The sequence below is a fragment of the Qaidamihabitans albus genome (assembly GCF_016464705.1).
Taxonomy (GTDB): domain Bacteria; phylum Actinomycetota; class Actinomycetes; order Mycobacteriales; family Pseudonocardiaceae; genus Qaidamihabitans; species Qaidamihabitans albus.
The window spans coordinates 1-55,898 of record NZ_JAEHOB010000019.1 but is presented as its reverse complement, the minus strand read 5'-3'; the positions used below and the strand labels follow the sequence as shown (position 1 = coordinate 55,898).

Annotated in this window: 57 protein-coding genes and 1 pseudogene (1 of these 58 running past the window's edge); 31 read left to right on the top strand and 27 right to left on the bottom strand. The window is 66.6% G+C overall.

The window, feature by feature from the left end; all coding sequences use genetic code 11:
• The 8 genes in view from JAP66_RS27595 to JAP66_RS27560 are tightly spaced (at most 17 nt apart) and all read right to left on the bottom strand, a layout consistent with a single transcriptional unit that may run on beyond the window.
• Positions 1–303, bottom strand: partial view of an isocitrate lyase/PEP mutase family protein gene (locus tag JAP66_RS27595; RefSeq protein ID WP_199434776.1) — the 5' portion only. 555 nt of this gene lie to the left of the window's left edge; only the first 303 of its 858 coding nucleotides appear in the window; it begins with the start codon at positions 301–303; its stop codon lies off the left edge, out of view.
• Entirely contained in the window at positions 300–902 is a 603-nt protein-coding gene (gene leuD / locus JAP66_RS27590) for a 3-isopropylmalate dehydratase small subunit (RefSeq protein WP_199434775.1), read from the bottom strand. Before leuD ends, JAP66_RS27595 begins: the two co-directional genes overlap by 4 nt.
• A gap of 3 nt (positions 903–905) precedes the next feature.
• Positions 906–2,291 carry a 3-isopropylmalate dehydratase large subunit gene (gene leuC / locus JAP66_RS27585; RefSeq protein WP_199434774.1) on the bottom strand — a complete coding sequence of 462 codons (1,386 nt, stop codon included), beginning with the start codon at positions 2,289–2,291 and terminating at the stop codon, positions 906–908.
• A gap of 14 nt (positions 2,292–2,305) precedes the next feature.
• Positions 2,306–3,403 (bottom strand): 3-isopropylmalate dehydrogenase, encoded by a 1,098-nt coding sequence (gene leuB / locus JAP66_RS27580; protein WP_199434773.1) that lies wholly within the window; start codon positions 3,401–3,403, stop codon positions 2,306–2,308.
• Complete coding sequence (locus tag JAP66_RS27575; RefSeq protein ID WP_210770701.1) at positions 3,400–4,242, bottom strand: ABC transporter permease; 843 nt, start codon at positions 4,240–4,242, stop codon at positions 3,400–3,402. The genes leuB and JAP66_RS27575 overlap by 4 nt, the downstream gene beginning before the upstream one ends.
• Positions 4,242–5,009, bottom strand: a complete 768-nt coding sequence (locus tag JAP66_RS27570; protein WP_199434771.1) for an ABC transporter permease — start codon at positions 5,007–5,009, stop codon at positions 4,242–4,244. The genes JAP66_RS27575 and JAP66_RS27570 overlap by 1 nt, the downstream gene beginning before the upstream one ends.
• A complete protein-coding gene (locus JAP66_RS27565; RefSeq protein WP_199434770.1) occupies positions 5,006–5,782 on the bottom strand; it encodes an ABC transporter ATP-binding protein in 777 nt (258 codons plus the stop codon). The genes JAP66_RS27570 and JAP66_RS27565 overlap by 4 nt, the downstream gene beginning before the upstream one ends.
• Before the next feature lie 17 nt (positions 5,783–5,799).
• A complete protein-coding gene (locus tag JAP66_RS27560; protein ID WP_199434769.1) occupies positions 5,800–6,741 on the bottom strand; it encodes an ABC transporter substrate-binding protein in 942 nt (313 codons plus the stop codon).
• Positions 6,742–7,014: 273 nt separating this feature from the next.
• On the opposite strand from JAP66_RS27560, the gene JAP66_RS27555 reads away from it, so the two are divergent.
• Positions 7,015–7,752 carry a GntR family transcriptional regulator gene (locus JAP66_RS27555; protein WP_199434768.1) on the top strand — a complete coding sequence of 246 codons (738 nt, stop codon included), beginning with the start codon at positions 7,015–7,017 and terminating at the stop codon, positions 7,750–7,752.
• A 1,021-nt stretch (positions 7,753–8,773) separates the two neighbouring features.
• On the opposite strand, the gene JAP66_RS27550 is transcribed toward JAP66_RS27555, so the two are convergent.
• Genes JAP66_RS27550 through JAP66_RS27525 form a run of 6 tightly spaced genes read right to left on the bottom strand, consistent with a single transcriptional unit; the run spans position 8,774 to position 15,767 of the window.
• Complete coding sequence (locus JAP66_RS27550) at positions 8,774–9,310, bottom strand: VOC family protein (protein WP_199434767.1); 537 nt, start codon at positions 9,308–9,310, stop codon at positions 8,774–8,776.
• A complete protein-coding gene (locus JAP66_RS27545) occupies positions 9,307–11,034 on the bottom strand; it encodes a thiamine pyrophosphate-binding protein (RefSeq protein WP_307849742.1) in 1,728 nt (575 codons plus the stop codon). Before JAP66_RS27545 ends, JAP66_RS27550 begins: the two co-directional genes overlap by 4 nt.
• A 32-nt stretch (positions 11,035–11,066) precedes the next feature.
• Positions 11,067–12,578: a CoA-acylating methylmalonate-semialdehyde dehydrogenase gene (locus tag JAP66_RS27540; RefSeq protein ID WP_199434765.1), complete on the bottom strand. Its 1,512-nt coding sequence runs from the start codon at positions 12,576–12,578 to the stop codon at positions 11,067–11,069.
• A gap of 50 nt (positions 12,579–12,628) precedes the next feature.
• The gene (locus tag JAP66_RS27535) at positions 12,629–13,465 is read right to left on the bottom strand and encodes an SDR family NAD(P)-dependent oxidoreductase (protein ID WP_199434764.1); all 837 of its coding nucleotides are present in this window, start codon (positions 13,463–13,465) and stop codon (positions 12,629–12,631) included.
• 14 nt (positions 13,466–13,479) lie between these two features.
• A complete protein-coding gene (locus JAP66_RS27530) occupies positions 13,480–14,364 on the bottom strand; it encodes an SDR family NAD(P)-dependent oxidoreductase (protein WP_199434763.1) in 885 nt (294 codons plus the stop codon).
• A 29-nt stretch (positions 14,365–14,393) separates the two neighbouring features.
• Positions 14,394–15,767: an MFS transporter gene (locus JAP66_RS27525; RefSeq protein ID WP_235999610.1), complete on the bottom strand. Its 1,374-nt coding sequence runs from the start codon at positions 15,765–15,767 to the stop codon at positions 14,394–14,396.
• Between the two features lie 329 nt (positions 15,768–16,096).
• On the opposite strand from JAP66_RS27525, the gene JAP66_RS27520 reads away from it, so the two are divergent.
• The gene (locus JAP66_RS27520; protein ID WP_199434762.1) at positions 16,097–16,852 is read left to right on the top strand and encodes an IclR family transcriptional regulator; all 756 of its coding nucleotides are present in this window, start codon (positions 16,097–16,099) and stop codon (positions 16,850–16,852) included.
• A 24-nt stretch (positions 16,853–16,876) separates the two neighbouring features.
• Here the strand turns inward: JAP66_RS27520 and JAP66_RS27515 are convergent, their stop codons facing one another.
• Positions 16,877–17,494, bottom strand: a complete 618-nt coding sequence (locus JAP66_RS27515) for a MarR family winged helix-turn-helix transcriptional regulator (RefSeq protein WP_199434761.1) — start codon at positions 17,492–17,494, stop codon at positions 16,877–16,879.
• A 91-nt stretch (positions 17,495–17,585) separates the two neighbouring features.
• Here JAP66_RS27515 and JAP66_RS27510 point away from each other — a divergent pair, with 91 nt between their 5' ends.
• The 9 genes from JAP66_RS27510 (at position 17,586) to JAP66_RS27470 (ending at position 29,769) form a co-directional block, all read left to right on the top strand.
• A complete protein-coding gene (locus tag JAP66_RS27510) occupies positions 17,586–19,211 on the top strand; it encodes a class I adenylate-forming enzyme family protein (RefSeq protein ID WP_199434760.1) in 1,626 nt (541 codons plus the stop codon).
• Positions 19,212–19,353: 142 nt separating this feature from the next.
• Positions 19,354–19,860, top strand: a complete 507-nt coding sequence (locus JAP66_RS27505; protein WP_199434759.1) for a MarR family winged helix-turn-helix transcriptional regulator — start codon at positions 19,354–19,356, stop codon at positions 19,858–19,860.
• Between the two features lie 508 nt (positions 19,861–20,368).
• The gene (locus JAP66_RS27500; protein WP_199434758.1) at positions 20,369–21,385 is read left to right on the top strand and encodes a TRAP transporter substrate-binding protein; all 1,017 of its coding nucleotides are present in this window, start codon (positions 20,369–20,371) and stop codon (positions 21,383–21,385) included.
• Between the two features lie 21 nt (positions 21,386–21,406).
• Positions 21,407–21,910, top strand: coding sequence for a TRAP transporter small permease (locus JAP66_RS27495; protein WP_199434757.1), 504 nt, complete (start codon positions 21,407–21,409; stop codon positions 21,908–21,910).
• Positions 21,907–23,184 (top strand): TRAP transporter large permease, encoded by a 1,278-nt coding sequence (locus JAP66_RS27490; RefSeq protein WP_199434756.1) that lies wholly within the window; start codon positions 21,907–21,909, stop codon positions 23,182–23,184. The genes JAP66_RS27495 and JAP66_RS27490 overlap by 4 nt, the downstream gene beginning before the upstream one ends.
• Before the next feature lie 46 nt (positions 23,185–23,230).
• Positions 23,231–24,808 carry an FAD-binding oxidoreductase gene (locus JAP66_RS27485; RefSeq protein ID WP_199434755.1) on the top strand — a complete coding sequence of 526 codons (1,578 nt, stop codon included), beginning with the start codon at positions 23,231–23,233 and terminating at the stop codon, positions 24,806–24,808.
• On the top strand, positions 24,808–26,397 hold the full coding sequence (locus JAP66_RS27480; RefSeq protein WP_199434754.1) for an FAD-binding oxidoreductase: 1,590 nt from the start codon (positions 24,808–24,810) through the stop codon (positions 26,395–26,397). Before JAP66_RS27485 ends, JAP66_RS27480 begins: the two co-directional genes overlap by 1 nt.
• A 184-nt stretch (positions 26,398–26,581) precedes the next feature.
• Complete coding sequence (locus JAP66_RS27475; protein WP_199434753.1) at positions 26,582–28,039, top strand: benzaldehyde dehydrogenase; 1,458 nt, start codon at positions 26,582–26,584, stop codon at positions 28,037–28,039.
• A 23-nt stretch (positions 28,040–28,062) separates the two neighbouring features.
• Positions 28,063–29,769 carry a thiamine pyrophosphate-binding protein gene (locus JAP66_RS27470; RefSeq protein WP_199434752.1) on the top strand — a complete coding sequence of 569 codons (1,707 nt, stop codon included), beginning with the start codon at positions 28,063–28,065 and terminating at the stop codon, positions 29,767–29,769.
• A 1,718-nt stretch (positions 29,770–31,487) separates the two neighbouring features.
• On the opposite strand, the gene JAP66_RS27465 is transcribed toward JAP66_RS27470, so the two are convergent.
• Together JAP66_RS27465 and JAP66_RS27460 are read right to left on the bottom strand one after the other, a co-directional pair.
• Complete coding sequence (locus JAP66_RS27465) at positions 31,488–32,225, bottom strand: IclR family transcriptional regulator (RefSeq protein WP_199434751.1); 738 nt, start codon at positions 32,223–32,225, stop codon at positions 31,488–31,490.
• A 5-nt stretch (positions 32,226–32,230) separates the two neighbouring features.
• Positions 32,231–33,523 carry an FAD-dependent monooxygenase gene (locus JAP66_RS27460; RefSeq protein WP_199434750.1) on the bottom strand — a complete coding sequence of 431 codons (1,293 nt, stop codon included), beginning with the start codon at positions 33,521–33,523 and terminating at the stop codon, positions 32,231–32,233.
• A gap of 179 nt (positions 33,524–33,702) precedes the next feature.
• Here JAP66_RS27460 and JAP66_RS27455 point away from each other — a divergent pair, with 179 nt between their 5' ends.
• The 3 genes from JAP66_RS27455 to JAP66_RS27445 are packed head-to-tail and all read left to right on the top strand — an operon-like array spanning position 33,703 to position 36,708.
• Entirely contained in the window at positions 33,703–34,677 is a 975-nt protein-coding gene (locus JAP66_RS27455; RefSeq protein WP_199434749.1) for a tripartite tricarboxylate transporter substrate binding protein, read from the top strand.
• Positions 34,677–35,165 (top strand): tripartite tricarboxylate transporter TctB family protein, encoded by a 489-nt coding sequence (locus JAP66_RS27450; protein WP_199434748.1) that lies wholly within the window; start codon positions 34,677–34,679, stop codon positions 35,163–35,165. Before JAP66_RS27455 ends, JAP66_RS27450 begins: the two co-directional genes overlap by 1 nt.
• Before the next feature lie 13 nt (positions 35,166–35,178).
• Positions 35,179–36,708, top strand: a complete 1,530-nt coding sequence (locus JAP66_RS27445; protein ID WP_199434747.1) for a tripartite tricarboxylate transporter permease — start codon at positions 35,179–35,181, stop codon at positions 36,706–36,708.
• A gap of 55 nt (positions 36,709–36,763) precedes the next feature.
• Here the strand turns inward: JAP66_RS27445 and JAP66_RS27440 are convergent, their stop codons facing one another.
• Positions 36,764–37,144, bottom strand: a complete 381-nt coding sequence (locus JAP66_RS27440) for an IclR family transcriptional regulator domain-containing protein (protein ID WP_199434746.1) — start codon at positions 37,142–37,144, stop codon at positions 36,764–36,766.
• On the opposite strand from JAP66_RS27440, the gene JAP66_RS27435 reads away from it, so the two are divergent.
• Together JAP66_RS27435 and JAP66_RS27430 are read left to right on the top strand one after the other, a co-directional pair.
• Positions 37,132–37,716, top strand: coding sequence for a hypothetical protein (locus JAP66_RS27435; protein WP_199434745.1), 585 nt, complete (start codon positions 37,132–37,134; stop codon positions 37,714–37,716). The genes JAP66_RS27440 and JAP66_RS27435 overlap by 13 nt on opposite strands.
• Positions 37,674–38,681 (top strand): hypothetical protein, encoded by a 1,008-nt coding sequence (locus JAP66_RS27430; protein ID WP_199434744.1) that lies wholly within the window; start codon positions 37,674–37,676, stop codon positions 38,679–38,681. The genes JAP66_RS27435 and JAP66_RS27430 overlap by 43 nt, the downstream gene beginning before the upstream one ends.
• 838 nt (positions 38,682–39,519) lie before the next feature.
• Here JAP66_RS27430 and JAP66_RS27425 read toward each other — a convergent pair.
• A complete protein-coding gene (locus JAP66_RS27425) occupies positions 39,520–40,416 on the bottom strand; it encodes a LysR family transcriptional regulator (RefSeq protein WP_199434743.1) in 897 nt (298 codons plus the stop codon).
• Between the two features lie 107 nt (positions 40,417–40,523).
• On the opposite strand from JAP66_RS27425, the gene JAP66_RS27420 reads away from it, so the two are divergent.
• The 4 genes and pseudogenes from JAP66_RS27420 to JAP66_RS33075 all read left to right on the top strand — a co-directional run.
• Entirely contained in the window at positions 40,524–41,024 is a 501-nt protein-coding gene (locus JAP66_RS27420) for a cysteine dioxygenase family protein (RefSeq protein WP_199434742.1), read from the top strand.
• A 12-nt stretch (positions 41,025–41,036) separates the two neighbouring features.
• Positions 41,037–41,534, top strand: coding sequence for a pyridoxamine 5'-phosphate oxidase family protein (locus JAP66_RS27415; RefSeq protein WP_199434741.1), 498 nt, complete (start codon positions 41,037–41,039; stop codon positions 41,532–41,534).
• 32 nt (positions 41,535–41,566) lie between these two features.
• Positions 41,567–42,025, top strand: coding sequence for a VOC family protein (locus JAP66_RS27410; protein WP_235999604.1), 459 nt, complete (start codon positions 41,567–41,569; stop codon positions 42,023–42,025).
• Between the two features lie 10 nt (positions 42,026–42,035).
• A pseudogene (locus tag JAP66_RS33075) lies at positions 42,036–42,227 on the top strand (hypothetical protein); the annotation flags it as partial.
• A 162-nt stretch (positions 42,228–42,389) separates the two neighbouring features.
• Here the strand turns inward: JAP66_RS33075 and merB (JAP66_RS27405) are convergent.
• Positions 42,390–43,043, bottom strand: coding sequence for an organomercurial lyase MerB (gene merB, locus JAP66_RS27405; RefSeq protein WP_199434740.1), 654 nt, complete (start codon positions 43,041–43,043; stop codon positions 42,390–42,392).
• Positions 43,044–43,247: 204 nt separating this feature from the next.
• Entirely contained in the window at positions 43,248–43,937 is a 690-nt protein-coding gene (gene merB / locus JAP66_RS27400; protein WP_199434739.1) for an organomercurial lyase, read from the bottom strand.
• Between the two features lie 71 nt (positions 43,938–44,008).
• Between merB (JAP66_RS27400) and JAP66_RS27395 the strand changes: the two genes are divergently transcribed.
• The 3 genes from JAP66_RS27395 (at position 44,009) to JAP66_RS27380 (ending at position 46,651) form a co-directional block, all read left to right on the top strand.
• A complete protein-coding gene (locus JAP66_RS27395) occupies positions 44,009–44,650 on the top strand; it encodes a TetR/AcrR family transcriptional regulator (protein WP_199434738.1) in 642 nt (213 codons plus the stop codon).
• Positions 44,651–44,680: 30 nt separating this feature from the next.
• Entirely contained in the window at positions 44,681–45,178 is a 498-nt protein-coding gene (locus JAP66_RS27390) for a hypothetical protein (protein ID WP_199434737.1), read from the top strand.
• Between the two features lie 870 nt (positions 45,179–46,048).
• Entirely contained in the window at positions 46,049–46,651 is a 603-nt protein-coding gene (locus tag JAP66_RS27380; RefSeq protein ID WP_307849743.1) for an oxidoreductase dimerization domain-containing protein, read from the top strand.
• Between the two features lie 230 nt (positions 46,652–46,881).
• On the opposite strand, the gene JAP66_RS33070 is transcribed toward JAP66_RS27380, so the two are convergent.
• Both JAP66_RS33070 and JAP66_RS33360 read right to left on the bottom strand, forming a co-directional pair.
• Positions 46,882–47,193: a Crp/Fnr family transcriptional regulator gene (locus JAP66_RS33070; RefSeq protein WP_307849741.1), complete on the bottom strand. Its 312-nt coding sequence runs from the start codon at positions 47,191–47,193 to the stop codon at positions 46,882–46,884.
• The gene (locus JAP66_RS33360; RefSeq protein ID WP_372449017.1) at positions 47,127–47,363 is read right to left on the bottom strand and encodes a cyclic nucleotide-binding domain-containing protein; all 237 of its coding nucleotides are present in this window, start codon (positions 47,361–47,363) and stop codon (positions 47,127–47,129) included. The genes JAP66_RS33070 and JAP66_RS33360 overlap by 67 nt, the downstream gene beginning before the upstream one ends.
• Between JAP66_RS33360 and JAP66_RS33065 the strand changes: the two genes are divergently transcribed.
• Positions 47,280–47,570 (top strand): hypothetical protein, encoded by a 291-nt coding sequence (locus JAP66_RS33065; protein ID WP_307849740.1) that lies wholly within the window; start codon positions 47,280–47,282, stop codon positions 47,568–47,570. The two genes, JAP66_RS33360 and JAP66_RS33065, sit on opposite strands and share 84 nt — an antisense overlap.
• Before the next feature lie 51 nt (positions 47,571–47,621).
• On the top strand, positions 47,622–47,780 hold the full coding sequence (locus JAP66_RS27370; RefSeq protein WP_199434735.1) for a hypothetical protein: 159 nt from the start codon (positions 47,622–47,624) through the stop codon (positions 47,778–47,780).
• Between the two features lie 28 nt (positions 47,781–47,808).
• Here JAP66_RS27370 and JAP66_RS27365 read toward each other — a convergent pair whose 3' ends face one another.
• The 3 genes from JAP66_RS27365 to nrtS all read right to left on the bottom strand — a co-directional run bounded on the left by JAP66_RS27365 (position 47,809) and on the right by nrtS (position 50,050).
• On the bottom strand, positions 47,809–48,369 hold the full coding sequence (locus JAP66_RS27365; protein ID WP_199434818.1) for a YceI family protein: 561 nt from the start codon (positions 48,367–48,369) through the stop codon (positions 47,809–47,811).
• Positions 48,370–48,504: 135 nt separating this feature from the next.
• Positions 48,505–49,197 (bottom strand): carboxymuconolactone decarboxylase family protein, encoded by a 693-nt coding sequence (locus JAP66_RS27360; RefSeq protein ID WP_307849739.1) that lies wholly within the window; start codon positions 49,195–49,197, stop codon positions 48,505–48,507.
• Positions 49,187–50,050 (bottom strand): nitrate/nitrite transporter NrtS, encoded by an 864-nt coding sequence (nrtS, locus tag JAP66_RS27355; protein ID WP_199434734.1) that lies wholly within the window; start codon positions 50,048–50,050, stop codon positions 49,187–49,189. The genes JAP66_RS27360 and nrtS overlap by 11 nt, the downstream gene beginning before the upstream one ends.
• Positions 50,051–50,210: 160 nt before the next feature.
• On the opposite strand from nrtS, the gene JAP66_RS33355 reads away from it, so the two are divergent.
• Positions 50,211–50,312 carry a winged helix-turn-helix transcriptional regulator gene (locus JAP66_RS33355; protein WP_199434816.1) on the top strand — a complete coding sequence of 34 codons (102 nt, stop codon included), beginning with the start codon at positions 50,211–50,213 and terminating at the stop codon, positions 50,310–50,312.
• A gap of 535 nt (positions 50,313–50,847) precedes the next feature.
• Here JAP66_RS33355 and JAP66_RS27345 read toward each other — a convergent pair.
• Complete coding sequence (locus tag JAP66_RS27345) at positions 50,848–51,531, bottom strand: TetR/AcrR family transcriptional regulator (RefSeq protein ID WP_199434733.1); 684 nt, start codon at positions 51,529–51,531, stop codon at positions 50,848–50,850.
• Between the two features lie 207 nt (positions 51,532–51,738).
• Here JAP66_RS27345 and JAP66_RS27340 point away from each other — a divergent pair, with 207 nt between their 5' ends.
• The 5 genes from JAP66_RS27340 to JAP66_RS27320 all read left to right on the top strand — a co-directional run bounded on the left by JAP66_RS27340 (position 51,739) and on the right by JAP66_RS27320 (position 55,852).
• Positions 51,739–51,966, top strand: a complete 228-nt coding sequence (locus tag JAP66_RS27340) for a hypothetical protein (protein WP_199434732.1) — start codon at positions 51,739–51,741, stop codon at positions 51,964–51,966.
• 878 nt (positions 51,967–52,844) lie between these two features.
• Entirely contained in the window at positions 52,845–53,819 is a 975-nt protein-coding gene (locus tag JAP66_RS27335; protein ID WP_199434731.1) for an ABC transporter ATP-binding protein, read from the top strand.
• Positions 53,819–54,637, top strand: a complete 819-nt coding sequence (locus JAP66_RS27330) for an ABC transporter permease (protein WP_199434730.1) — start codon at positions 53,819–53,821, stop codon at positions 54,635–54,637. Before JAP66_RS27335 ends, JAP66_RS27330 begins: the two co-directional genes overlap by 1 nt.
• Positions 54,634–55,458, top strand: coding sequence for an ABC transporter permease (locus JAP66_RS27325; RefSeq protein ID WP_199434729.1), 825 nt, complete (start codon positions 54,634–54,636; stop codon positions 55,456–55,458). Before JAP66_RS27330 ends, JAP66_RS27325 begins: the two co-directional genes overlap by 4 nt.
• Positions 55,459–55,645: 187 nt before the next feature.
• A complete protein-coding gene (locus tag JAP66_RS27320) occupies positions 55,646–55,852 on the top strand; it encodes a hypothetical protein (RefSeq protein ID WP_199434728.1) in 207 nt (68 codons plus the stop codon).
• Positions 55,853–55,898: the final 46 nt, after the last annotated feature.

The window sequence follows — 55,898 nt, the reverse complement described above, 5'->3', positions numbered from 1 at the left end:
CTCGTACTCGCGGACGGTACGCACCACGTTGACGGGCGCCCCGTATCCGGTGTCCGCGTCCGCGATGACCGGGACCTCGGCGGCTTCGACGACGTGCCGCGCGCGGTCGGCCATCTCGGTCTGCGTGACCAGGCCGATGTCGGGTAGTCCGAAGCCGGATGCGGCCGCGCCTGCCCCCGTCAGGTACACCGCCTGGCAACCGGCCCTCCTGGCGACGTGGGCACTGATCCCGTCGAAGACGCCGGGGGCACGCAGCATGCCGGGTGCGGCGAGCAGCCGGCGAAGCTCGGCCGCCGCGCTCACCGCGAGCCCTCGACCGGTACGCGGACCGACCACGAGGGGCGCCGCCGCTCGTAGGCGACGATGTGCTCCTCCTCGGCGAGGATCAGGTTCACGTCGTCGAGGCCGTGCAGCAAGGCCTCCCGCACCATCGGGTCGATGTCGAAGGTCGCCGTACCCGCCGGCCAGTCGACGCGGGTATCTTCGAGGTCGACGACCACCTCCGCGCCGGGATCGGCTTCGACGGTCGCGAGGAGCGCGCGGTAGGTCTCATGCTGGACCCGTACCGGCAGCAGACCCGACTGCGCGCAGTTGCCGACGAAGATGTCGGAGAACGACGGCGCGACGACCGCCTCGAACCCGTACTGAAGCAGGCCCCACACGGCGTGCTCGCGCGAGGAGCCCGAGCCGAAGTTGCTGCCGGCGACCAGTACCGAGGCACCGGCGAAGCGGGCGTCGTTGAAGACGAACGACGGATCCTGGCGCCAGTCGTGGAAGACGTGCGCACCGTAGCCGGTGCGCTCCACACGGGTGAGAAACTGCTTTGGCATGATCTGGTCGGTGTCGACGTCGTCACGTTCCAGCGGCATCATCCGCCCGCGAACGGTCCGCACTCCCGCCATGGCTCAGCGCACCTCCCTGACGTCGACGAAGTGACCCGCGACGGCAGCGGCCGCCGCCATCTCCGGTGAGACCAGATGGGTCCGCGCCCCCGCGCCCTGCCTGCCCTCGAAGTTGCGGTTCGATGTGGACGCGCATCGCTCGCCGGGCCCCGCCACGTCCTCGTTCATGCCGAGGCACATCGAGCAGCCGGGTTCTCGCCACTCGAAGCCTGCCTCGCGGAAGACGGCGTCGAGCCCTTCGCGCTCCGCCTGCGCCTTCACGGGCATCGAGCCGGGCACCACCATCGCCCGCACGCCCGCGGCCACTTTCTGGCCGGCGGCGACCGCTGCCGCCGCACGCAGATCCTCGATACGCGAGTTGGTGCAGGAGCCGATGAAGACCCGGTCGACGGGAAGGTCGACGATGCGCTCGCCACCGGCGAGCCCCATGTAGGCGAGCGCCCGCTCGGTCTGGGAGTGACTGGCGGTCTCCTCGGCACGTGGCACGCGGCCGCTGACCGGAGCGCTCATCGCCGGGGTCGTCCCCCACGTGACGGTGGGCTCCAACGTGGTGGCGTCGATCCGTACGACGGAGTCGAACTCCGCGTCGTCGTCGGTGCGCAGCCGTGCCCAGGTGGCGGTGGCCGCCGTCCAGTCGTCGCCGCTGGGCGCGTACGTTCTGCCCTCGAGGAAGGAGAACGTGGTGGCGTCCGGGGCGATGAGCCCGGCTCGTGCGCCCGCCTCGGCGGACATGTTGCACAGCGTCAACCTGCCCTCCATGGACATCGCGCGGACCGTCGAGCCGCGGTACTCGATGACGTGTCCGGCCGCGCCGCCGAACCCGACGGTGGCCACGACGGCCAGCGCGACGTCCTTCGCCGTGACGCCGGGCGCCAGGGCGCCTTCGATGTCCACGGCGAGTTGCCGTAGCGGTGACAGCAGCAGGCACTGCGTGGCGAGCACGTGCTCGACCTGGCTGGTGCCGACGCCGAAGGCCAGCGCGCCGAGGGCGCCGTGAGTGGCGGTGTGACTGTCGCCGCACGCCATCGCCATACCAGGTTGGGTCAGGCCGGCTTCAGGTCCGATGACGTGCACGATGCCCTGGCGCGCCGAGCCGAGCCCGAATAGGGGGACACCGTGCCGTTCGCAGTTGTCCCGCAGCACCTGCAGCTGCTTGGCCGCCAGCGGATCGGCGATCGGTAGCGTGCGGTCCCCGGTGGGTACGTTGTGGTCCATCGTGGCCACGGTCTGCTCGGGCCTGCGTACCGGCAGGCCCCGGAGGTCGAGCCCGCCGAAGGCCTGTGAGCCCAGCTCGTGCACCAGGTGCAGGTCGATGTAGAGCAGGTCGCGACCGCGTACCTCACCGATGCGATGCTGGTCCCAGATCTTCTGCGCGAGAGTGCTACCCATGTTCTGCTCCGGGGTCAGCTCTGGCCGTCGTGCATGGAGTCCAGCTCGGCCAGCACGGCGTCGCCGAAGGCCGACGTGCTCACCGCCTCGACACCGTGCGCGATATCCGGTGTCCGCACCCCCCTGCGGAGCAGAGTGATCACCGCCCGCTCCACGAGGGTCGCCTCGCGGTCGAGGCCGAGACTGTGGCGCAGCAGCATCGCCGCCGACAGGATGGCCGCCGCCGGGTTGGCCTTGCCCAGACCGGCGATGTCCGGGGCCGCCCCGTGCACCGGTTCATACAGGCCGAAGCGGTCGTCCCGAAGGCTTCCCGAGGGCAGCAGGCCCAGCGACCCGACGATCCCGGCGAGCTCGTCGCTGAGGATGTCGCCGAACAGGTTCTCGGTCACCACGACATCGAAGTCACCAGGGCGCAGCACCAGCTGCATGGCGCAGTTGTCGACGTAGAGGTGCTCGACCTCCACCGAAGGGAAGCGGGCCGCGACCTCGCCCATCACCTCACGCCACAGCTGGGAGGATTCGAGCACGTTGGCCTTGTCCACGGACGTGAGCCGGCCCCCGCGCTCGGCCGCGAGCCGGCAGGCCAGCGTGGCGATCCGGCGAACTTGTGCCGCGGAATACTCCATCGTGTCGTAGGCGACGTCGCCGTCGGCCTCCCGCCGCCGACCGCGGTGTGGGGAGAAATACAGTCCGCCGACGGCCTCCCGCACGAGCAGGACGTCCACGTCGCAACTGCGCAAGGGCGAGAGGTCGGGCAGGTAGGAGATGCCGGGCCGCAAGTTCGCGTACAGGTCGAGCTCGCGGCGCAACCGGAGCAGGCCGCCGAGACCAGGGTTCTGGTCGGGTGGAAGGGAGTCCCACTTCTCGCCCCCGACCGCACCCACCAACAGCGCATCGCTGCGCTGGCACAGCTCCCAGGTCTCGTCGGGCAGCGGCCTGCCGGTCTGCTCGATGGCGCAGCCGCCGAGCAGGCCCTCGGCGACCGTGAGGTCGAGGCCGCTGCCTTTGGCTATCGCCTCCAGGACCCGCACGGCCTCGCGTGTCACCTCAGGCCCGATGCCGTCGCCGGGCAGCACCCCGATGAGGACGTTGTCGGGCGGAGCAGCGGTCATCGGTTGGACCTCCTGGTCGTCGCGGTGCCGTGCGAGACGAGCCGTCGCTCGGCGGTGAGCATGAGTAGGTTGAGCAGCAGGGAGATCGCCATCAGCGACAGGGCCAGCGCGAAGATCTCGGGAAGCTCCCGCAACGTGATTCGCCGGATCAACTCGTAGCCCGCGCCCTCGGACGAGCCGAACATCTCGGCCAGCACCACGCCCAGGAAGCAAAGGCTGAAGCAGAAGCGCAGGCCCGACAGCACGGAGGGCAACGCCGCGGGGAAGACGACCCTGGTAACCGTGGTCCACCGGCTGAGATGGAGGGAGCGCGCCGCCCGCAGGTAGACACGCGGGATGGCGTTGATCCCGCCGAGCACGAGGATGGCCAGCGGGAAGAACCCGTGGAATGCGCCGAAGGCCATCCGGGATGCGTCACCGAGCCCGAAGATCAGCAGGAAGATCGGAAAGATCGTGATCTTGGGCAGCGCGTAGGACCAGAGCAGCGGCGCGCCGAGGACGTCGCCCCAGAAGCGCTGCAGGCCCAGCCAGACACCCACGGCGAGACCGCCGGCAGCGGCGATGGCGAATGCGGCCAGGACCACCTGGAGGGTCGCCCACAGGTTGGTCGTCAGCCAGCCGTCGCGCACGCCGTCGACGAAGGCGCGGCCCGTCGCCAGCGGGGTGGGCAGCGCGCTCTCGGAGACGAAGAACGTCGCGAGTTGCCACACAACGACCAACACCACGGGAACGAGCGCCGGCGCACCACCCGGGCCGAGGCGCGGGACCTTCCCCGACTTGCGCCCTCTCCCGCGCGGTGGCTGCGCGGGCGAGGAGAGAGTCGTCGCTGCGGAGTCCATCACGCCTGCCTCTCCTTCGGCCACAGGCGGCGCTCGAGCAGCGAGACCGCCGAGGTGACGAGAACCGCGACGGCCATCACGAGCAGGATCGACGCGTACATCTCCGCCAGCGCGAAGCTGTTGTAGTTGAACGAGACGAGCCAGCCGAGCCCCTGGGTGGCGAGGATGAACTCCGAGGCTATAACGCCGATGACGGAGTAGGTGACCGCGAGCTTCAGCCCGGCGAACACGTGCGGCGCCGCGGCGGGCAGCTGCACGCGGCGCAGCGTCTGCCAGGCGCTCAGTTGGTACACGCGCGCCGTCTTGAGGTGCACGGTGTGGACGGAGTCGAAGCCGATCGCCGCGTTGGTGATGACCGCGACCGACGCGTAGGCCCACGCGAGGAGGACCACCGGTGTGCGGTTGAGCCCGAAGATCGCGACGAGTACAGGGTAGAACGCGAAGACCGGCAGAGCATAGTAGCTGGTCAGATAGGGGTCGAGGGCGCGCCGGAGGCCCGTGTAGCGCCACAGCAGGTAGCCGATGACCACGCCGGAGACCCCGGCGAGAACGAAGCTGCCCAGTATCATTGCGCCGGTCGAGAACAGGTGTGGCAACATCTCGCCGGAGCCGATGCCCCCGCCGAGCGTGACCACCATGTCCGAGAGCGGGACCAGGGTCAGCGCGTCGACCATGCCCGCCCTCGGGGCGATCTCCAGCAACGCGAGTGCGGCGGCGATCACCAGGGTCCGGGTCAGGAGCACCCGCCGGTCGCGGGCACGGCTCATGCGATTGCCTCCCGCGGGTCCGCGCTGGACAGGTCGGCCCACAGGCGACCGGTCACATCGGCGAAGGCCGGGCTGCCGATCTCCGACGAGGTCCGGGTGCGCGGCAACGGGCTGACCACGATCTCCTTGACCTGCCCCGGCCGGGGTGTCATCACGACGATGCGGTCGGAGAGCAATGCGGCCTCGCTGAGCCCGTGCGTGATGAACAGGACCGTGGACCCGGTCTCCCGCCAGATCCGCAGCAGCTCGTCTCCGATCCGAAGGCGGGTCTGTTCGTCGAGAGCGCCGAAGGGCTCGTCCATCAGCAGGATGCGCGGGCGTGCGGCCAGGACCCGCGCGATGTTAAGCCGCTGCCGCATCCCGCCGGACAGCTGCCCGGGGTGGTGGTCGGCGAAGCCGGCCACGCCCACCAGTTCCAGCGTGTCCAGCGCCTGGCGCGCCCGCTCCTTCTTGGTCAGGCCGAGCCGCAGGAGTCCGAACTCGACATTTTGCCTGCTGGTCAGCCACGGGAAGGTGGCATCCTGCTGGAAGACCACGCCGATGTCGGGATGCGGCCGGGTGATCTCGTCGTTGTCGATGTGCACCGACCCGCCCGTGGGCCGCTCGAGACCGGCGACGATCTCCATCAGCGTGCTCTTGCCGCAACCGCTGGGACCGATCACGGAGACGAACTCGCCCTGGTCGATTTCGAGGTCGACCTCGCTCAGCGCCGTGACGGCCTTCTCGGGCCCCTCGTCACCGAAGGTCTTACAGAGCTTGGCAATCCGCAACATGGCACAACACCGCGCTCTCAGGGCAGCTGGATCTTGTCGACGTCGGCGGGCAGGTACTCCTGGCTCACGATGTCCTTCCAGGCCACTTTCTCGCCGGCCTTGAGCAAGCCGGCGACCCGCATGCCCTCTTCGGCCGCCGCGAGTCCCTCGGCGCTGAATCCGACGCCCCACTCTCCGGCGTCGAGCAGCCGCTTCAGGGACGCCTTCGCGGTGGCCGGTTCGACGTCGCCGCGCTCGGACCAGATACGGGCGGCCTCGTCGGGGTGCTCGCTGATGAACCGGACACCCTTCGCCCTGGCGGCGAGGAACCCACGGACGAGCTCCGGATCGCTCTCCGCGAGTTCCGGGCTCGCGACGACGACCGTCTGCTGGTATTCCTCGATCAGGTCGCTGGCCCGCCACAGCAGCTTGTACTTGTCCGGCTCGCCGGAGTAGAGGGGCTCGGCGTGGATGGTCGCCGCGACACCATCGCCGTCCATCGCGGTCAGCCCTTCGGACACACCGCCGGTCGCACGCTTGTCGACGGAGGCCTGATCGATACCGGCGCGGTCCAGCGACATCGCCAGCACCGACTGGGTCACCGAACCCGGGTTGGTGTAGCCGACGGACGAGCCCACGACGTCCTCGATCGAGCTCATGCCGGAGTCGGGCGGTGCGACCCAGAGAATGTCCCCGACGGCCTGCACGCCACCACCCACGGCGAGAAGGGCGGCGCCCGCGTCCTGCGAGTCGACCAGAGCCGAAGTGGCGGCCTCCCCGAAGGCAAGGTCACCGGCGAGGATGCTGCGGACGGTCGTCCCGCCGCCCTGGGTCGCGACGACCTCCTCGATGGAGATGCCCTCGTCCTCGAAGTAGCCCTTCTCCATCGCCACGTGGTAGGGCACCGAAAAGGCGAGCGACGGCCACTGCGTCACGGCGATCCTGATCACCGACCGGCCCTGGTCGCTCTCTTCCACCATCGCGGTGCCTCCGCCGCACCCCGCCACGAGCAAAACGGCGCTGCCGGCTGCCACGGCCCGGAACGAGCGCTTGCCTGACATCTGTTCGACCCTCTCCGTTGAGTGATCCGAAGCGTCTCGCCGGCAGGGACAGATTGTCGGGCGAGATTGTCGGACAACCTAGACCGGCGTTAGTGTGTCCGTCAAGTCACCGGGAAATCGGTAGCCTAGATTGTTGGACAGCATCGCCGGACGATTGCCGGCGCACGGGCGACCACCAGCGAGGAGATCGAGATGACGCCGTCGATGTCGCCGGGATCTACTGACTCGCCCGCCGCATCGTCGAAGCAGGTACCGACCGCGAGAGACAACGGCAGGTCCGCCACCGAGACCGTCGCCGACCAGCTCCGCGAGCGCATCAAGTACGGGCGCCTCGCCCCCGGACAACGGCTGGTCGAGGTCGACCTCATCCACGAGCTCCGCGTCAGCAGGAGCACGATCCGCGCCGCGTTCAGCCAGCTGGCCAGCGAGGGAATCATCATCCTCGAACATAACCGGGGAGCGCACGTCCGCGTCCTCGACCTCGATGGCATCCGACAGCTCTACGAGGTCAGGGCCACACTGGAAGGCAGGGCCGCAGGACTCACCGCGCAGCGCGTGGAGACGCCGGGGTGCCGGCAGGCGATGCACTCACTGCTCGAGCACAGCAGCGACTTCTCCGACGGGAGCAGCTTCGCCGCCTACTGGAACTACAACGAGAACCTCCACCGGACGGTGCTCCAGTTCGCGGGCAACGACATGCTCCGGCAATGGGCGGAGCAGGCCAGAACCCTGACTTACCACTACCACCTGCGCGCGGCCACCGCGCAGGACGATCCAGGGCGCCCTGTGTCGATCAGCCACGCGTGCGAGCAACACCAGCTGATCCTGGAAGCCATCCTGGCCGGCGATGCCGACCGGGCCGAGGCCGCCATGCGCGAGCACATCCACGCCAACGGCAAGGGGATCAGGGCCTTCATGCAGAGGGCCTGACGCCCGTGAGTCTCCACAGGGGACAGCGGGTTCCCCGCTCGGCCCTCGCGGTCCGCACCCGCGAACCACACCCCCGCGCACCACCAACGCAGGATTCGCGGCTGGTCGCAGAACTCGCCGGCATGGACGGGGTACTCGCGAGGACGTCACTGGTCTGTACATCAGCGGCTGATCTCCGCCGACACCCCGCGCCCGTAGCTGGAGCCCGGCCGCGCCCTCAGCACCCGCTGCCGGAGTTTCCCGAAACCGGACCAAACTGTTCGCTTGAAAGGCCGTCAGGCGCGCGCTCTCGGCACCGGCCGCAGGCTAGGACGGTGATCAGCTGGTCGCGGCGGCCGTCAGTCGGGATCAGGTCGAGATTCACGCTGAGCGGGGCGAGCTCTACAGCTGTTCGAGATCCCGAGCTAGTTCCACGACGGCCAGGCAGGGCCCCAGGTCATTGGTCACCATGTGCCGTGGTCGTCACGGTCTGCTCGGCGCCCCATATGTCGGGTCGGGCGAAGACGAACTCGCCACCATGCACGACGGGATCGGAGCGCCTTAGGCCGAGGATCTCGACCGGCAGTCACCCAGCGGGTGAGCAATACGGGGCGTCTACCCGGCATCCAGCACGATCAAGATCTCCGAGCCCTCCCGCCACTGGCCAGGGGCGATAAGCTGTTTGACGACCTCGCGGGTCTGTCCCGTGGTCACCGCGGCGACATCAGCGCCGGGTTGCAGCTGGCCGGATCGCGTCAGCAGCGCCGTCCACGAGGTGCGGCCGGTCTCGAGCGCCGCGACGATCGAGTACGGCCAGCCTGGGCCATCAGATCTTGGTGCAGACGAACGCTGTCGGGTTGCCGTTCCATTGGCAATCCAGGAACGGATGTCACGTGCGCGGCCGGCCGTTACTCCTCACGCGCCCATACCGACCACCTTGGCCGCTTGACACGATGATTGAGATTCCTTCCTGCCAAGCCTACGCCCGGTGTGTCCGACCACGACCAGGTCTAACCGCAATTCCGACTCCCCACACTGTTGCTCAGCCCTCCCGTACGGCTTCGGTTCCGTCCCAGCCCACCGAGGCGAGGTAGATGCGTGTGTAGGTGGCCTCTTGCTTGGGGGACATCTCGATCAACTCGACCATGCCCGGGAGCACGCTGGTGGTGTCGACGTAGGTGACTCGAGCACCGCTGGGGAGCGTGTCGGAGAACGCAACCTCGTGGCCTTCGTCGCGGTAGCGCGCCACCTCGGTGTCAAGGTCGTGAGTGCCGATGCCCCAGTGATGGAAGCCGTGTCCGCGCTGGTCAATGAGCTCCCGGTATACCGATGGGCTTGCGCAGTGCTGTTGCACCAGCTCGATCATCGCGTGGCCGCTGAACGTCCTGGCGAGCGTGAGCCGCACGTCCGTCGGGTCTCCTCGGTAGCGCGCGGTCGGCGAGATGAAGGGACCGCGAACGAACCAGGGGCCGACTCCGAGACGTGTCGTCCAGGCCGTCATTGCCGCCCTGACGTCATCGACGGTGTAGGCATATTGGACCAGGCCACCGACAGGTTGGCCGAAGTCGAACGCGCTCATGCTTGCTCCTCCTCAGCGGGGTAGGTCGCGATGTAGTGCTCCTTGGTCTGCGCCAGCCGCACCCGAGCGACGCGGAAGTCGATTACGGCGGGCCGGCCCTCGTTGTTCGCGGCAAGGGCCTGTTTCAAGGCGGTCTCGACGTCGGCGGGGTTGTCGACGCGCGCGGCGTGGCAGCCGCAGGCGGCGGCGACACTGACGAAGTCGGGTTGGTAGGAGAACTCGGTGTCCAGGATCCGGTCACCGAACACGTGGTGCTGGATGTCCCAGATCGAGCCGAGCGCCTCGTCGTTGAGCACGGCCCAGGTGACGGGCAACCGGTTCGCTGTGGCGACGGGGAGTACGTTCATCGCCATCTGGAAGGAGCCGTCCCCGGTGAAGCACAGCGCGGGCCGATCGGGGTGGACAAGTCGAGCGACGGGCATGGCCGCGGTGACGAATCCCATTCCGTAGAAGCTCGACGGAATGATCGTCGAGCGTGGTTCGAACACACGGAAGTACGGGAACGCGCCGCCGATGTGTTGGGCGAGCACGCCCACGTCCACGCCATATGTCGTCTTCCTCGGGAACACCGCGCGTGCCGTGCGGATGACGCGCACCGGGTGGATCGGTGTTTCTTCGCTCGCTGCCATTGTGTCCACCTCGGCTTCAACGGCGTCGAGTTCGTCCCGGACACGGGCGACCCGCGGATGCGCCTGGTATCCGACCGTGCTCGGCTCGCCCGCGGCTATAACGCCAGCGAGCAACTGTTCGGCCACGGTACGCGCGTCGCCCACGAGTGCGATGTTCGCCGGCACGCTGCGACCCAGTTCCGCGTGGTCGATGTCGACCTGAATGTAAGTCGCGTCGGGGTGCGGGATCGCGCCGGGTCGCCAGTTGGTCTCCATTTCTTCGAATCGTGTGCCCAGGCCGAGCACGACGTCGGCCTCTCCGAGCAGCCGCTTGGAGACCGGGTTGCGATGGGCACCAAGCCCACCGACCGCGAGGGGATGGTCCTCGGGCACACTTCCTCGTCCCGCCAGGCTGGTGAGCACCGGGGTCGCGAGGGTTTCGGCCAGCTCGCGCACAGCGTCGGACGCGCCGGAGGCGATGACGCCGCCGCCTGCCACGATGATCGGTCGCTGGGCTTGCACGAGGGCCGCGACAGCAGCCTCCACGTGGGCCGACTCGGCCACCACCCGCGTCGCGGGACCAGCTGGGAAGTATGGTCGGCTCTCTACCTGCTGCCCCAGCACGTCCCGCGGGATGTCGATCAGTACAGGTCCGGGTTTGCCGCCGCGAGCCATGGCGAAGGCTTGGCGGACCGCCGGCACGAGCAGGTCGGCCCGGTCCACGCGGACCGCGGATTTCGTCACCGGGTCGAACACCCGGTGGGTGTCAACCTCCTGGCTGGCTCCCCGGTACACTGTCTCGGTCGCACCACGCCCAGCGAGCACGACCATCGGCAACGCGCCGACATAGGCTTCGGTGACTGCGGTCAGCGCATTGGTCACGCCAGGCCCTGCCGTGACGACGACCACGGCCACTTGCCCGGTCAGCTGTGCGTGGCCGGCTGCCATTGCAGCCGCCTGGTGCTCGTGGGTCACCAGGACGCTGTTCATCTTGTCGCTGTGGTAGATAGCGTCGTAAATTCCGAGAACATGCCCTCCGGGCATGCCGAAGACGTGGCTCACCCCTTCCGCCTCTAGGGCGTGGACTACCGCTCTACCTGCGCTGATCGTGTTCACCGATGCTGGCTCCGTGCTGTCGTCCGTGCTTGTCAGTCGTTCTGCGGGAATCCGAGGCTCGACCTGGCGCCACCGTGGTCCGGCCAGCGTGAGGTCACGACCTTGCCGCGGGTGAAGAAGTGGACCCCTTCGGGGCCGTGTGCGTGAGTGTCGCCGAACAGAGAGTTCTTCCAGCCGCCGAAGGAGTAGTACGCGACCGGCACCGGGATAGGCACATTGATGCCTACCATGCCGACCTCGGCCTCATGCTGGAAACGGCGAGCTGCCCGGCCGTCGCCGGTAAAGATGGCCGTGCCGTTGCCATACGGGCTGCCGTTCACGAGCGTCAGTGCCTCATCGTAGGTGCGGACGCGCAGCACGGACAGCACAGGGCCGAAGATTTCGTCGGTGTAGAGGGACATGTGCGGCTGCACCCGGTCGATCAGGGTGGGTCCGAGCCAGAACCCGCCCGGTGCGCCGTCGACCTCGACGTCGCGGCCGTCGACCACGACCTCTGCGCCCGCGTCCGCGGCTCCAGCGATGTAGGAAGCCACCCGGTCCCGGTGCTCTGCTGTGACGAGAGGGCCCATATCACAATTCCCGCGACCGTCGCCCACCCGCAACTCAGCCATGGTCGCGGCGATCCTGACAACGACCTCGTCGGCCACCGACTCGTGGACGACGAGCGCGCTGACCGCCATACACCGCTCGCCTGCCGAGCCGAACCCGGCGCTGACCGCGGCCTCGGCGGCCGTGTCCAGATCGGCATCAGGGAGCACGACCATGTGGTTCTTGGCGCCGCCCAGGGCCTGCACGCGCTTGCCGTTGCGCGTGCCGGTCTCGTACACGTGGCGGGCGACGCGTGTGGATCCGACGAAAGACACCGCCTTGACGTCCTCGTGTGCCAGAAGCCCATCCACGGCGAGCTTGTCGCCCTGCAGCACGTTGAAGACACCGGCCGGCAGGCCGGCCTCCGCCCAAAGCTGCGCGAGCCAGACTGCCGCGGACGGGACCTTCTCGCTGGGTTTGAGGACAATAGTGTTTCCGCTGGCGATGGCGATCGGGAAGAACCACATCGGCACCATCGCCGGGAAATTGAACGGGCTGACGATCGCTACCGGACCCAGCGGTTGTCGGATCGACGCGACATCCACCCCGGTGGAGGCGTTCTCGCTCATCCCGCCTTTGAGCAGATGCCCGATGCCACACGCGAACTCGACCACCTCCCGGCCACGCGCCACCTCTCCACTGGCGTCGCTGAGCTCCTTGCCGTGCTCAGCAGTGATGAGCTCGGCCAGCTCATGCCCGCGACGGTGCAGCAACTCGCGAAACGCGAACAACACAGCGGTACGCCGCGCGATGGATGTGTCGCGCCAGTCCGGGAAGGCTGCGGCCGCGGACGCCACCGCGGCGTCGACATCGGCGTGTTCGGCCAGGGCCACCCGCCGGGTGGTCTCTCCCGTGGCCGGGTCGAAGACATCGGCCCGCCTCGCCCCAGCACCCTCGTTCGGCTTGCCGTCGAACCAGTGGGGTACCACATCGAGAGTGATGGCGGATGGTGACATGCTGCTCCTCAGGTCTTGCTGATGGTCGTGTTCCGCGCGTCGCCCACGCGTCAGGTGACCTGCGCGAGAACGGGATCGGCGCTGTAGCGATCGGGGTTGCGTCCTTCCGCGGCCTGTGTCGCGCGATGCCGCAAGCTGTCGGCGTAGACGTCGGCGTGCGTCAGTATCCAGAACTGCCGCTTTTCGATCGCCTGCATGGTCTGCGCCGCGACGACATCCGGAGCGAGGCGTGCCGCGGAATCTGCGGGAATGCGCCCGCTGGCGCTGGCCTGGGGAGCGACTCCGACCCACTCGGGTGCGTTGCGGTGCGCGCTGGCGATGTTGGTGCGCACCAGGCCCGGGCAGAGCAGTGATACCCCGACGCTGGAACCGGCCTCCGCGAGTTCGCGGTGCAGTGCCTCAGTGAGGCCGACGACCGCGTGCTTGCCTGCACTGTAGTGGGCGTTGCCGGGGCCGACCACGAGGCCGGCCATCGAAGCTGTGTTCAACACGTAGCCCTCGTCGGACTCCACCATCTTCGGCAGGAACGTTTCGACGCCGTGGATGACACCCCAGAGGTTCACCTTCAGCGACCATTCCCAGTCCGCGTGCCGCAGTTCCCACGTCCGACCCGAGAACGCCACTCCAGCGTTGTTGACGAGCAGCCAGGTCGGCCCGAATGTCTCCTCGGCTCGGCGAGCCAGGTCCTCAACCGATGCGAGCTCCGCGACATCTGTCCGGACGCCGACAGCTTCGGCTCCCGCATCGGTCACCGACGTGGTTGCGGCCTGCAGGGCCCGCTCCTCGACGTCGGCCAGTACGACCTTCATTCCGTAGCTCGCCGCGCGGTGTGCTAGTGCGAGGCCGATCCCACTGGCCGCTCCGGTGACAACGGCGACCTTGCCCACGAAGGCGTTTTCGTTCACTGTGTACTCCCCTGCGTATCGGCTGCAACATGGCGGGGCGCTCGGTCGCCGGTGCTTGCCGCACGACGCACGGCCTCCACCTCGGCATCCAGTCGCGATAGGATGGAGGCGTCGGGAATCACCCAGAACCGGTCCATCCGCACGGCGTCGAGGGTCTGGGTGGCGACTTCCGCAGGATCCATGCTGTCGACTTCCATTCGCTGGTAGAACGAGTCGCGAGTGTCCGGGTGGCTGGGCTCGAGACCGGTCTCCGGGGGCTGCCCGAGTTGGTCGGCAGGCCAGTTCCGGCCGGAGTCGTTCATCCTCGTCCGCGTCATTCCCGGGCAGACGACCGAGACGCCGACCGGTGACCCGGCGAGTTCCAGGTCATGCCGCAGGGACTGGGAAAGGCCGACCACCGCGTGTTTGGCCGCCGAGTACGCGGCCATCCCCGGACTTCCGACCAGGCCGGTGACAGACGACGTGTTCACGACGTGTCCCTCGCTCTGACCTACCAGTTGCGGAACGAAGGCCCGTATTCCGTGCACGACTCCCCAGAGATCGACGTCGAGGACCCACTTCCAGATCTGCTCGGAAACCTCCCAGGTCACTCCGCCTGGCCCGACCCCGGCGTTGTTGCAGACGAGGTGTACGCGACCGAACCGGGCACCCGCCGCCTCTGCGAGCTCGTCGACGGAGCTACTGTCGCTGACATCCGTCGGCACGGCGAGCACCGTGGCACCCTCGTCGCGGAGTTTTCGCGCCTCGGTATCCAGTCGTGCGGACTCGACATCGGCCAGCACGATTGACATGCCTTCCGCGACGCACGCTCGCGCGAGCGCGAGGCCGATCCCGCTGGCCGCACCGGTGATCACGGCGACCTTGCCGTGGAGTTCTCGCATGACTTAGCACCATTCCTGGTTGGTCGTTCTCAACGGACGGATTGCGCGGTGGACGCCCGTCCTCGATCGAAGGAAAGGTCACGGCGAGCGGTCTCCTTCGTGAGGAACACCGCGCCGACAGTGACGAGCGCTGTCAGCGCGACGTATCCAGACACAGGGATCGATGAGCCGAAACGGGCCAGCAGCGCGACGGCAATGATGGGCGCAAGGCTGCCACCGAAGATCGAGGCGAACTGCACGCCGATCGAGGCACCGCTGTAACGCACGGTGGTGCCGAACATCTCGGAGAAGAACGCGCCCTGCGGCCCGAGCATCCCCCCGTGGCAGACCAGCGCTACGCTGACAGCGACAGTGATCAGCAGCGATGATCCGGTATCGGCGAGCGGGAACACCACGAAACCCCATATCCCAACGGCTGTGGCGCCCGCTGCGTAGATCGGTCGCCGACCGAAACGGTCGGACAACGCGCCCCAGAACGGGATCGCGATCATGTGGAAGACCGAACCGATGAGGACGGCGTTCAACGCGATCTGCCGGTCCAGACCAAGCTGCTCGGTGACGTAGGTGAGCAGGAAGACGGTGAAGATATAGCCGCTGACATTCTCGCAAAACCGCGCGCCCATCACGAGCAAGACCTCGCGCCAGTAGTACCGGAGCACCTGCAGCGCCGGCATGGCCTGCTTGTCGGCGGACGACTTCTGCTTGGCCTCCTGCGCCGCCTTAGCTTCCTTGAACACCGGGGACTCGTCGATCGAGATGCGGATGTACAGGCCAACGACGACGAGTATTCCGGAGAGCAGGAACGGCAGACGCCATCCCCACGAGAGAAACGCTTCGTCCGACATAGTCGTGGCGAGCATGGCCAGCGTGCCGATCGACAGCACCTGGCCGCCCGGAAGGCCGACGTTGGGCCAGGAGGCCCAGAATCCGCGCCGGCCCGCGCTGCCGCGCTCGGAGACCATGAGCACTGCCCCGCCCCATTCGCCGCCGACCGCGAATCCCTGTAGCAGTCGGAAGAGCACCAGCAGCAGGGGCGCGGCGACGCCGATCTGACCGTAGGTCGGCAGTAACCCGACCGCGACCGTGGCGCCTCCCATCGTCAGCAAACTGACGACCAGCATCTTCTTGCGCCCGACGATGTCGCCGAAGTGCCCGAACACCACCGCGCCGATCGGCCTGGCGACAAAGCCAACAGCAAAGGTCGACAGCGACAGCAACGTGCCGACCAAGGGGTCGAAATCCGGGAAGAACAGTTTGTTGAAGACCAGTGCAGCGACCGAGCCGAAGAGGAAGAAGTCGTACCACTCGATCACGGTGCCGACGAGGCTGGCCATGACGACCTTCATCATTCCCTGCGGCCGCCGATCAGCTGCGGGCCCTGTCGTATCACGCTTTTCAGTCATTTGTGTTTCCTTCTCACCGTTGAGCGGACGCACTGAAATGGGGACGCAATCTGGGCGGGGTGAACCACCTGGCCGCCATCCACCCGGACGCCGGTTCAGCGAGATTGTCAGATATCGATCAATCGGTGCGGGCGAGTTTGCCCGGCGCCTCGCCGCCATGTCAACCCTGGATCTTGACCCGTTGTCGACAGGGCTTCATAATGCGTCCAGCACACACCTGAACGCTGTTCGAAATACCGAATGACATGACCGGCCCTGCGATCTCGGCGGGCCACGAGCCTTCTCGATGCCGTGGCTCGTCGTCGAGGGCTGGCTGAGCGGAGATTCCCATGCCGATTCCGGCCATCGACAAGGCCGCGCAGGTGCTCGGGCGCCTGGCCGAAACAGGCGAGCCGATGACGTTTGGCCAGGTCGCCGAGTCCGTATCCCTTCCTCGAAGCTCATTGCACGACGTCTGTACCAGCCTCGCTGAGGTCGGATTGCTGGAGCGAGGCTCGGACGGCACCTTTCGACTCGGTCTCCGCCTTGTGGAACTCGCCCGTGCCCGCCTGGCGTCCAGCGACCTGGTGAGCACCTTCCGCCGCGTGTGCCGGACTGCGGACATCCAGGAGACAACCGTGCTGGCGGTCCTGAACGGGCCGGAAGTCGTCTACGTCGCCTTCATCGACGGCGGCCGGCCTCTGGCCGTGCGATACCAGATCGGCATGCGCTTGCCCGCGACGACCACCGCGACCGGAAAGTCGATCCTCGCCACACTGCCCGAACGGGAGGTGGAGCCGCTGCTGGACAGCGGATCCGCTCCCCTGGCGGATTCCGACTACCGCGAGCTGGTCACCGAACTCGAAGCGACCCGTCTCCGCGGCTTCTCCATCGACGACGAGAAGACCGCCGCCGGCATGGTCTGCTTCGGCGCACCGGTCTTCGACGGAACCTCCGACATCGCGTGCGGCGCGGTCGCCTTCAGCATGGTCAAGACGACAGCACTCTCAACAACCGAGTGCACACAGCAGATCCGCGAGATCGCCGATGCCGTCAGCCGCGAACTGGGCGGCACGCGGCAGAGCCGGGTCTCCCGCGCCAGCTGACGGTGCCTCGTCGGCGGCGGACGCTCAGCCGATATCCGCTGGAGCCGGTGCGCTGCCGCCGTCGTGCGGCGTGTCGTCCGGCCGCGGCTCACCGCCGTGGCTGAGCACGCGGGCAAGCAGACCCGCGAGGAGACGCTGCTCTTCCCCGGTCAGGCACGCAAACCATTGTGACTCCAACCGGTTGTGGCGGGCGAAGGTCGGCTGGACCTGCTCGAGGCCCTGCTGGGTGAGGCGGACGGCGACCAGCCGTCGATCCTCCACGGAGCAACGCTCACGCTCGATGAAGCCCGCACGCTCGAGCGTGGTCAGGACGCTCGACGTCGTCTGGCGGGTAACACCCGCCAGACGTGAGATGTTGCGGGCCTCGACCTCGCCACAAATCCAGACGATGAACAACACCCGGAAGCCAGGCCAGCTCCACCCTGCCGGCCGATGCACCTTCCGCTCCGCGGCCTGCACCAACGAGTTGGCTGCCCGCACCAGGTTGAAGCCCGCCCGCATCGCGGTCTCGTCGAGGCCCGCGGTGTCCCTACGGACTGCGGCCACGGCGAGTTCCTCGAAGTCTGCGGGCGTGACCATGGAGGGATCGAAGCCCATGCCGGTATCGTATCGCTGCAGCGGATCACCTTCGGCGCACGTCACCCCCGCCACGCTACCGCCCTTGCCCACCCCGCCACGGCCAGCTAGCTTGGCAGGGCTCTGACAAGCTGATTCGCCCTGGAGGGAGTAGGCGGTGACCAAGGGTCAGCACCGGGGGCGCGATGAACCCGCGGGCGAGTTGGACACCGCGCTGACACTCTTCCGGCGCGCGGCGCAGCGGTGTCCGGACCAGCCCCTGCTGCTCTACTTCGACCGATCGATCGCCTACTCCACCGCCGACGAGATGTCCGACGACATCGGAGCGCTGCTGCGCGCTCACGGCATCGGCCGGGGCGACCGAGTCGCCGTCCAGCTGCAGTCGGTACCACAGCTGGTCCTGACGCTTGTGGCAGCGTGGAAGCTCGGTGCGATCGCCGTTCCGGTGAACCCAATGTATACCGCCTCCGAACTCGGCGCTCTCCTGCGAGATGCCGAAGCCTCGGTCCTCGTGGTCGCCTTCGGCGCCCACACGCGATCGCTGGACACCGAGTGGCCGCCGTCCTTGCGCGCCGTACTTCAGACCGACGAGTCGCGGTTGCAGTCGCGACTCGACGAGCGGGTCCTGCCGCCACCCGCGCACGGCCAGCATGGCCCCGACCTGCTCGACGACGCCGATGGTCGGCAGAGAGGGTTCGTCGCGGACACGCCCCGGCCCGATGACCCGGCATTGCTCTGCTACACGTCAGGAAGCTCGGGAGTCCCCAAGGGGGCGTTGATAACGCACCACAATCTCACCGCCGCCGCGGCCGCGTTCGCGGCATGGACCCGACTGCCAGAGGGAGCACGAACGTACGCACTCGCACCGCTGTTCCACATCAGCGGCCTGCTCTGCGCGGTCACCATGCCATTCTACCTGGCCGGTTCTATCGTGCTGAACTCTCGGTTTCGTGCAGACGTGGCGCTCGACGCCTTCCGCGAACACCGGCCGGATTTCATGGCCGGTCCGATCACCGCGTATAATGCACTGCTCGCGCAGCCCTCGGCCGCGTCACCCGAGCTGTCTTCCTTCCGGTTGCTCGCCACCGGTGGGGCGCCTCCGCCGATGGCGGTACTACGGCAATTCGACGACCGCTTCGGACACCGCATCCGCAATGGCTATGGCCTCACCGAGACCACCGGCCCTTGCGTATGCGTGCCCCTCGACTGCGACGCCCGGGTGGACGGGGTCAGCGGCGCCGTATCGGTCGGCAAACCGCTCGCCGATACCACGGTACTCGTACTCGACGACACGGGCACACCGCTCGGTCCGGACACGATCGGCGAGATCGCCATCGCTGGCCCACAAGTTGTGCCGGGCTACTGGCGATGCCACGGCGAGGACGCCCAAGCCTTCTGGAACGGCCACATTCTGACTGGCGACATCGGCTACGTAGACGCCGACGGATGGCTCTTCGTGGTGGACCGCAAAAAAGATATGATCAATGCCTCAGGGTTCAAGGTCTCGCCACGCGAAGTGGAGGACGTGCTCTACGCCCACCCGGCCGTACGGGAAGCCGCAGTCGTACCCGCACCCGATGCCTACCGGGGTGAAACAGTCGTCGCCTGGGTGAGCCCGTACGCGGACGCCGTGGTCAACGCGCAGGAACTCATCGATTTCTGCAGGACGCGGCTCGCCGCGTACAAGTGCCCGAGGACGGTCCGTTTCAGCCGGGACCTGCCGAAGACAGAGAGTGGCAAGATCCTCCGCAGGCAGCTCGTTCGGTCCGCGGGCCCCGAGTAGGCTGTGTCGGCTCGATCCGCCACGTCGCACACGGCTCCGCATGTCACCGTGACGCTTAACAGTGCGGCGAGGACGGCATCGGGTTCACTATTATGGCTGTTGCTCTGTCCGGCCGCGTTCGTCACCAGGGGGTGAGGGGTTTATGGTGCTCGGCTCTTCACACGTTTCCTCCGCGGCCTACGAGAATGCCGTGCTCGGCAAGGCTGCCGAGGCGAATACATCGCTCGACGAGCGTTCCATGCGGGTCGGGTTCAACCTGGTTCGGGTCGCCAACGCGTTCGTCCAGCTCACGGAGGATCGGGTCCATCGGCCACGGCGCTGGAGCTGGGCGGCCTTCCGCACCATGTTGATCATCTGGCACCTCGAGAGTGTCGAAGGTCGGAGCCTGGCGCGGCTTACCGGTCTGAGCCGGCAGACGTCCTCGAGCGTGCTCGCCACCCTGGAGCGCCGATGCCTCGTTGAGCGGGACCCCTGCAATAGTCACGACCGTCGGTTGGTGACATTCCGCCTGTCCGAGCGAGGGCGCGTTGAGATCGAACAGGCGTTGAAGGAGCAGAACGCGCTGGAGACGGAGAGTTTCGCGCCTCTGAGCCCCGAAGAGAAGGACACCTTGATCCATCTCCTTCACAAGTTGCTCGGACTCGAGTGAAGGGCCGAGCCTGCGGAGCGTCCTCATAGCGGTTGGGCGGGCCGGCTTGACCCCGGATCGCGCTAACGCGGGTGTGAGCTGACCGACGAGCAGTGGAAACCTCGTTCAGTCGTGCTTCCCCACCGTCGAGGTTGGTGCTGAGCGTGGCCGCGGTGGCCGCCCACCGCGTTCGACGTACAGGCCTATCGGGGCCGCAACGTGGTCGAACGCTACTTCTCGTGCCTCGAGGCAGTACGGCGCCGTCGCGATCGATACGGCGCGGGACTGCCCTGCCCTACCAAGCATGATCGACGTGGCCACCTACACGGACGGCCTTGGGGACCGCCGCAGGCCAACCCGTCCTGCACCCGACCCGGGATATCACCGACCGTGCCTCTGCCACCAGAGAACGTCAAATGGTTGACAATCCACGGTGACAGTCTTAGTGTCACCTGCACTAGAAGGACCACGGCATGCAGCCATGCGTGTGCCAAGTTGGTTAGCACGCCCGCAAGCAAGGTGGGAAGCCATGCTCCGAATAGGTCTGGCTCTGATTGCTATCTGCTCCGCGACGACCATGGTGGTGGCGTGCTCGGGCGCCGTTCCCGGTGGCGGCAATGGTGATACCGAGGGCCAGTCGATCACCCTCCGCTTCGGCCACGTCGCCGGCGAGGACGCACCCTACGAACAGGCCCTTCAGGGGTTCGCGAGTGACGTCGAGGCGGAAACCGACGGAGCAGTAGTGGTACAGACCTTCCCCGGCGGCCAGCTTGGCGGAGAGCTGGACATGGTCGAGCAGGTGGAGACCGGTGCGCTCGAAGGTGTGGTCACCAGCACCGGCGTTGTGTCGGCGTACGTCCCCGACCTGGCTGCACTGGAGCTGCCGTACCTGTTCGAGAATGGCGATCAGGCCCACGCGGCACTCGACGGAGAGCTCGGCGCGAACCTCAACCAACAGCTCGAGCGTGAAGGCTTCGTAAATCTCGGTTTCTGGGAGTTCGGCTTCAAGAACATCACCAACAGTCAAAAGCCGGTCAAGAGCGCCGACGGCATGAACGGGCTAACGATGCGGGTGTTGGAGAACGAGGTGCTCGTCGACACCTACCGCGCCCTAGGTGCGGACCCCACGCCCATCCCGTTCCCGGAGACCTACACGGCGCTGCAACAGGGTGTGGCCGACGGGTTCGAGGGACCTTACATCAACTTCGTGGATGCCAACCTCTACGAGGTGCAGAAATACCTGAGTGAGGTCGCCATTAACTATGGGGCCGTCGCGTTCATGGTCAACGCCAAGACGTTCGACTCCCTGAGCGACGAGAACCAGAGGATCCTGCGCCGGCTGGGTGAGAAGTGGACACAGCGGCAGCGAGAGATCAACGCAGAGACCGCAGGCGAGTACAAGCAGGTCGTCGAGGACAACGGCGTGCAGATTCTCGAGGCCGACGATCTCGACCTTGAGAGCTTCCGCCAGGCCACGGAGAGCGTGTACGACAAGCACCCCGAGTTCGCGGAGATCGTCGAGCTCGCCCGGTCGAGTGTGAACTGAATGTCGGCAAGGTTGGTGCTCATGGCCAACCGGCTGTGGCGGCGCATTGTCCGGGCGGTGAACCTGGTCTGTGCGGTTCTCGCCGGCCTGGCAATAACGGCCATCGTCATCCTGGTCTGCCTGCAGATCGCAATGAGGTCGCTGATCGGCTTGTCGCTGGTCTGGACCACGGAGGCAACACTGCTGCTGCTGCTCTGGACCGTGAGCCTCGGGATCTCCTTGGCGTTCGCTCAGCGCAAGCAGATCGTCGTCGACGTCGTTATCGCGAAGCTTCCTCCGCGGACGAGGCGAGTGGTCGAGGTGGTGGTCGGACTCGTCACTGTCTACTTCCTCTACATCTTGCTGGTGACGGCATGGCAACTAATGCAGGCGACCATGTTGCAGACATCCCCTGCCATGGGCCTCCCCATGGGCTACAACTACGCAGCACTCGTGGTCGGTGCGGCGCTGTCGGTGCTGAACGTTGTGGATACCGCTGTCTTCGGACGGGGCGTTACGACGCGCGCAATCGAGGAGACCACATGACCGAAATGGTGCTGGTGCTCGTCGGCTGCCTGCTCGTCCTGTTCCTGATCGGCGTTCCGATCCCGGTCTCGATCGGCCTCTCCACCGTGGTGGTGGCGGCGATTACCGGCATGCCGGTCAGCCGGCTCCCGCAGTCGATGACGTCGTCCCTGAGTCAGTTCCCGGTACTGGCAATTCCACTGTTTGTGCTGGCAGGAAAGGTGATGGAGCACGGCGGCATGTCTGACCGGCTCGTGAAGCTGGCGCGCGCGCTCGTCGGACACCTCCGTGGAGGCTTGGGCTACGTCTCAATTCTTGCCGCCATGTTCTTCGCAGCTCTGTCCGGGTCGGCCATCGCCACCACTGTCGCGATCGGGTCGATCATGATCCCGGCGATGGTCAAGGCCGGATGGAACCGGGAGTTTTCCTCGGCGGTCCAGGCAGCCGGCGGGACGCTGGGCGCGATGATCCCGCCCAGTGTCCCGATGGTTCTCTACGGCGTCACAGCGAGCGTGTCGGTCGGTGAGCTGTTCATCGCGGGGATCCTTCCCGGAATCTTCATCGGTCTCACCCTGATGGTCGTGGTCTGGCTGCGCGCTCGGCGCACGAGCGAGCAGAACCTCCAGATCGACGAACGGTCGGACGTCGCTGGGCTCGTGGCCTCGGTGCGACACGCCGTGCTGGCTCTGGGAATGCCGCTGATCGTCCTCGGCGGAATCTACGGTGGCGTCTTCACGCCCACTGAGGCGGCTGCGGTGGCCGCGCTCTACGGCTTCCTCGTGAGCGCCGTGGTCTATCGGCAGCTGACATGGCGCAGGATCGGGGAGATTCTCAACTCGACCGTGGTCGTCACCGGCGCCCTGCTCTTCATCATCGCCGTGGCATCGTTCTTCAGCATCTGGCTCACGCTCCAGCGGGTGCCGTACTCGATCGCCCAGGCCTTCGAGTCGTCGCCTCTGTCGGGCGCCGTGACGCTGCTGCTGATGCTGGTCTTCTTCCTCGTGGTCGGCATGTTTATGGAGGCGTCCGCAGCGCTGATCATCAGCACGCCCATCCTCCTGCCTGTGGCGGTGGCCATGGGTATGGACCCAGTGCACTTCGGGGTATTCATGATTGCGGCCCTGTCCATCGGGATGCTGACCCCCCCGCTAGGGGTGGGTCTCTTCGTCGCGGCGCAGGTCGGACAGACCAGCTTCACATCAGTCGTTCGTCCGGCGCTCCCGCTCATCGTCATGATGATCGTCGGCGTCGTCGCGATCCTGTTCATTCCGCCACTGTCCCTTGCACTGACGTAGCAGAACCAACCTCGTCACTACGAACAACCCGTCCCGGAGGACCCGCGTGACCGTTCAGACCACCCGCTCGCACAACCGTGGGCTCGCCAACGCGCTCGGCGAGATGCGCGATCTGCTGGGAGACGACAACGTACTCGGCCAGGAAGAGGCCGCCGCACGCTACATAGACCCGTACAAGGTGGAGGACGATGCCCAGTTCGCCCCCGGAGGTGCCGTTCGACCGACGTCGGCTGAAGACGTACAGGAGATCGTGCGGATCGCCAATCGGCACATCGTCGCCCTGTCACCAATCTCCACCGGACGCAACAACGCGTACGGCGGCTCGGCCCCCCGCATGGCGGGAGCCGTCGTCGTCGACCTCGGCTCCATGAACCGCGTCCTTGAGGTCGACGAGGAGCTGGGCTACGCCCTTGTCGAGCCGGGCGTCTCATACCTCGACCTGCACGCGCATCTCCGCGAGATCGGTTCCGAGCTCTGGGTGGACACCGCCGACCTCGGGTGGGGCAGCGTCCTCGGCAACGCCCTCGAGCGCGGAGTCGGCTTCACGCCCTACGGCGACCACTTCGGGCACATCTGCGGAATGGAGGTCGTCCTGCCCGAGGGCGACCTACTGCGCACGGGGATGGGAGGCATCGAGGGCAACAACACGTGGGGTGCGTACAAGTACGGCTTCGGCCCTTACGTCGACGGGCTGTTCAGCCAGTCCAACCTGGGAATCGTCACCAAGATCGGTATCTGGCTCATGAAGAACCCGGGCGGGGCCAAGGTTTTCATGGTCGGCGTTCCCCGGGAGGAGGATCTGGAGCAGTGTGTCGACATCGTGCGTGAACTGAAACTCGGCGGTGTCATACGGAACCAGTGCACAGTCCGCCACGTGCTCTTCGACGCCGCCACGATGCTCAGCAAGGAGCAGCTGTACTCCGAAGAGGGGCCGGTCACCCCCGGGGGCATCCGGGAGATGCAGGACCGCCTTGATTTGGGCTACTGGAACCTCTACGCCGCGGTGTACGGCGACGAAGTGGAGATGCAGGCCTCCCTGGACAAGATCGCGTCCGCGTACTCGGTGATCCCCGGAGCCCGGCTCTACCTGCCGGAGGACCGGCCGGGGCCCGAAGGCGGGGTACTGCGCAGCCGGCAGCAGGTCATGACAGGACAGCCCAACCTCAACGAGCTCAAGCTGCTCGAATGGATCCCCAACGGGGGGCACATCGACGTTTCGCCCATACTGCCGATGAAAGGCGCCGACGCGTGGCAACAGTACCAGTCCATGAACGCGAGGTGTCGGCAATACGGCCACAACTACTTCTCCAGCTTTATCTTCGGAAATCGCGAGATCCGGCACATCGCGACGTTCCTCTTCGATACCGAATCGGCCCCCGAGCGCGAAAACGTCCTCGCCCTGGCCAAACAGCTGGTGTCGGACGCCGCTGACAGCGGCTACGGTGAGTACCGCGGCCACATTGCGATGATGGACGAGATCGCCGCCACCTTCTCGTGGAACGAACACGCACAGATGCGCTTCTACGAGCGCTTGAAAGATGCGCTGGACCCCAACGGTGTGCTCGCCCCGGGCAAGCAAGGCGTCTGGCCTGCACGGCTTCGCACCGAGCGGGAGGAGCGTTGATGAGTCCGAACCGTCATGCCTTCATCCCTGCGCTGGCCGAAATCGTGGGCATCGACAACGTCGAGAGCTCCGAGAAGGAGCTCGAGGACTGGCGCGACCCGTATGACTACCGGGGCACCCACCGTCGCAAGCCCTTAGCCGTCGTGAGCCCCGCTTCCACCGAGGAGGTGCAAGCAATCGTCCGCGCAGCGGGTGTCCACAAGGTCCCGTTGTGGTCCTTCTCGACGGGCCGCAACTACGGCTACGGCGGACCGGCCAGTGCCACTGCACATGCGGTCCTCGTATCGCTGCGTCGGATGAACCGGATCCTGGAGGTCAACGAGGAGTCGGCCTACGCCGTGGTCGAGCCAGGTGTCCGGTTCTTCGACCTGTACGAGGCGCTCGGTGAGCGCGGCCACACCCTTTGGCCTTCCATCCCAGATCTCGGGTGGGGAAGTGTCGTCGGGAACACGCTCGAACACGGGGTGGGCTTCACCCCCCTCGGAGATCACCCCATGCGTCAGTGCGGCATGGAAGTAGTGCTCGCCGACGGAACGGTACTGCGCACCGGCATGGGCGCCATGGAGGGCAATCGCGCTTCGTACCACGCCAAGCGCGGGTTCGGGCCGTCGGCGGATGGGCTTTTCATGCAGTCGAACTTCGGCATCGTCACGAAGATGGGTGTCTGGCTGACGCCGCGTCCCGAGGTGTTCATGTCCTGTGACGTGCGCATCGAGCGAGAAGAAGACCTGCCCGCTCTCGTCGACCTCACGCGCAAGCTGCTGTTGGACAGCACCTTGCAGAACTCGCCCATCATCTACAACACCTTGCGCATCGCCAGGGCCTTCGGGGGCGTGGGGCGCGAGTACTGGTACACCGGTGAGGGCTCGATCCCCGACGAGGGACTCGACGAGATGGCGAGCCAGCTCGACTGCGGTCGATGGTTCATGAGATTCGCCCTGTACGGCCGCCGCGAGGTCGTGAACGCCAACTTCGGCGTCTGTGAGCGGACATTCGGTGAGATCCCTGACGCAAGAGTCGAAGGCCGTCTCTTCGACGGCGCGTCCGTTCCGACCGAACTTGGCGAAGATACCCTGGGCAGCACCCAGAAGCCGAGCGATGCGCTCAAGGCCCTCCGGCACCAATGTGCGGCAGTGCAGGCGGGGGTACCCAGCCTGACCCTGTTGGAGAACGTGCGATGGGAGGACGCCTCGGTCGCAGGCCATCTTGACTACTCACCGGTGGCCCCCACGACAGGGCCTGAAGCGGAACGGGTGGTGACGATGCTCCAGCGTTGCTATTTGGAGGCCGGCATGGACCTCTCCGCGTCGCTCATGATCAGTGCCCGTAGCTTCACGACGATCAGCATGCTCTGGTACGACACCGAAGACGCGGAAGCGGTCGCGGCGGCGAAGACCTTCCTGCGCACGCTCATCAAGACCGGAGCCGAGCACGGGTATGCGCCGTACCGGTCGCACTTGGACGTCATGGACGAGGTCGCCCACCTCTTCGACTTCGGCCACCACGCTTTGAGCCGGTTCAACAACCGGATCAAGTACGCCCTCGACCCCGCGGGCATCCTCTCTCCGGGCAAGCAGGGAATCTTGTGAGCGCGTCAAAGACGGTGACCGACCAGGCGACGTTGTTTCGAGGTGCTCGCCCAGAACCGCGCTGCGCTCGCAGACCTGGACGGTCCGCGAAGAGGTCAAGAATTCCGCCGACTGGTGAGCGGATCGAACCGACGTCCGACCAGGCCGCGCGGCGGACAAGCATACACATCAGGAGGTCATTCCCATGACTCTGCTCGACGGACAGGTCTGGACCAGCGACATCTACGTCGACGGATGGCGTCCAGGGCGGGGTGAGCCGTGGCAGGTGCGGGAGCCCGCCACCGGGAACATCATCGGCAGGGTGGGCACCGCCACCACCGAGGACGTCGCCGAGGCGGCAGCCAAGGCCGCGAAGGCGCAACACGCGTGGCAGAACACGCCCTACGACGAGAGGGCGGCGGTGCTACGCCGGGCGGGTGACCTGTGGAACGTACACTCGGGTGAGGTTCAAGAATGGCTCATTCGGGAGGCGGGCTCGATCGGGCCCAAGGCCGGGCTGGAGACGCACATCGCAGCCCAGGAGTGTTTCGAGGCCGCTGCCCTTCCGTCACACCCGATGGGCGACGTGCTGCCCAGCACGGAGCCGCGCTGGAGCATGGCACGTCGTCGCCCAGTCGGCGTCGTCTCCGTGATCGCGCCCTTCAACTTCCCGCTGATCCTATCGATCCGCTCCGTGGCTCCGGCGCTTGCCCTCGGCAATGCCGTGCTGCTCAAGCCGGACCCCCGCACAGCGGTCTGTGGCGGGGTGACCCTCATGCGGGTCTTCGAGGAGGCAGGACTTCCGCCGGGTCTCCTTCAGATGCTGCCCGGCGGGGCTGACATCGGGCAGGCTCTCGTGACGACGCCAGAGGTCCGCGTCGTCTCATTCACCGGGTCGACAGCGGCCGGACAGGCGGTCGGTGAGCTAGCGGGGAAGCACCTGAAGCGGGCACACCTCGAGCTCGGGGGTAACAACGCGCTCATCGTGCTCCCTGGTGCGGACCTGGAGCGTGCGACAAGCGCCGGCGCCTTCGGGTCGTTTATGCATCAGGGCCAGATCTGCATGACGACGGGCCGGCATCTCGTCCACGAAAGCATGCACGACGCATACGTCGAAGCGCTGGCTTCGACGGCGTCCCACCTCCCCGTCGGCGATCCGCACCGCGGCGAGGTCGCACTGGGCCCGATCATCGACGAGAAGCAGGTGGCACGCATCCACCGAATCGTCAAGTCCACGGTCGAGGCGGGGGCGCGCTTGGCTGCCGGAGGTACGTTTGAAGGCCCCTTCTACCGGCCCACCGTGCTCGCGCAGATGGAGCCATCAATGCCCGCCTACACGGAGGAGGTCTTCGGGCCGGTGGCCCCGGTCGTCCCGTTCTCGTCCCACGAGGAGGCAATTGGACTGGCACGCCGCAGCGAGTACGGGCTGTCGCTCGGCATCCTCGGTGACGTGGGAACAGCCATGGAGATCGCCGACTCCGTGCCCTCGGGAATCGTGCACATCAACGAGCAGACCGTCGCGGACGAGGCGAACGTGCCTTTCGGTGGAGTGGGTGCCTCCGGCACCGGCTCCCGCTTCGGCGGACCTACGGCGAACATCGAGGCCTTCACCGAGACGCAGTGGTTGACGGCGCGACCACAAATCGCCCCCTACCCATTCTGACGACCCGTAGCCCAGGAGTGCCCGTGTCATCCATCAGCAGCGGCCAATCCATTGTCAACGTCCTCCGAGGGGAAGGGACGACCCACGTCTACGGCATGCCGGGAGGCCACATACTCGGCATTCTCGATGCGGTCGCACGGACCGAAGGCATCAGGAGCGTGCTGGTGCGCCACGAGCACACAGCTGCCTCGATGGCCGCAGCACACGCCCAGCTCACCGGTGAGCCCGGAGTCGTCCTCGTCACGGCTGGTCCAGGCCTTACCAACACGCTGACCGCTGTCACCGAGGCCTACGTCGGAGCTCTTCCGATGCTGGTCCTGGCCGGACGTGGTTCCACCGAAACGGCGTATCGCGGCGCCAGCCAGGAGGTCTCCACCGACAAGATCTTCGCACCGGTGACAAAGTGGTCGGTTCGCGCGGATCGTGCGGACCTGCTGGCCGACATCGTCCGACAGGCTTTCGTCATCGCTCGCAGTGGCAAGCCCGGACCCGTCCTCGTAGACATCCCCCGTGACCTCCTAGCCCAAGAGGTGGAACCGCGAGAACGTATACCTGTCGGGCGTCCGTCGCGCGTAGGAGCTGACCCGGCAGTCGTCTCCAAAGCAGCGCGGCTACTCGGAGCGGCCGACCGGCCGCTCATCGTCGCGGGAGGTGGTGTCCTGGCCTCCGAGGCCACGGATGTCGTGCGACGTATCGCGGAGGTGATGTGCGCCCCCGTGCTGACGAGCCTCGCGGGTCGCGGGTCGCTACCGGACGACCATCCGCTGGCGGCGGGAGGCCTGGGCGCGCACCGGAACCCCGTCTCCAAGCGACTGCTCCAGGAAGCGGACGTCGTCCTCGGACTCGGAACACGTTTCGAGGAGATGGAGACGAACTGGCACCCCGGAGCCCTGCCTGCGAGCGGCGCGACCTATATCCAGGTTGACGTGGACCCCGAGGAGCTCGGCCGAAGCGTACCAACCCAGCTGCCCATAGTCGCCGACGTCGGCAGGGCCGTCGAGCAGGTTCTGGAGAAGCTCGAGGTGGATGTCGGCAAGCGCAACACCCGCGAGAGCGAGCTGTCGTTGAGCAGACAGCAGCTGGACATCCTGCGCCAGGAAATCGCCACGATGGCCGCGAGTAACGAGATACCGATCCACCCGGTCAGGGTAATCCGGGAGGCGCGGCAGGTCTTCCCACGCGACAGCATTGTCGGATTCGACGTCGGGGCGCTGGCCCAGCACATTGCTGGCGCTTTCCCGTACTTCGAGGTCTACGAAGCCCGGTCGACCGTCGTCCCGTCCAGCTTCTACGGGATGGGCTTCGCCGCCAGCGGGATCCTCGCGGCGAAGATGGTCCATCCGCACCGACCGGCTCTCTGCTTCGTGGGCGACGGATCCTTCCAGATGTCCATGGCCACGCTGCCGACGGCGACAGACCACCAGCTCGGAGTCACCTGGTGCATCCTGGACGACGGAGCTCTCGGTTCGATCTGGGATCTGCAGCACCACGCTTACGACGATCGGATCGTGGACACAGAGTTCTCCTTCCAACCAGACTTCGCGGCTTTGGCGCGCTCCTGCGGTGCTCACGGCGAGACGGTCGATGAACCTGCCGAGGTAGGGCCAGCGCTTCACCGTGCGCTGAAGGCCAACGCAGGTGGCGTACCCGCCGTCGTCGACGCTCGCGTAGCCCGCGTGAGGCTCAAGCAGACACGCGAGCACTACTTCGCGATTTTCCCACAGGAATGACCATGACGATTCGGTGGTGGCGGCTGTCGAGCGCTAATCGCCGTAAGACAACGACTTCGGTCGTCTGCCGGAGGTAGGTGTCCTGTCAGGCTCAGCCGTCGTAGTACTCCAAGGCCGGGAAGCCGATCGCAAGGGAAGTGCGGCAGCAAGTTTGCGCAGCGGAAGAACTGCAAGGCTAGGAGGTCGCCGCAGCAGTGCTATGCCGAGAGCACCTGTGGCGAACTCAGTCGTCTGGCGTTTGGCGACCCACCAGATCGTCCGACGGCGTAGGCATCCAGCACCGCGGCACCCTAGAGCTTGCCCCCCTTCTGGATACCTAGTGGTATCGGTCCGCCACAACCGGTCCCGTGCGGTCACGGTGAAGCGGCGCTAAACTAGATCCCCTCAGTGACAAACAGCCGGGCGGGTGCGTGTCCGTGCTGGTGGCGGGAGACACCTTGCAGGCCTACTTCGCTGAGCCGGGTAACCCGGATGCGCTCGCCGTAGGTGCTACGCGACTCCGCGTGAATTACACTGATCATCTTAGTCAACTTCCTGTTTCTGACGGCGCCCGATGATTCCTGCCCAGCCGCGCCGACGAGCGTTCCACCACCGGTGCGGGTGCGCGCCTCGATGAGGCGGGCGGGCTCTCGGCCTCGCGGCGGCGGAATCGGCCTTGGCCGTGCCGTGGGCGACCGCCGTGACGATCGTCGTCGGCCGTTCGTCGAACGGCGGCATGCAGACCAACTGGAGTCGTTTCGCCCCGCTCCCCCGGCAGGCATTCGGCGCGTTCTTCGTCAGCTGCTGATGCTGGTGTTCATCTCGGTCCTGGTGCGGCTGAACCTGACGCTCCCCGTCGTGCTGCTTGTCCTCAACGCCTGGACAACGCATATATGGCCGCTACATGTGCGGCAGGGGTCTGCTGTCCGTCGGGTTGCCGCCGGTGCGGGGCCTCGTCACCGCGACGCTTACGGTGCCGGTCTTGGAGACGCTGGCCCGGCGGTCGGGACGACACGTCGCCCACGGGTGCGCGGCGTCGTGGCAGGCGCCGTGGGGTGGCTTGCCTCGACGCGCTCGCTGCCGAGCGGTCCGGGTGGCGCCGCACATGCTGGATCTCCAGCGTGGAGAAGAAGTTCCGTCAGCGCGGTGACCTACGAGTCGCCGACTGGCCATCGAAGGCGGGATCTGTCCATCAAGCATTGCGCGAAGCGGATGGAGGTGGAGGTCCCGAGTTAAGGGGCGTCGCTTGCGGCGTTAGCACTACCGGCTGCGCCCCCGCCAAGTCGTCGCTGTATGTCCGTCGCAACGTGGATTGCTTGTGCAGTACACACGGCTTCCACAGGAACGACCGGGCGCGGGCGGTATCGTCGTCGACGTCGAACTCAGGTTGGTGACGTGATGCCAGAGCGCGGGTAAGTTTGTCCCGACCACGACCGCCGCCGCGTGTAACTCGCAGACCAGCACCAGGACACGGGCGGGGNAAGTTTGTCCCGACCACGACCGCCGCCGCGTGTAACTCGCAGACCAGCACCAGGACACGGGCGGGGCGGGGCGAAACCAGCGATGGACTCCGTCGAACACGCCGATGGTGACGACACACACCGACCAGTCGGTAGTGACCTTCCTCGGGTCCCCACCACATCCGATCGCCCGTCGTGAACGGCTGCGGTCATGGCTGGGCCGCCAAGTCCGAAGGGTGCTGGGCAAGCGGTGTGACGTCGATGGTGCGCAGTCCGCCCTTATCCGAGTGCGTCCCGGATTTCTCGTGCCGTCTGGATGACACGCTCGGCCGCGGCTTCCGGCGTGTGCGGTTGACCGAGGTAAACTAGGCCGACACTGAGGTCGGTGTGCTGGGGGTGTCCCAACGAGGCGGCCACCCCCCAGGTGCCCTGCTCGATCTGGTTGACGCTCATCGCCCAGCCACGCCGACGGGCATTGGCGACCTCGGCCATTTCTGACCTGCCTGGGGGCCGTGCGCCCAGGATGGCGAAGCCGGAGGCACCCTTGGTCAGCGGGCGCCTGCTTCCCGTGCGGTAGGAGATGTGGTAGGCGGCAGTGCGTGGCTCGACAACGAGGAGGGCGACGGCGTCCTCGCCGTCGGCGGTGGTGAGGTGGGCCGTCGCGCCCACGTCGTCGGCCAGGCGCTGCAACGCGGGTTGTGCGACGAGGCGGAGCATCGGTTTGACCAGGCGAGCAAGTTCGATGGGATGTGGCCCGAGTATGTAACGACCGCTGGCGCTTCGCGTCACGTATCCCCAGTCGGCGAGCGTGTTGAGGAGGCGTACAACGATCGTGCGGTGCGAGGACAGCCGGTCGGCGACCTCGGACACGGTCAGGCCTTCGGGTGCCACCGCGACCGCGTTGATGACTGCAAGTCCTCGGTCGAGGGTCTGCGACACGGCCCGACGATCACGGGCGGTGGTTGTTGCGTCCTCATTCGCGCTGGCCCGGGAGGACGAATCGGCCGTGTCAGCCATTGGGCTCATGATCCTGTCCGTGTACCGCGTTGCCCGCCGTCACGTGCGGCCTTGCCTGTCACGACCTCGTCAGGTGGCCGGCCGAAGCCGGTTCCACGGGCGGCGTTGATCATACTGGCGTCCAGCAGGAACTCTCTCGCCGCACGCGGGTCGGCGGCGGTCGCCGCCAGCCGCTCGCGGTCGGCCGCGCGCTCGTTCTCGTCGGTGCGCATGAGCATTTCGGTGTTGCGATGGCTCATGCGTCGCACGTGATCGAGGGCAACGGCCCGGCGGAGATCGGAATAGGTGCTCAGCTCGGCGTCGACCGCCTGCCGGGTCGCTGGCTTTTCCAGGAGCCGGACGAGGCGTGATGCCAGGTCGAAAGCATCCTGCAGGCCGCTGTTGAGGCCGAATCCGCCCATCGGGCTGTTGACGTGCGCAGCGTCACCGACCAAGGCGACCCGGCCGAGGTTGAACGTCTCGACGACACGCTGATGCACGTTGTACAACTGGTGCGCGAACAGGGAGGGTGCGACCGTGTGCACGTCGCCGAGGATTCTGCGCACGATACGCCGAAGGTTCTCCGGTGCAGTGACGTCGACGGCATCGACCTCCGGCCCGACCGGTACCAGCACGCGCCACACGTCCGGAATCCGTAGAAGCATCACGAACTCTTGCGGATCAGCGATGTAGTTGACGTAGCACAGATCCGGAATGTTTTGCTCGAACGGAAAGTCAGTGCTGATCAGGAGAAAACGCTGGTCGTAGGTCCAGCCCTCGAAGCTGACTCCGAGCAGCTTACGCACGCTGCTGCGCGCACCGTCCGCGCCGACGACAAAGGCAGCGTCGAGCCGCTGCCTGCCGCCGGGACCTGACACGACCACCGACACGGCGTCGTCACGCTGTTCGATGCCGACGACCTCAGTGCCGAGCCGTACCTCACCCAATCCGCTCGCATTGACCAGCTCAGTGGCCATTTCGACGAACTTGTACTGCTCCAGCTGCAATCGGAAGGGGTACGGGGTGTCGTCGCGTAGGACGGCGTAGTCGAACTCGGCGATCTTGCCCAACTGACGATCCCGGAACTGATAGCGATCAGCGATAAGGCCAGCGGCGATCATCTTCTCGCTGAGTCCCGTGGGGGCCAGCTGCTCGAGCGTGGGCGGGTGAAAGGTGGAGGCACGCCACTCCGGACTGATGTGATCGTTCTTCTCGACCACCAATGTGCGCACCCCGGCGTGGACGAGACGTACGGCCAGGCCGAGACCCACAGGGCCGGCGCCGACGATGACTACCGCTGGTTCGGCGTGGAGCTGCACAGTGCCTCTTTTCGGAAGATCCGCATTCAGGTCTGCGCGGACCGCATTGCGGTCGATAGTCCCGGAACCGTGGAGTGGAGTCAAGGTTGACGCCGCAGCTCAGCCGCCCTTAACCTCAACCGGAGCGAGCCGAGTGCGGTCACTGACGACCGATAATCGCTCACACAGAGGAGGCTGCCATGGCCGGATCAAAGAGGCTAGTCGCACTGGGCGCGGCCGGCGTACTCGCCTTCGCCGGGTGTGGCGTCGACCAGTCGCCGAGCGCGCAGGACGCCGGCGCGGATTACCCGGCCCGCCCTGTCACGATCACCGTTCCCTTCAGCGCCGGTGGGCCGACCGACACGACCGCCCGCGCCATGGCCGAATGCCTCGATGACGAGATGGGCCAGTCTTTTGTGGTGGAGAACCGACCCGGCGCCGCGGGGACGATCGGAACGGCGGAGCTGTCCCGGGCGGAGCCCGATGGGCAAACCCTCGGCATGGTGTCCACCGCGACCGCGGTCGCGGGTCCGGCGCTGCAGGACGATGTCACCTACAGCGTCGACGAATTCCAACTTCTCGCGCTGCTCGCCGAATTCCCCAGCGTCATCGCCGTCCACCCCGGCTCTAAATACCAAGGCATCGAGGACCTGCTGAGGGCCGCGAAAGTCAAACCGAAGTCGGTGACCGTCGCGGTGCCGGGCACGACGACCTTGTACGGAATAGAGGTCGATCGGCTCGCGACCGAATATGGGATCGAACTGGAGACCGTCCCCTTCGAGGGTGGTAGCCAGGCCCGAGCAGCCGTGCTGGGCAAGAACGTCGACGCCGTCTGGGACGCGGCATCACAGGACTTGGTGGACGCGATCGACCAAGGACAGTTCCGCGCCCTGGCGACTGGTGGGGCCGAACAGGTGGACTTCATCGACGCACCAACGCTCGCCGAGGCCGGTTACCCGAAGATCGTTCACTCCAGTACGCTATTCGCCCTTGCTGCCCCCGCGGGCGTCCCCGACGGCGTCGTCTCGGCGCTCGAGACCAGTATCAAGACGTGCGAGCAGGCCAAGTCCTACGTCAAGGTCGTCGGTGAGGAGTACGTGCCCGACACGTTCGTTGGCGCCAAGCGTCTTTCCGAGCGGTTCCACGACCTGGCCGATCTGTACGGCTCCTTCTGATGACCGAGCGGGACGCAACGCTCCGGGCACCGGCCCGCCGCGATCGTCGCGCCCACATCGCCCGGGCATTGAGCCTGACCACTCTCATCGTTGTCGCAGTGGCGGGGGGCTGGGAGGGTTGGCGTCTGGGCGTGTGGTCCACGGGGCGGCCGGGCCCGGGCCTGTGGCCGGTGGTCGTGTCCGCCGCGCTCCTGATCGCCGTGCTGGAGGCGTTCCGGAAAGAACACGACCATCAGGCCGAACCACTGCCGCACACCTCATGGCGTCGCGAACTGTTCGCCTTCAGCAGCCTGGCCGCCTACATCGTGGCTTTCGCATACCTCGGGGCGATCGTACCCACCGCGATCTTCCTGCTCCTGTGGTTGAGGTTCCTGGCTCGCGAACCCTGGACGCTGTCGATCGTGCTGGCTCTGGCCGGTACCGCCGGCGTCTATTTCATGTTCTCCGTCCTGCTCGGGATTCCCTTCCCGTCCGGACCGTTGACGTGAGCTAGGGCTGACCATGGACTGGAACGGTATCCTGCAGGGATTCGCGGTGGCGTTGGATCCCGCGAACCTCGGCTGGGTGCTCCTCGGGGTCGTCATCGGCACCGTCATCGGTGTGCTGCCCGGGCTCGGGCCCACGGCCACCATCGCCCTCCTGCTGCCCATCACCTACGGGCTGGACCCCGCCTCGGCAATCATCCTGCTCGCCGGCATCTACTACGGATCCATGTACGGGGGCACGATCACCGCGGTCCTGCTGCGCGTGCCCGGCGAGGCTGCGAGCGTCGTCACCGCGATCGACGGTCACCAGATGGCTCGACGCGGCCGCGCAGGCCCAGCGCTCGGAATCGCCGCGGTCGGCTCGTTCATCGGCGGCAGCGTAGCCACCATCGCGTTGTTCTTCCTCGCCCCCACCTTCGCCGCCCTCGCTCTGCGTTTCGGCCCGCCGGAGTACGCGATCCTGGCCAGTGTCGGGATCTTCCTGGCGTGCTTTCTCGGTACTGGGTCCGGCATCCGCTCCCTCGTCTCAGCCTGCCTGGGGCTCCTGCTCGCCACGGTGGGCCGCGACCCGATCACCGGCGACAGCCGCTATACCTTCGGCGACGTCAACCTCAGCGGCGGCCTCGACCTCGTCGCCGTCGCGATGGGGCTGTTCGGACTGGGCGAACTGATCTTCCACGTCACGCAAACACGCAGCGCACAGGCAGTGACCACCCGCATCAAACGCATCATGCCGGCACGAGACGACTTCCGACGCGCCCGCGGCCCTATCGCGCGAGGCTCCATCCTCGGCTTCGTGATCGGCGTCCTGCCCGGTGGCGGCGGAGTCGTCTCCTCCATGGCCTCCTACGCCACCGAGAAGCGGATCAACAGGCGCAACCAGGCTGAGTTCGGCAAGGGCGCAGTCGAAGGCGTCGCCGGCCCCGAAACGGCCAACAACGCTTCGTCCACGTCCGCCTTCGTCCCCCTACTGACCCTAGGCATCCCACCGAACGTCGTGCTGGCCGTCATCTACGGCGCACTACTGCTCCAGGGGATCACTCCCGGACCCAACCTCGTCACCGAACACCCCGAAGTCTTCTGGGGCGTCATCGCCTCGATGCTCCTCGGCAACCTCATCCTGCTCGCCCTCAACCTGCCCCTGGTCGGAATCTTTATCCAGATCCTCAGAGTCCGCGCGGGCATGCTGGCCTCCTTCGCCGTCGTCATCACCGCCATCGGCGCCTACAGCGTCAGCAACAGCATCTTCGACATGTACGTCCTACTCGCCTTCGGCATCCTCGGCTACATCATGCGACTCATCGGCCTCGATCCAGCCCCACTCGTACTCGCCTTCGTACTCAGCCCACTGCTCGAACAAGCCGTGCGGCAATCAATGCTTATCTCCGGCGGCGATCCCACCATCTTCGTCACACGCCCAATAGCACTCACGATGATCGCTGCCATGGTGCTCATCGCACTCGCCACCACCTGTACCCGTCGCTACAACCGACGACAATCCCGAACTGAGCCCGCGCGATCCCAACCGCCTGGCGGAGAGCGATAGAAGGAATCAATAAGTGGTGTAGAGGAAGTCACTGGGCCGTTCGCGGCGCGGGACGCTACCCGCGTGGCCGGGTGCGTGCCGACAGGGCGGGCATATTGTGCAGGAATCCTGGCGCCGGGTCGTCGGCGGTCTCGCGTAGTTTGCTGGCGATCCCTTCGGCGGCGGTGGATAGCCGGGGAGCCAGCCTGGGTAGGTCGGCGCGGACGGAATGCACGACGACGCCCAGCGAAACTGCGGGAGTCGCGACCGGGCGGGGCACGGGCACGGCGACCGAGCAGGAGACCAGCGTCATCTCCTCGTTCGTCAGCGCGTAGACGCGGCCAGTGGTGGCATCGAGCTCGCGCAGCAGCGTGCCGCGTTCGCTGATCGTATGGCGGGTATAGCGGGGCAGCGGGCGCTGGCAGTAGGCCTCGATCACGGCCGGTGCTCGACGCATTGGAGGCCGACCGCTTCCACAACGGCGACATGCTGAGTTGTCAAGCTCTGGTCCGCGCCTACGACGAGGACGTGCGGACGCTCATGCTCGCGAGCGTCGACACCGCCGAGCTGATTGTGTCCAAACACCTGCTGAGCGACGCACGCCGCATCTACCTCCCGGGGAGCCTCACGTCCGCCGATTGCCGCGCCCTGCTCGATACGTACGTCGGCGATGAGAACGCGAATCCAAACTACCTGCAGCTGATCGCGACCTCTCGCGTCGACAGCGCTCTCGGCATTGACGCCAAACTCAAACTCAAGGCACGGCGCGCCTACGACAAGTTCACGACCAACTTCTTCGCCACGAATCAAGGCATGAAGACCGGTGTCGAGATCTCGATCTCCGACACGCAGGTCGAGGACGTCGTGTGCTCGATCGAAGGCATGGTCGCCAAGTTGTCGTACAGCCGCGCGTGGCTGGCGGACAATCTCGACTACCCGACGATCTTGAATAATTCATCTACCTGTTCGAGTGGACCACGTGGGGCATGCTTCTTTCGTTGCCGTCGTACCCGAGCGAACTGGGCCTGATGGAGCGGATCATGATGAGCGGGAAGGACGAGTACGTAACGGGCGCGGCGTTCCGCATGAAGGACCAAAGCTCGCTTCTTCAGACGCACATGTACCGCCAGTTCCTACTTGCCCAAGGCGTCGACATCGAAGCCATCATTGCCTGGTTCTTCACCGACTACCTCAAAGAAGAGTTCGGCGCGGACCACCTGAGGTTCGCTCCGCCCAGTGAATCTTCGACGTATCTGGAGAAGTGTCGGCACCTATTCTCGGAAATGGAGAGCGTGCTCAAGCAGTTCAGGCTTTACGCAGAGAATGGTGAACTCGACTGGGACCTGCTGTCCATGACATCCGAGCAACTCATCTACAAGCACATACCGAGCACCGTACCGGGCAAGTACGTATACGTCACTGACCACAACGACATCCGCAGCATCCAGTATCTGCTGTTCTCAGACCAGTCCCACCTGAGCTACATCGACGAGCAACTCAAGGCCAACAGCCTCGCTGAACTCCTGCTCAGCAACCACGTCACCTACGACAAATTCGACGACCACCAGAGGTCCGGCATTGACCTTCTCCTAAGCCATGGCGTGCTCATCAACGACGACTCCCAGATCAACCTGGCCAGCGCAGCCCAGTATCTCGCGCTCAAGGAACTCTGGGACGACGACGCAGGCAACTACTGGCACCACTCCCCGGACGGGCGCGCCGCTATCAACACGATGGTCGCCGATGGCTGGTTGGAACGCCGATCAACATTGCTCACCACGTCCGAAGCGGACTACATCAACTACTTCCTCAACCAATCAGGCCCCACCGGAGGTCCTGACCTTCGCAACCGCTACCTGCATGGATCGCAAGCTGACGGCGACGACAACGCCGTCCACCTCCAGACGTACCTCATCGCGCTCCGCCTGCTGATTGCGATCGTCATCAAACTGAACGACGAACTCTGCCTGCGCGCACAGACGCAGAATCCGTGACCTGCAGAGCCTGGACCGGCTCTCTGGACACTCCGATGAATTGGTCCGGGCAACACTACCGGTCATCGCGGCATCCATTCCGGAACCCCGACAACCCTCGCGACCCCTGTGCTGTCCGCGTGCACATCACCATCACAGCCGTCGAACCACGCAGCAGCACGAGGACCACGGCGACGAGCCCTTGACGCCCCATCAAGCCGACAGCCGCAGCCGTGTGGTTAGGTGTGCAATCGCCCCTCGGACACGCACACTATCCACTCGTGGAGAGGCCGTCACGTCGACGGCCTCTTTTTCGTGGTCGTACCGGAGTTCCAGGCACAGCGCCGCGTACAGCTCGGCCAGCTTGTCCGGCTCCCGCCCGACAGGGCGGTCCGGACGTCACCGAGCGAATCGACCATGGCGTGATCTCGGCCTCGCTCAGTGTGTCCGGCTCGCGCGTGTTGTCCAGCGCAGCTGCGCGTTCGCCTTGTCGGCTGCGCCTGGTTGATCGCATCCTGGAACCGCCGCAACTTCGCCTGCGCATCCGCCAACCGCCTCCGCGCCTGCTCGGTATCCACCTGCCGCGTCGGTGCGAGCCTTTGCCGGCTGCGAGCGCGAACATCACAACTGCGGTGAGCGCCGTCCAGTCGATGTCGGCCGGGCTGTGTTCGGCCCGGCTGCGGTGATTAAGTCAATCGCTCGGGCAGTGATCGAGCGATTGTTGCGGCAGCCGCTCGACTCACCGCACCATACACAGAGGCGGGTGGACACTCCCATCCACGCTCGTCACAGCGGCGAACCTGGTGACTGGTCCAGTAGTGCCCGATCGGACGATCGCGGTGCTAGGCATCACGCCGCTTCACCCCACGTCTATGGGCGTCGGTTCGCCCGGTCGGGCTTCCTGGACGGCGTGGTGCAGGGCAGTGACGAAGGCTGTGGTGGCGGGGGGATCCGGTGGGTCGCCGTAGCTGGCCAGGTAGACGCGGCGGCGGAAGTCGTCCAGCGCGGTGGCCTTGATCCCGGGCGCCCGGTGGGCGCGCAGGGCCATCCCAGGCATGGTTGTCACGCCCATGCCGGCGGCGACGAGCGCCTGCTTGACGATGGGGTCGTCGCTGGTGTAGGCGATGTGGGCGATGAAGCCAGCCCGCTGGCACGCCTCGAGGAACTCGCGGCGGCAGTTCTCGCAGCCGTCGATCCAGTCCGAGTCGCGATGGTCGGCCAGCGTCTGTCCGGGCTCCAGGCTGAGCAGGTGCATCGGATCGTCGAACAGGTGGGTGACGCGGACGTCATCGGGGGTCGTGTCGTCGTAGCGGAAGATGATCGCGGCGTCGACCTCCCCGGCCCGCAACAGGTCCAGCGCCACCTGCGGGTGGGCCTCGGTCAGCCGCATCTCGATGCCCGGGTGCTCGCGGCTCAGCACCGCCGCGGCGGGCGGGACGAGGGTGGCGAGCGCCGATTGGAAGCCCGCGACCCGAACCCGGCCGGTGCGCAGGCCCACCATCGCGGACAGTTCCGCGGCGGCGGTGTCCACCCGGCCGATGATCTCGACAGCGCGGCGGGCCAGGTGCTCGCCCTCCGGGGTGAGCCGGATGCCCCGGCCGACCCGCTGGACCAGCCTGGCCCCGGTCTCAGCCTCCAACCTGGCCAGATGGCGGCTCACGGCGGGCTGGGAATAGCTCAGGTGCTTAGCCGCCTCGGTGACCGAGCCCTGTGAGGCGACCGCCGCGAGAACCCGTAACCGCAGGATGTCCAGCATGCATCGAGGATACGCATGTGTTCACCCAAGTATTGGCATTGGACGGCATGAGTCGGCGCACGAGACGCTGTTCAGGACGAACCCGCTGTGCGAAGGAGGACGCGGCCATGACCCGCTCACTGGCGACGCTCACCGATCTCGTCGCGGCCGTGCGCCACGCCGTCGACGTGCGGACTGGCTGGACGGACACCGCGGACCTGGTCGCCGACCAGCTCCGCGCGCACCTGCCCGGCCCCGAGATCATGACCCCCGACCAGCGTCTCGGCTCGCCCGACCGGGTCGCCGGCCACCTCCTGCACGCCGAAACCGACGGCACGTTCTCCATCCTCGGCCTGGTCTGGCGCCCCGGTCAGACCACCCGGATCCACGACCACATCACCTGGTGCGTCGTCGGCGTGCTGTCTGGTGTCGAGCACGAGGAACTGTTCGACGACGCGCTCAACCCGATCGGCGCGCGGGACAACCCGCCCGGCGAGGCCAGCGGCTTCGCGCCGCCCGGCGACATCCACCGCATCCGCAACGTCAGCGACGAGACTGCCATCAGCCTGCACATCTACGGCACCGACATCTCCCGCGTGGGCTCCAGCGCCCGCCGCTTCTACAATTGAGGAGCTCGAATCATGGACCAGAACGCCATCGACGAGGTGCTGAACCACCCGCTCAGCCAGGAACTGCTGGCCCGCGACCTGGCCCGACTGGCCTTCGTCGCGCTCGACGGCACGCCGCGGTCAATCCCGATCGCGATCCACTGGAACGGCTCGGAGATCGTCATGTGCACCTCGAAGAACGCGCGGAAGCTGGCGATGCTGCGCCGCAACCCGGCGGTCGCGCTGACGATCGACACCGAGTCGCACCCGCCGAAGGTCCTGCTCATCCGCGGTCAGGCGGAGCTGGATGTCGTCGACGGCATCCCGGACGAATACCTGCAGTTCAACGGCACCTACGAGATGACGCCGGAACAGCGCGCCGAGTGGGAGGACGGCGTGAAGGCGCTCTACGACGGCATGGTCCGGATCGTGGTGAAACCGACGTGGGCCAAGCTGATCGACTTCGAGACCACCCTGCCCACCAACATCGAGGAACTGATGCAGCGGCAGCAGGAACGCCAGCGCGCCTGACCACACCCCACGGAACCCGACAGGAGATCATCATGACCCACACCGAGCAGCGCGGCGCGCTCCAGCGGATGGACAACATCGCCATCGTCGTCGACGACCTCGCCGCAGCCAAAGCGTTCTTCACCGAACTCGGGATGGAACTGGAGGGCGAGGCGACGCTGGAGGGCAGCTTGGTGGACCGCCTCATCAGGCTCGACGGAGTTCGAACGGACATCGCGATGATGCGCACCCCGAACGGCCACGGACGGATCGAGCTGACCAAGTACCACACGCCGGCGAGCCCAGGTGGCGACCAGTCCACCCCGGTGAACGCGCTGGGCATGCACCGCATCATGTTCGCCGTCTACGACATCGAGGACGTCCTCGACCGCCTCAAGCCGCACGGCGCCGAACTCGTCGGCGAGGTGGTGCAGTACGAGGACAGACACCGGCTCGCCTACCTGCGTGGCCCCGCCGGCATCTTCGTCGCGCTGGCCGAGCAGATCGGCTGACCGGTGCCTGATGTGCGAAACCGCTCCCGGACCGGCATCATCTGCTCGCACCAGCAGCGCCCGCGTTGACAGGGGTGGGGGTCGATGCCGAGCCCGGGCCGGGCTGCTACCCGAGGACAAGGTCGCCGTCTTGCGAGATCTGGAAAAGGGCAGGCATCGCGTCACCGTCGTCGGGGACGGCATCAACGACGCCCCCTCTCTGGCCGCCGCCCACACCAGGATCGCGATGGGCGACGCCGCCAACCTGATCATCGCCGCAGCCTGGCGACCCGCCCACTGCGCCATACATTTACCGGCACCGGTCTTCGACGACCATGGGGCGGAAGCAGCCCACCATCCGTCTGTGCGCTGTCGCGATGTGAAATCAGCAGCAGTGGGGCCGGTCGGTCGAGTGCGCCGCCCACCCGAGCTCTCGTACCGCGCGCCGCCCGATCTCGAATTCTTCGGCGATGGGGAGGACCTCGCCCTGCGGGTGCGTCGCCAGCCAGTCGGCGGCGGCCTCGGTTGAACTGAAGAAGTTGCCGAGATCGCAGAGGTCGCGCACATTCTCAACGGCGTCGGTGAGGTGCACCTTCGACACCACGGCCTCTGGCGGCTCCACGTTCAGGACATCATTCGGTGTGAGTTCGACGCGGATACGCCTGCCGGTGGCCGGGCAGGTCGATTCCGCCACGCCCGCCCGGCCGAGGATGGCCGGGAAGTTCACCACGTCGGTGGCGCAGAAGCCGTACACGACCCTGCCGTCGAAGGTGAATGCGTGCGGCGTCGGGTGCAGCGTAAGGCCGAATCCGGCGATCGTGCCGTCATCTTCCCAATCCACGCCCGGCTGCCGGCCCAGCTCGGACCGAATCGCCTCGAGCGGCCACCCGCCTGCGGTGGCCAGTTGCTCCACGGAGACCGGCTCACCACGCTCGGCGAGCAGCCGCCACAGCCGCACGAACATGTCGGGCATCCCCAAGTTCGCGGTCACGACACCGGTCAGCTTCTGGACGCCTGCCTGAATCTGTTCTTCGCTCATGTCGATTGCTCTCCTTCGTTTGCTGGGTGGGCAGGGTCGGTTCCGCGCCAGCGGCCTGTGCGGGGCCGCTGCGGTACCGGCTGCGACCAACTCCCACCGCCGTCGAGTCCTGTTCAGAACGTGCTATGTGAATTCGCTTCTCGATGGTGTGGTGTCGGTTCGGAATTGCCCGTCGACGACAACTCGTGCTCGACCGTGCCAGACTCAGGCTTCGGTGGCGGGGTGGATCAGCGGGCGCAGGTTGTCCCGGTAGTAGGCGAACCAGGGGCGCTCGAACATCTCCTTGACCGTGAAGGCACGGCTGCCCGGGCTGGCAGCCAGCGCTGCCTCGGCCGCCTTGATGGATGCGAAGAACGGCTGGTTGGCGCATATGCTGGCGTCGGTGTCCGCAAAGTCACCGCCCTGCGCATCCCGGATGCGCGAGAGTGACTGCAGCACAGTGACCGTCTCCGGAGGATCCACCCGCTCGTAGCCGTTGGGGACGAAGTCGACGCGGATCGGGCTCCCGGTGACCGCGTCGGTGTCCTCGACCCGGAAGGGCACGTCCAGCACTGCCGCGAAGGCGAACAGGTCGGGGGCGCACCCGAATTTCATGGGGATCGCGCGATCCCCGATGAACAGCGTGCGGCGGGTTCGTTCCCCGGGAAAGGGCTCGTCCCAGTGGATCAGGTTGCCTTCGATGCGTGCGGTTGTGGCTCCACGTACCAGCACCGCGGTCTCAACAACTGGGCGGTCGACAACCTGGGCCAGCCGTTCCAGCGTGGTGGGGTGCTCCCCGAGCCTGGTCAGGCCGGTCAGCCCGAAGATAAGCCGCGCAAGCGGCGTGTTCTCCATTGCCGCCAGCCATCCCTGGTCGAACTCCTCCAGGTCGGTCGCATGGGTCTGCGTGGTCATGTCGTTCTCCTTCCATCGGCTTATGTCGTAAGCTAGCCCAAAGCTAAGGCTTATGGTGTAAGCTGTCAACCGTGGTGACGACAGCAGAACCAAAGGCGAGGGCCCCGCTCACCCGAGGCCGGATCGTGCGCGCGGCGGTCCACTACATCGACACCCACGGGCTGGCCGGGCTGAGCATGCACAAGCTCGGCGCGGAGCTCGACGTCAAAGCGATGTCGCTGTACAAGTACGTCGCCAACAAAGGCGATCTCCTTGACGGTGTGGTCGAGCAGCTCTGGCTCGAAGTCGAAAACGCCGCCGCAGCCACGAGCGACTGGCGGGAGGGATACCGTTCTTTCGCCCAGGCGCTCCGTGAGACGGTCCATCGCCACCCGAACGCCGCGTCCTTGATCACCAGCCAGGGAATCATGCCGGAGCCGGCGCTACGCTGCATCCGGGCCCATATCACCGCAGCCTGCAAAGCTGGCGTACCGAAGGCCCGCGCCTACGCCTGGCTGCGCACCATCGCCTCCTACGCGCTGGGAACCGCACTCAACGACGTGGCCTGGGGCTCCGGCCAGGCGGGATGCCGCCCCAGCACAGCAAGCGAGCTAGTACGGCCAGGTGTCCCGCGGGACCTGGCCGACGTCGCCGAGGTCTTCTGTGGACAGTCGGATCCGGACGCACAGTTCGAACTTGGCCTCGGCCTCATGCTGCGCGGCATCTCCCCCTGAGACGACGCCCACGCCCGTTTGGAGCACATCATGGAGAACAACCCGTCGGCAGGCGACCGGTCAGAGGAGGTCGATCTGTCGAGCACTGGGAAGGCAGGCTCCGCCCGATGCTCGTCTCCGGCTGCTATTCCCTGTCGGTCCAGCGGCGGCCTCGTCGCCCGCTACCTGCGGCTGGCCGAACCGGTGCTGCGGGGAAGGGTCGTCGTGATCATCGCGATCGCGGTCTTCATCGTCGCCGGAGCGGTGGACGGGCGTGCCGGACTCCTCCTGGCAAGCACGTTCGTACTCTTTCACGGCACATACTGCCTGCTGAACTTCTGGCACTGTCGCGAGACGCATTGCGTGATCACCGGAGCAGGATGGACATCACTCGCGCTCCTCGGATTCGCGGCAGCGCTGATACCTGGGGAGACCCTGTCGTGGTACCAACCCAACGTCGAAGTTGGCGGCTATCTGGCGATCCTCGCCCTCGGCTACGCACTGGAATGGATCGTGGCAGCGCGAACCGGGCGCCGAGCACTGCAATAGGACGACTGGCACGTCGCATCCACCGGCGTCCTGGCACCACAGGCTTGTGCGCATTGTTTATAGTATGTCGGTGACATACCAATACTGCTCGGGTGTGGCTATGGAAGACGACCACGGCCACACCCGAACAGCAGCCCGTCAGGACGTGACGGTGACGCCTGCCGAGAACGTTTGGCAGGGCGTCGACTGCTGCGTGACAACATCGAGCCGGTAACTGCCGTCGATGCAAGCACTGCCAGTGCCCGCGACGTTGAAGCCTCGAACAGGTCGGTGGTGACCGTCAGGTCCTCCAGACTCCGGCCTGCCGGACACCCGGCATCGAAGCCCGGGCTGCTGATGGGCACATTCATCAGCAGCCGCAGGTCATCACCGGTGACGACGATCGAGACTCGCCATGGCGGTCCGCGCCCGTGGCGAACGCATCGACCGAACCGCCGTAACCGGCAGCCGGGGCGGGCATGACCAGCGCCAGTGGAGTGAGCATTCCCAATGCGGCACCGGCCGCATGACCGAAACGTCGCATTACCCGGTTCTCCTCTTCATGGAATTACTGTCGTCGTGTCACAGAAGCTGCAACAGGAATCAGTTCCGACCGGTACGGCGGATCTGACACAGGGAGGAACCCGGCGGGGCACGGTAGACTTCCACTTCGGAAGCTCTCTATTCGTAAATGTCGGGCGAACGTCACAACGGTGACGGTCCTTTCGCTCAAATGGGCTGTCGCGTTCGTCGTCCTGCCGCCTTATTCAGAACGCACTGTCGCTGAGCGTCGCCGTTCCCCTCGCCTCGCGCAGGCGAGCGCATCGCTGAATAACCTCCCTGGCGCCTGATCTCGGAGCGCTGCGGACAGACATATTCGCATAAGCGGATATCCGTGTACGATACGCCGGGCGCACCCCGAACACCGACCATGTCGGGCTCGACCACCTCGGCCTGCAGCCGGACCCGTGGGGATCCCTGCCCGTCGACGACACCCTGCGGACCGCGGCCGAGGACGTCTGGGCGCTCGGGGACATCCGCGGCGGGGACATGTTCACCCACACCGCCCGCGACGACGCCGACATCGTCTACCGCACCGCCTTCCGCGACCAGGAGCGCACCATCGCCGGCCGGATCGTGCCACACGCCGTGTTCGTCGACCCCGAAGTCGGTGCGGCAGGGCTGACCGAACCCCAGGCCCGCGCCCAAGGCTACGACGTCATCGTCGGCCGGCAGGACTTCACCGGCGTGGCCAAGGCCCGTGCGACGGGCAACACCCGAGGCCTGATCAAGTTCGTGGTCGATGCCGCGACCGACCGCATCCTCGGCTGTCACATCGCCGGCCCGGACGCCGGCAACCTTGTGCACGAAGCGGTGATCGCCATGAACACCGGCGCCCGCTACACCGAGGTTGCCCAGGCCATGCACATCCACCCCACCCTGGCCGAAGGCGTCAACTCCGCTGCCGGCGGAGTACACCGACCCGCGGGCTGACGGTGCCGAGAACGGGGATTGAACTGGTCGTGGCGATCAGGCTCATCGCCACGACGAGCATGGCCCTGCCGATCGAGCGCCGACGCGAAAGCAGCGTCCCGCGAGACACGGCTCAAACCAGCCGGGGCGCATCCCAAGGAGAGCGTGTCGAGCGCCCGCCGCGGGACCGACCGGCATCAAACTGGCCGCCGTAGCCCATTCTTGAATCGACGGCGGTCCCTGCCGGCGTTTCATCTGGCGATGTTGAGCAGTGCCGCCCGGTCGAGGGTGTGGATGGCCGCGTAGCCCACCGTGACCAGCCCTTGCCGTTCGAAGTCCTTCAGGATCTTGTTCAGCGAAGGACGCTGCATACCCAGCATCGCCGCCAGCGTGCGCTGCGGCAACTGCACATCGCCGTCGACGGACTCGTCCAACAGCAACCGCGCCACCTGCTCGGTCAAAGACCGGCCGAGCAACCCGATGATCCGGCTCTGACTCACCGCCAGCCGCTGCGCCACACTCGACAACCACCGCCGCGCCAGCGGCAGGCTCTCCGCCAGCAAGCTCTCGAAAATCCGCCGCGGTCAAACGACAACACCGTGGCATCCTCCAGCGCCCGTGCCGTGTAGGGCAGCGGCATGCCCAGCAAGTGCTGGATGTCACCATCCACATCACCGGGCTGCAACACATGCACCACAGCGCGACGGCGACCCGAACCAGCCGAAAGCTCCACCCGGCCGCGCTGCACGATCCACACCTCATCAGCGGCCCCACCACCGTGGAAAGCACCGCGCCCCGCACATACGTCCTCGTGCGCAATGTGGCCGCGAGCGCGCTCACGTCGTCCGCGCTCTTCGCCGGTGTCCTGGCTGCCGGCTCCGGCATCACAGCCCACGCCCGCCAGCTGCTGCCTGCATCAACCGGATCGGTGGCGGCCTGACCTACCACGGCATCCACGAACAACGCCTGCACCTCGGTGACGGTACGACCCGTGATCAACCCCGCCGCCGCGATCCAGCGGGCCGCAGCCGGATGGCTCGACGTCATCGGTGTCGACCCGCTCGTCGACGCGTTCTTCGTGCTCGTTCTCGGCGCCGCGCCGGCGGTGCGCCGTCGGGCTCGCCAGGCCAGGCGGATGCGCAGCCGATGACACTGGAGGTCATGCGATGCCGCGGGTCTCAGTCCGCTGATCTCTTGATCGCCGAGATGTCGATGTCGAGAGTGATCTTGTCGCTGATCAAAACGCCGCCGGTCTCCAGCGGCGCGTTCCAGGTCATTCCCCAGTCCTTGCGGTTGACCGTGGCCGATGCCTCCAGACCGATGCGGTTGTTGCCCATCGGATCGAGGGCCGATCCGGTGTACTCGACGTCAAGTGTGACCGGCTGGGTCACGCCCTTGATAGTGAGCTCGCCCGCGACCTTGTAGCTGTCACCCTCGACGTGCTCGACGCTGCTACTGGTGAAGGTGATCTCGGGGTAGTTGGGCATGTCGAAGAAGTCGTTGCTGCGCAAGTGCTCGTCGCGTTGCTCGACACCCGTGTCGATGCTGGCCGCCCCGATCCGCAGCTGCCCGCCGGACTTCGTCGGGTCCTCGCCGTCGATCTGCAGCTCACCTTCGAATTCCTTGAACGCGCCACGCACCTTGGTCACCATTGCGTGCCGCGCGACAAAACCCATCCTCGAATGCGCGGGATCCAGATCGTAGGTACCGGTGACATCGACGTCAGCTGGTGTGGCCATGGTGAACATCCTTTCTTGCTGTGCCGGTGCGGTTTCGTGGAAAGCGCGAGTTCTTGAACGCTGAACTACATAGTAGGTGCCTGTCCGCCCGTCCGCATCAGCGAGGAGTGTCGGCCCGGCCGACCGAGAGCGGTCCTAACTGGACGACCGTTCCTCCCGTGATCCGGCCTCGTCGAGCAGCGTCTTCAGCCCCGCGTAGCCTCCACCGGCGAGCCGGCGTGCCGAGACCTCGAAGTAGTCCGGCGTGGCGTCGATGCCGAGTCCCTCGACGAGCCTGTTCATCAAGTTGAACAGCGCGCACACCGACACGGCGTCGTGCAGGGCCTTTTCGTTCCAGCCGGCCTCGAGCACCGCCGTGGCGTCGGCGTCGGTCATCCGGCTCGGGGTGAGAGTGAGCTTGCCGACGTGGCGCAGGATCGGCTTCATCCGCTCATCCACCGGGGCGGTGTCGAGATCGGCGAGCAGCGCGGTCAGCGTGCCCTCGCAGACGCCGAACGCCTCCGCGGTGGCGGTGTGCACGCCGTGACAGTAGTGGCAGGCGTTCAGGCCCGACACGTACGCGGCGATCAGCTCACGCTCGGCGACACTCAGCGGAGAGGGTCCCCGCAGCAACGCCTCGTGGTAGTCGAGCAGCGGCCCGGCCGTGTCCGGGTAGGCTCGGAACACGTCGACCAGCACGGCATTCTCCGGCAGGGACGGCAGGAACGGCATCCGAGGCTCCTCATCACTGACCGGGCAGGTGCGGCGCAGCGGGAACGGCAGCCACCGCCCGGGACGCGCCCAGGATGTCAGCGCACCGGTGCCGGTGTCCAGGCGGTCAGCGCCCACACCGGGGAGGTAGAGACCGTCGATCACCAGAGCCGCGTCGGCCGCGTCGGCGATCTCGCGGTGGAAACCTGGCGCTCGTCGGCGTCGACGACGAGGCCGTGTTCCCGCAGGATCCGCGCCAGGCCATCGCGTGCCTGCGGGTTCGGACCAGCGCGACGACGCGCCCGCCGGGTCGCAACACCCGCTTCAGCTCGGCCAGCACCTCCTCGAGCGGGCTCAGCACCGGCAAAGACATCGCCGCGCACACCGCCGCGATCGAGTCGTCCGCCACCGGCAGGGACTCGGCTCGGCCACGCACGAGCGGGCCACGTCCGGCCGCCGCAGCCACGCCCAACTCCCCCGCCGACGAATCCACCCCGACCCACCGCTGCCGACCCAGCAGCGACCTGGTCGGGGCGGATCCGCATGCGAGATCGAGCACCGGCCCCGTGGTGCCACGCAGTGGCTCGACCAGCCACGGATACGGTTTCGCGTGCTGGTCGGCAACCGCCCGTGCAAACAGCATCTCCGTGATACCGGGCCGCTCGTCGTGAAAGCCCGCCGGATAGTGCCGCCCCCCGACATCTTGCCTGACCCGCCGCCCAGACAGGTAACCCGTGCTGGCCACCAGGAACGGCACCGCATAGTTCACGGCCACCCGCAGCCAGGTGCCCGCGCTCGCACCGGCACCGAAGATCACCGACCCCTGGTTCACCAGCGACAGCACCGTGCCCACCACCGCCGCCACCGGCAAGGCCCTGCGCAGCGTTCGACCGCGCACCACGAGCAGCACGGCCTCGGGCGGCCGTGCCCAGGAACACCGCGGGCAGAGCTGGCTACCCGTGTGCCGGCAGATCTCCGGCGCCACGCTCACCGCCGATCACAACGCCACAACCGCCTACCCGTTCTCGAGGAGGGCACGGATACGCAGATGGCCCTTGAGCTCTTCGAGCAGCCGCACCAGCGCCTCACACACGCGACTCGACCTCGAACGCCTTCGGCACGATCTTCCGGGCGGCTGAGCAAACGTCGAACTGGCCAAGCGACTCGGTCTGCCCCAGCCGCCCTGCTTGCGGCGGGTCAAATGCCTGGAAGACGCTGGGCATCACCGACCGCCGCGTGGTCATCGGGACTGAGGCCTTCGGTCGCGGCATGGAAGTCCATATCGATATCGGTTCCTACGCCCCGACGGGATGCCATCGAGGCGTTCGACAGCACAGTCGTCGCCTCCGGCGAGGCAATTTGAGTTCCACCGGATGTTCGATCGCCCCGGCTACTTCATCCGCGTTGCGGCCGGGCCGGGTCGCTGCCCGTGGACTCTTGTCTACTGTCGCGCCCTGCCGGGGTGAGCGCGCGCGGCCTGCACGAGGTGACCCTGCCAGCGCGCCCCCTACAGTAAGCGTCGACATACGCAGGATCCGGTCTGGCCTTCACTTGGTTGACGCCGTGCCAGCTTCGCCGGCCGCGGGGCGATCTCCGAGCCCGCCCAGCCGGGTTGGGTGCTCGCCGAGCCGGTGCAATCTGAGCAGCCTAGGCTGTGTCTTGAGAAGCGCGCCAACGACGAACCCGTCTACGGGCCATGACGTGTCAGTGACCGGCGCCCTCGACAGTCGGGCGGCCCGCAGCCGCGTTCGCGAGGCATTCCGGCCCCCGGGCGCGCCACGCATCACCTCACACAGACACCTTCTCAACCAGCTCCCAGGTGTCGCCGGTGTCGCGCAGCATGAGGTCAAGGCCGAGTTCGAAGTGCGCCTCGGGGTCCGATTGGATGCAGAAGACCTGAGCCACCCCGACCAGTTCCTCGGGGATGCCGGGACGCACCAGGTCGCTGACCGAGGTCACCGGTCGGCATCCTGCCTGCGCGATGCCCCACGTTGCCTCGACGAGCGCGGTGCCGAGCGCGTACGAGGTGATGGTCCGCAGCAAGGCATAAGCACATTCCTCGGGGACGCCCTTATTCGTCGCCGCGCCGACATGAGCTTGCAGGCAACGCAAGGCCGGCTCGGGCATGGTCCGCTGGGACGCGGACAGCCGGGCCGACCGCGCGTGGCGATGGACGGTATCGCGCAACGCATGGGCGAAGGATCGATATCCCTCCCGCCAGTCCGGCTTGGCCGGCGCGTTGCTCTCAACCTCCTCCCAGAACAACTCCATCACGCCGTCGAGAAGATCATCCTTGTTGGCGACGTGGTTGTACAACGACATCGCTTTGACATCGAGCTCGGCGCCGAGCTTGTGCATGCTCAGCCCTTCAAGCCCATGCGTGTCGATGTAGCGAGCCGCCGCGTCGATGATCCTGCGCCGGCTCAGCGGTGCGCGCTCCCTGCCCGCCGACGCTTCCGATGTCGCCACCATGCTTGACAACTTACATCATAAGTCCTAACTTCGGTAACCGGCGCCGACTTACACCATAAGTCCCGCCTACCCAGGTTACGGAGGCCCCATGGCCGAGCAGCAGTCCGGCCCACCCGGGTTGGAGTTCGATCACCACTGGCGGGAACTGCCCGATCCACTGGGAGCATCCCGTCCCCGAAGACCCAGCTCGCCGCTTGCTCTCCGTCGGTGACCGCACGACCCCCATGGACGGGTGCGTGCCTGACCTGTTCGGATTCGCGGACGATGCTCAACGTGCCCTTTCTCGTCGAGGACACCTGCGCGGCCACCGGCGTACAGATCCGGGTGGATTTCGCCCCTGGCGGCTACGTGCGGGGTGGAGCCGCTCGTCGGCCATCCCGGCGGCGCGTCTTCACCATCAAGGAGTGGTTCGAACGGCCCAGGTTCGCCTACTAGGGCGACACCGGCATCCGCTGATCCACACCGGTTCCCGATGACAGCAGTTGTACAGCGCAGGAGTTCTCCCGATATGGCTACCGAAGAGCAGATCGAGACGGGCGCACGACAGTTGGTCTGCGCTTGCGCAGACCAACCTGCGTATGCCCGAACTGGTGCCGCCACTGTGGCGGCTGCTCGCCGAGCGCGCGCGAGCCTGTGTCCGTCACCGGGCTGGCGGCCGCGGGGCGCCGTGAGCTCGGCGAGGTTCGAACCGAGTGCTCCGGCATCCGGGCGTGGACTGGGACGGTGAATCAAGTTGCCGGATCGGTTCTCACGCTGCGCCCGGCACCGCGCTGGTTCACTGTGGATGGTCGCACCTGTGCGGGTTCCGCGCCAGCGACGTCCTGGTGCTTCGGTCGTGCTCGACCGGACGGGTGTGGCGGAGTCACCGTGCGCCGCCACAGGCCGGCGTGTGCTGGTGGAGCTCGCACCTGGCGAGGCGGTCCGGGTGGCCCCACCGGATGTCGGGGACGTGCGCGCGCAGATTTGCGCTTTCGGCCGCTTCTTCGGCTCGGCAACGCCGCCACTGACTGGCTAACCGCCCAGTCCACGGCGAGGTCGTCTCCGTCGACGACGAATACGAGGTCGTCCGACGGGCGGCGCAGCTGGGCGCCCGCGGGAAGGCATTGATCAGCGATGACGAGGCTCTAAACCACGCGCCACCGCTGGCCGGCACAACTGTTCACCATCCGCGGACTCGGAAAGCGGCTGAGCTACGCGAAGCCGGCGTACGAGGCCATCGAATCGGCCCAGCTCGGCACGGGTGTCCTAGCTGCAGCTGCCCGACCCGTGCCCCACCACCGATCAACCATGAAACGAGTGTCAGGAGTCCCATCGTGAAACATGATTCCGCGATCGAGCTGTCCGGCCTGGGCAAGGTCTACGGGCGCGGTAAGAGCCCGTTCACCGCGGTAGAGCCGACAACGCTGTCGGTGCCATGGGGACAGGTGATCGGTCTGCTCGGCCCGAACGGCGCGGGCAAGACCACAATCATCAAAATGATCGGCGGCCTGGTCACCCCAACGTGGGGCTCGGTCAGGCTGGGCGGCCACGACGTGGCGCGGCAGCGCCGGCACGCCGTCCGCCAGATCGGTGCGGTGCTCGAAGGTTCCCGCAACGTGTACTGGCCCCTGTCCGCGTGGGAGAATCTCATGTACTTCGGGCGGCTCAAGGGCCGGCGCAGTGCCGAGATCAAACCTCGAGCCCAGCAGCTGTTGACGGAGCTGAGCCTGTGGCCACGCCGCCACCAGCCGGTGGGTTCGTTCTCCCGCGGCATGCAGCAGAAGGTCGCGATCGCGGCGGCGCTGATCACCGACCCGCCGATCCTCCTACTGGACGAGCCCACCCTGGGCCTTGATGTCGAAGCCGCCCGCACCGTCAAGGACTGGATCGACCACCTGGCCCGCCAGGAAGGCAAAACAGTCGTGTTGACCACCCATCAACTCGAGGCGGCCCAGGAGCTGTCCGGCCGGATCGCCGTGATCAAGGACGGGCAGATCATCGCCGACCTGCCCACCGGGCAACTGCTCGACCGCTACGCGGAAACCCGCTACACGGTCACGGTGGCCGGACCGCTCGGCGGCCTGGACGGCGCCCTGCCGGCGGGCGCGCAAGTGGACACGCGACTCGACAGCACCCGCATCACCTTACCCAGCGACAACCCGGACGATCTGCACAAGCTGCTCGCGCACGTGCAATGGCACGAAGCGCGCCTGCTCTCCGTCAATCAGGCGCGCCCCAACCTGGAAGAGGTCTTCATCCGCCTGATCAATGACGACCAGACGGCCGGTCAGGTCAAGGAGCGGATGTGATGACCGCGCTGGCTACCCCCACAGAATCGTGGCTGGCATTCCAGGCCCGGCTCGCCGCGAACGAAACCGCCAAGGGCCTGCGGCTGATGTGGCACCGGCGCGGCATGGTCGTCGTCGGGCTCGTCATGAACGCGTTCACCTACCTGGGCATCAGCCTGTTCATCGGCGGTGGACACCTCGTCGAACCACTAATGACGCTCACGCTGCCCGCCCTGCTCGCGGTCACCGTCGCGGGAACCGCTGCCCTGCAAGGTAGCGGCGGCATCGCCGAGGAGATCAACGGCGGCACGCTCGAGCAGACACAACTCAGCCCCACCTCACCTCAGGTGCAGATGCTCGGCCGGATCACCGCCCTGGCAGTCGAAGGGCTGGCCGCGGCGCTCGTGCTCGGGGCAGTGTTCGTGCTCGCCTTCGGTCTCGCCTATGACCCGCATCCCGCCGCTGTGCTCCCGGCCCTGCTCACCATCGCCGATGCGCTGGGTTACGGGCTGCTCATCGCCGCCCTTACCGTGCGGATCGCCAGCATCGGCGCCATCACCCACGTGCTCAATATGGTCATCATGTTCTTCGGAGGAATGATGGTGCCCATCACCGTGTTCCCGGCCGCCATGGAAACCGTGGCCCACCTTGTCCCCACCGCCCTGGGGATCCAGGTGCTCAACACCACGCTGGCCGGCCAGCCGCTCTCGGGCGCCTGGACGGACGGCACCCTGCCCTGGCTGATCGTCCACACCGGGCTGCTGCTCACGACGGGCGTGGTGACCTACGTCGTCAACATCCGCCGCGCGCGGCGCGAGGGAGGACTGAGCCCCCGATGATCACCAACGCCGGCATCGCCCTGGGCAACGAGGTCCGCAAAGGCCTGCGCTTCGCCTGGTCGGAGCGACTGCAGATCCTCATCGAACTGCCCATGTTCGCCACGTTCATCCTCCTGCTCGGCCCCCTGCTCGGGCAGGGCCGCCAGGTCGTGACCGGCAACGTGGACTGGACCCTCGACGCCCACCTGACCTCGATCCTCGTCGTCTGGTTCGTGCCCTTCATCTTCTTCTACATGCAGGTCGTCAAGATGTTCTGGCGGCTGCTCGGCGAGATCCAGGCAGGCACCATCGAGCAGGTCTACCTCTCCCCCCTGCCGTCCTGGCTGGTCGCCGCCGCCGGGCGCGTGGTCGCCGCCTTCCTTGAAACCCTCATCGTGGCCGCGGGCACCTATGGCATCGTCTCGATCTTCATCCCGGTGCGCGTCGACTGGGACATCGCCGCGCTACTGCCCACCGTCATGATCGTGATCGCCGCCATCGGCGTCTCGCTGATGACCGCGGGCGCCACCCTGATCTGGAAACGGATCCAGTTGGTCAATGACACCGTGCTCCTGCTCGTGATGCTCTTCAGCGCCAGCGCCATCCCGCTCATCGACGTGCCCGGCTGGTGGGCCGACGTCAGCCACGCCTTCCCCCTCACCGACGCCATCGGCAGTCTCTACACCGCGCTGTTCACCGACCAGCCCATCACCACCCCATGGGGCATCGGCGGACTCGTACCCATGGTCATCGTCACGTTCGCCTACCTCGGCGCCGGGATCCTCGCCTTCACCCTCGGCGAGCGCGTCGCCAAACGCCGCGGCACCCTCGGCCGCCACTGACCCCAGCCATTCGCCGTCCTCCGATGCCGAGTGTGTCGTGTTCTCCTGCCTCTCAGGCCGCGCAGCAGAACACTTGGACACGTCGCGGGCGAGATCGAACGACATAAGTAGCGGCCGTCATCGCCAGCTGTGGGCCGGTTGCGCCAGTGGCGTGATGCCACCTTCATCGTCGGAACAAGGAGGACACATGGCTGAGCAGGCCAAACCGGCTGGTCTGGAGGAGTTCGATCGGGGCTGGCTCGAGGCGTTCGAAGGAGCGCCGTTTCGCGCAGCTCATTTCGGACTGGTCGGGTTGACCCGACTTGGGGAGCATCCCGCGGAGTTGGAGCGGCTGGCGGCCATCGTCGGACCGGCACACCATAAAAAAGGCACCAAGCCAAGGCGAACGAGTTAAACAACGGATGGTCACGGCCCACACGACCATGCAGTACGGGCAGAGC

What these genes read in the sequence shown, in the direction of transcription:
- JAP66_RS27445 (WP_199434747.1), top strand. Translation starts at nt 35,179, where the DNA reads ATGGACTGGAACGGTATCCTGCAGGGATTCGCGGTGGCGTTGGATCCC.
- JAP66_RS27465 (WP_199434751.1), bottom strand. Translation starts at nt 32,225, where the DNA reads ATGGCTGACACGGCCGATTCGTCCTCCCGGGCCAGCGCGAATGAGGAC.
- JAP66_RS27575 (WP_210770701.1), bottom strand. Translation starts at nt 4,242, where the DNA reads ATGGACTCCGCAGCGACGACTCTCTCCTCGCCCGCGCAGCCACCGCGC.
- JAP66_RS27330 (WP_199434730.1), top strand. Translation starts at nt 53,819, where the DNA reads ATGACCGCGCTGGCTACCCCCACAGAATCGTGGCTGGCATTCCAGGCC.
- JAP66_RS27440 (WP_199434746.1), bottom strand. Translation starts at nt 37,144, where the DNA reads ATGCGTCGAGCACCGGCCGTGATCGAGGCCTACTGCCAGCGCCCGCTG.
- JAP66_RS27430 (WP_199434744.1), top strand. Translation starts at nt 37,674, where the DNA reads ATGCTTCTTTCGTTGCCGTCGTACCCGAGCGAACTGGGCCTGATGGAG.
- leuC (WP_199434774.1), bottom strand. Translation starts at nt 2,291, where the DNA reads ATGGGTAGCACTCTCGCGCAGAAGATCTGGGACCAGCATCGCATCGGT.
- JAP66_RS27530 (WP_199434763.1), bottom strand. Translation starts at nt 14,364, where the DNA reads ATGCGAGAACTCCACGGCAAGGTCGCCGTGATCACCGGTGCGGCCAGC.
- JAP66_RS27540 (WP_199434765.1), bottom strand. Translation starts at nt 12,578, where the DNA reads ATGTCACCATCCGCCATCACTCTCGATGTGGTACCCCACTGGTTCGAC.
- JAP66_RS27455 (WP_199434749.1), top strand. Translation starts at nt 33,703, where the DNA reads ATGGCCGGATCAAAGAGGCTAGTCGCACTGGGCGCGGCCGGCGTACTC.
- JAP66_RS27365 (WP_199434818.1), bottom strand. Translation starts at nt 48,369, where the DNA reads ATGGCCACACCAGCTGACGTCGATGTCACCGGTACCTACGATCTGGAT.
- JAP66_RS27425 (WP_199434743.1), bottom strand. Translation starts at nt 40,416, where the DNA reads ATGCTGGACATCCTGCGGTTACGGGTTCTCGCGGCGGTCGCCTCACAG.
- JAP66_RS27525 (WP_235999610.1), bottom strand. Translation starts at nt 15,767, where the DNA reads ATGACTGAAAAGCGTGATACGACAGGGCCCGCAGCTGATCGGCGGCCG.
- JAP66_RS27475 (WP_199434753.1), top strand. Translation starts at nt 26,582, where the DNA reads ATGACTCTGCTCGACGGACAGGTCTGGACCAGCGACATCTACGTCGAC.
- JAP66_RS27420 (WP_199434742.1), top strand. Translation starts at nt 40,524, where the DNA reads ATGACCCGCTCACTGGCGACGCTCACCGATCTCGTCGCGGCCGTGCGC.
- JAP66_RS27415 (WP_199434741.1), top strand. Translation starts at nt 41,037, where the DNA reads ATGGACCAGAACGCCATCGACGAGGTGCTGAACCACCCGCTCAGCCAG.
- JAP66_RS27450 (WP_199434748.1), top strand. Translation starts at nt 34,677, where the DNA reads ATGACCGAGCGGGACGCAACGCTCCGGGCACCGGCCCGCCGCGATCGT.
- merB (WP_199434739.1), bottom strand. Translation starts at nt 43,937, where the DNA reads ATGACCACGCAGACCCATGCGACCGACCTGGAGGAGTTCGACCAGGGA.
- JAP66_RS27490 (WP_199434756.1), top strand. Translation starts at nt 21,907, where the DNA reads ATGACCGAAATGGTGCTGGTGCTCGTCGGCTGCCTGCTCGTCCTGTTC.
- JAP66_RS27345 (WP_199434733.1), bottom strand. Translation starts at nt 51,531, where the DNA reads ATGGTGGCGACATCGGAAGCGTCGGCGGGCAGGGAGCGCGCACCGCTG.
- JAP66_RS27325 (WP_199434729.1), top strand. Translation starts at nt 54,634, where the DNA reads ATGATCACCAACGCCGGCATCGCCCTGGGCAACGAGGTCCGCAAAGGC.
- JAP66_RS27500 (WP_199434758.1), top strand. Translation starts at nt 20,369, where the DNA reads ATGCTCCGAATAGGTCTGGCTCTGATTGCTATCTGCTCCGCGACGACC.
- JAP66_RS27505 (WP_199434759.1), top strand. Translation starts at nt 19,354, where the DNA reads ATGGTGCTCGGCTCTTCACACGTTTCCTCCGCGGCCTACGAGAATGCC.
- JAP66_RS27565 (WP_199434770.1), bottom strand. Translation starts at nt 5,782, where the DNA reads ATGTTGCGGATTGCCAAGCTCTGTAAGACCTTCGGTGACGAGGGGCCC.
- JAP66_RS27570 (WP_199434771.1), bottom strand. Translation starts at nt 5,009, where the DNA reads ATGAGCCGTGCCCGCGACCGGCGGGTGCTCCTGACCCGGACCCTGGTG.
- JAP66_RS27560 (WP_199434769.1), bottom strand. Translation starts at nt 6,741, where the DNA reads ATGGTGGAAGAGAGCGACCAGGGCCGGTCGGTGATCAGGATCGCCGTG.
- JAP66_RS27320 (WP_199434728.1), top strand. Translation starts at nt 55,646, where the DNA reads ATGGCTGAGCAGGCCAAACCGGCTGGTCTGGAGGAGTTCGATCGGGGC.
- JAP66_RS27550 (WP_199434767.1), bottom strand. Translation starts at nt 9,310, where the DNA reads ATGAGCGCGTTCGACTTCGGCCAACCTGTCGGTGGCCTGGTCCAATAT.
- JAP66_RS27520 (WP_199434762.1), top strand. Translation starts at nt 16,097, where the DNA reads ATGCCGATTCCGGCCATCGACAAGGCCGCGCAGGTGCTCGGGCGCCTG.
- leuB (WP_199434773.1), bottom strand. Translation starts at nt 3,403, where the DNA reads ATGACCGCTGCTCCGCCCGACAACGTCCTCATCGGGGTGCTGCCCGGC.
- JAP66_RS27495 (WP_199434757.1), top strand. Translation starts at nt 21,407, where the DNA reads ATGGCCAACCGGCTGTGGCGGCGCATTGTCCGGGCGGTGAACCTGGTC.
- JAP66_RS27480 (WP_199434754.1), top strand. Translation starts at nt 24,808, where the DNA reads ATGAGTCCGAACCGTCATGCCTTCATCCCTGCGCTGGCCGAAATCGTG.
- JAP66_RS27410 (WP_235999604.1), top strand. Translation starts at nt 41,567, where the DNA reads ATGACCCACACCGAGCAGCGCGGCGCGCTCCAGCGGATGGACAACATC.
- JAP66_RS27555 (WP_199434768.1), top strand. Translation starts at nt 7,015, where the DNA reads ATGACGCCGTCGATGTCGCCGGGATCTACTGACTCGCCCGCCGCATCG.
- JAP66_RS27390 (WP_199434737.1), top strand. Translation starts at nt 44,681, where the DNA reads ATGGAGAACAACCCGTCGGCAGGCGACCGGTCAGAGGAGGTCGATCTG.
- merB (WP_199434740.1), bottom strand. Translation starts at nt 43,043, where the DNA reads ATGAGCGAAGAACAGATTCAGGCAGGCGTCCAGAAGCTGACCGGTGTC.
- leuD (WP_199434775.1), bottom strand. Translation starts at nt 902, where the DNA reads ATGGCGGGAGTGCGGACCGTTCGCGGGCGGATGATGCCGCTGGAACGT.